This window comes from Streptomyces sp. NPDC054834, assembly GCF_053611185.1.
Genome location: NZ_JBSGZV010000011.1, coordinates 114390 through 171014, shown reverse-complemented (window position 1 = coordinate 171014; position 56625 = coordinate 114390). Strand labels below are relative to the sequence as shown.

The window sequence follows — 56625 nt, the reverse complement described above, 5'->3', positions numbered from 1 at the left end:
CCGACCGTACGGGTACGGGCTGTGGGAGCGGATGCAGGCGGAGATGGACGCCCGCATCAAGGAGACGGGCACCCAGAACGCGTACTTCCCGCTGCTGATCCCGCAGTCGTACCTCACCAGGGAGGCCGACCACGTCGAGGGGTTCGCGCCCGAGCTCGCGGTGGTCACGCACGGCGGTGGCAAGGAGCTGGAGGAGCCGGCGGTGGTCCGGCCCACCTCCGAGATGATCATCAACGACTACTTCTCGAAGTGGGTGCAGAGCTACCGGGACCTGCCCCTGCTGATCAATCAGTGGGCGAACGTGGTCCGCTGGGAGCTCAGACCGCGTCTGTTCCTGCGCACGACGGAGTTCCTGTGGCAGGAGGGCCACACGGCGCACGCCACCCAGCAGGACGCCCGCGACTTCGCCTCTCACATCCACCGCGAGGTCTACGAGGACTTCATGGTGAACGTGCTCGCCATGGACGTCGTTCCCGGCCGCAAGACCGCCAAGGAGCGGTTCGCGGGCGCCATCAACACCCTCACGCTCGAAGGCATGATGGGCGACGGCAAGGCCCTCCAGATGGCGACCAGCCACGAGCTGGGCCAGAACTTCGCCAAGGCCTTCAACACCTCGTACCTCTCCAAGGACGGCACGCAGGAGCTGGTCTGGCAGACCTCCTGGGGCTCGACCACGCGCATGATCGGCGCGCTGGTGATGATGCACGGTGACGACAACGGCCTCCGGGTTCCGCCGCGCCTGGCGCAGGTCCAGGTCGTCGTCCTCGCGATCAAGGGCGACGAGGCGGTTCTGGCCAAGGTCCGCGAGATCGGCGACCGGCTGAAGGCGGCCGGCCTGCGCGTCCAGGTGGACGACCGCATCGACACCCCCTTCGGCCGCCGCGCCGTCGACTGGGAGCTCAAGGGCGTGCCCGCGCGCGTGGAGGTCGGTCCCCGGGACCTGGAGAACGGCACCGCGATGCTGGCGCGCCGCATCCCCGGCGGCAAGGAGCCGGTGGCGATCGACAGGCTCGCGGAGGTCCTCCCGACGCTGCTGGAGGAGGACCAGGCGCTGCTGCTGCGGCAGTCCCGCGAGCGCCGCGAGTCCCGTACCTCGGACGTGTCCTCGACCGCGGAGGCCGTGGAGGCGGTCGGTGCCGGCGGCTGGGCGCGCATCCCGTGGGCGACGCTCGGCGCTGAGGGCGAGGCCGAACTGGCCGAGCACGCGGTGACCGTACGGTGTCTGGTCGCCGCGGACGGGTCCGTGCCGGACGACGAGGACGCCCCGGGTAACACCGCGATCGTCGCGCGCGCTTACTGAGTAGCGCCCTTTCGGCGGGAGAGCGACCGAAACGCTTCTTGCGCACGTGCGGATCCGGGCGACCCGGTGCGGGGACATCATCTACGCGCCGGGCCGTACGTGGCCGTACGTCAGGCTACGCACCGGCTTGGTAGGAGCTGTGCGGCTTCTCCGCAGATCAGCGCACCCGCCCTCGTCAGGACGCATCGGTGGCAACTGACGGGTACGTGCAAATTATTTGGGATGGCCCGGAATCGGAACACAGCGGCACCCAGGCTCGTTGTCATTACGTGAGCACGACACAGACACCACCTGTTCTCGCCGCAGAGCTGGCACAGGCGTGGGCCGACATTCAGCGGTACCACCCCGAGCTGCCGGACCTTGCCGCGCCAGAGTCCCTGATCGGAGAGTCGTCGTCCGCCTGCGGTCACGAGCTCTCCTTCGAGCGGCTGCTGCACGAAGCAGTCCACGGCATCGCCGCCGCGCGCGGAGTCCGCGACACCTCCCGCGCCGGCCGCTACCACAACCGCCGATTCCTCGCGATCGCCGAGGAGCTGGGCCTGGACCACCCCGACGAGCCGCACCCAAGCAGCGGTTTCTCGCTGGTCACGCTCAATCCCGAGGCGAAGCGGCGCTATCGGCCGACCATCGAGCGCCTTCAGCGCGCCCTGAAGGCCCACACGGCGGCGACCTCCGCCGACACCTCCCGTACGTTCCGCGGCCCGGCCGCCCGCCACGGCTCCTCCGGCGGCGGCGTCCGCGTCAAGGCGGTCTGCGACTGCGGCCGCAACGTCCGGGTGGTGCCCTCGGTCCTGGCCCAGGCCCCGATCGTGTGCGGCGGCTGCGGCAAGCCGTTCCGGATCCCGGAAGTCGTGGGGGCGGCGGCGAGCTGAGGTCGCGGCTGCTCGTGGCAGCCGTGACCCGGCCCTCCCCGCCGGGCGAGCACCCGACGTACCTCACCTCCGCGCCGGGTGCCCCTCAGGCATGCCCGAGCGAGCCCTCCCCACCCTCGGCCAAGAACGACCCGCCAGGTATGGCACAATGGCTAGCTGTACTCGACAGCCGCACAGGACCCCTCTCTCCTCCGGCTGACGCGTCCGTCGGGCACTCGGGTACCGCAACCCCACGCGGCAGCACCGCCGTGCCCAACCACGTCAAAACCAGGAGAATCCACTCCCGTGGCAGTCAAGATCAAGCTGAAGCGTCTGGGCAAGATCCGTTCGCCTCACTACCGCATCGTCGTCGCCGACTCCCGTACCCGCCGTGACGGCCGGGCCATCGAGGAGATCGGCAAGTACCACCCGACCTACAACCCGTCGGTCATCGAGGTGGACGCCGAGCGTGTGGCGTACTGGCTGGGTGTCGGCGCGCAGCCGACCGAGCCCGTGCTCGCCATCCTGAAGAAGACCGGCGACTGGCAGAAGTTCAAGGGCGAGCCCGCCCCGGCGCCGCTGCTCGTCGCCGCGCCGAAGGCCACGCGTCCGTCGTTCGAGGCTCTCGGCGGTGACGACGAGGGCAAGGGTGAGGCGATCACCCAGAAGAAGAAGGCTGAGAAGAAGGACGAGGCCGCGGCTGAGTCCGAGTCGACCGAGGCCTGAGCAGCATGCTCGAAGAGGCGCTTGAGCACCTCGTGAAGGGCATCGTCGACAACCCTGACGATGTGCAGGTCGCCTCGCGCGACCTGCGCCGCGGGCGGGTGCTCGAGGTCCGGGTGCACCCCGACGACCTCGGCAAGGTGATCGGCCGCAACGGCCGCACCGCGCGCGCCCTGCGCACCGTCGTGGGTGCCATCGGCGGCCGCGGTGTCCGCGTCGACCTCGTCGACGTGGACCACGTCCGCTGACGTTTCGCAGCACCGGCTCGGGCCGGGGAGGGCCACTGGGCCGTCCCCGGCCCGCAGTCGTATGACAGGAGAGCAAGCACAGTGCAGCTGGTAGTCGCACGGATCGGCCGTGCCCACGGCATCAAGGGCGAGGTCACCGTCGAGGTCCGTACCGACGAGCCGGAACTCCGGCTCGGACCCGGTGCCGTACTGACCACGGACCCCGCCTCCGCGGGGCCGCTCACCATCGCGACCGGCCGGGTGCACAGCGGCCGGCTCCTGCTGCGTTTCGAGGGCGTCGCCGACCGCAACGCCGCCGAGGCGCTGCGCAACACCCTCCTGATCGCCGAGGTCGATCCGAACGAGCTCCCCGAGGAGGAGGACGAGTACTACGACCACCAGCTCGTCGACCTCGACGTGGTGACCGAGGACGGTACGGAGGTCGGCCGGATCACCGAGATCTCGCACCTGCCCACCCAGGACCTGTTCATCGTGGAGCGCCCCGACGGGACCGAGGTCATGATCCCGTTCGTCGCGGAGATCGTCACCGAGATCGACCTGGAGGAGCAGCGCGCGGTCATCACCCCGCCGCCGGGTCTGATCGACGACCGCGCCGAGATCGCGTCCTCCCAGGACTCCGGGGACTCCGGGGACTCCGGGGACGATGCCTGATGCGCCTCGACGTCGTCACGATCTTCCCCGAGTACCTGGAACCGCTGAACGTCTCCCTCGTCGGCAAGGCACGCGCGCGTGGACAGCTGAACGTGCACGTGCACGACCTGCGCGCGTGGACCTACGACCGCCACAACACGGTCGACGACACCCCGTACGGCGGCGGCCCCGGCATGGTCATGAAGACCGAGCCCTGGGGCGACGCCCTCGACACCGTCCTCGCCGACGGCTACGAGACGGGCTCCCGAGCCCCCGCGCTGATCGTCCCCACCCCCAGCGGCCGTCCCTTCACCCAGGAACTGGCCGTCGAACTGTCCGAGCGCCCCTGGCTGGTCTTCACCCCGGCCCGCTACGAGGGCATCGACCGGCGTGTCATCGACGAGTACGCCACCCGGATGCCGGTGTACGAGGTGTCCATCGGCGACTACGTCCTGGCCGGCGGCGAGGCGGCCGTACTCGTCATCACCGAGGCAGTGGCACGGCTGCTGCCCGGTGTCCTCGGCAACGCCGAGTCCCACCGGGACGACTCCTTCGCGCCCGGCGCGATGGCGAGCCTCCTGGAAGGCCCCGTCTACACCAAGCCGCCCCTGTGGCGCGGCCGCGACATCCCGGACGTGCTGCTCAGCGGCCACCACGGCAGGATCGCCCGCTGGCGCCGGGACGAGGCGCTGCGGCGCACGACGGCCCACCGGCCCGACCTCATCGAGCGCTGCGATCCCAAGGCGTTCGACAAGAAGGACCGCGAGATGCTGTCCATCCTCGGCTGGGCCCCCGACCCGGAGGGTGAACCGTACGGCCGATTTTGGCGCAGGACCGAGGGCGTGGAAGAATAGGCCGCTGTTGTGCGTCCGTCCGGTGTGCGCCCCTGCCACAGGGGGACACGACGTCCGCCCCGACCCGCGCAGCACCCCCTGTGAACACCTAGTTCCCGTTGATGACCTGTGGCATCAGCGAAGAAAGCAGACGAAATGTCTCACCTGCTCGACTCCGTCGACTCCGCGTCGCTGCGCAGCGACATCCCGGCCTTCCGCCCGGGTGACACCGTCAACGTCCACGTCCGCGTCATCGAGGGCAACCGCTCCCGTGTGCAGCAGTTCAAGGGCGTTGTGATCCGCCGTCAGGGCTCCGGTGTCCGCGAGACCTTCACGGTCCGCAAGGTCTCCTTCTCCGTCGGCGTCGAGCGCACCTTCCCGGTGCACACCCCGATCGTGGAGAAGATCGAGCTCGTCACCCGCGGTGACGTGCGCCGCGCCAAGCTGTACTACCTGCGCGAGCTGCGCGGCAAGGCGGCGAAGATCAAGGAGAAGCGCGAGAGCTGAGCGCCTCCCGGACGTCACAGCGAGGCCGGATAGCATCTGGCCTCGATGGACACCGAAGCACAGCCGACGGAGCGCGACCGCTCCTCCCGCCCCGACCACACCAGGGGCACGGAGGAACGGTCGCGTTTCGCGTTGGTGTCGCGGATCACCGACTGGCTGCCGGGCGGGTGGATCACCCTCACCCTCTTCGTCTGCCTGGTGTTTTTGCTTCTCCTCAACGCGTTCGTGGTTCAGCCATTCCAAATTCCCAGCGGATCCATGGAACAGGGATTGAGGATCGGGGACCGCGTTCTCGTAGATAAGTTGGCGTACCGTTTCGGTGCCCAGCCGCGACGTGGCGATGTGGTCGTGTTCGACGGCACCGGGTACTTCGGGCACGCCGACTACATCAAGCGCGTTGTGGGTGTGGGGGGAGACCATGTTGTCTGCTGCGACAAGGAGGGGCAGATCCAAGTGAACGGCCGGTCGGTCGACGAGACGGCGTTCCTCTACCCCGGGGACAGCGCGTCCTCCGTCCCTTTCGACGTCGTGGTGCCCGACGGCAGGCTCTTCGTCCTGGGCGACCACCGCAGCGACTCCAGCGACTCCCGCGACCACCTGGGCTCGCCCGGCGGCGGCATGATTCCCGTCGGTGACGTGATCGGCCGGGCCGACTGGATCGTCTGGCCGTCCGACCGTCTCACGCACCTGAAGCGCCCCGCCGCCTATGCGCGCGTGCCCGCCGCGGAGGGTGCCCATGGGTAGCCGCGGCAAACCGCGCGGTGTGCCCAGCGGCCCCGCCGAAAACCTGCTGCCCACCGGCTCCCGCCGCGCTGCCTCCAAGCCGTCCGGTGGACGCACGCGTGCGGAGCGGCGCAAGTTGCAGCGCAAGGTCAAGCGCAAACGCAGGCGCAGCGCGGTCCGGGAGATCCCCCTCCTGGTCGGCGTGGCCGTCCTGATAGCGCTCGTGCTCAAGACCTTCCTCGTCCAGGCGTTCGTGATCCCCTCGGGCTCCATGGAGCAGACGATCCGGATCGGCGACCGCGTCCTGGTCGACAAGTTCACCCCGTGGTTCGGCTCCGAGCCGCAACGCGGGGACGTCGTCGTGTTCCACGATCCGGGCGGCTGGCTGGCGGACGAGCAGACCACCAAGAAGAACGACCCCGTGGTGGTCAAGCAGGTCAAGGAAGGCCTCCAGTTCATCGGCCTGCTGCCCTCCGACAACGAGAAGGACCTGATCAAACGGGTCATCGGGGTCGGCGGGGATCACGTCAAATGCTGTGACGCCCAGGGCCGCGTGACCGTCAACGGCGTTCCCCTCTCCGAGACGGACTACCTGTATCCGGGCAACGCCCCCTCCCAGTCATCGTTCGACATCACCGTCCCCAAGGGACGGCTCTGGGTGATGGGCGACCACCGGGGCAACTCGGCGGACTCCCGGTACCACCAGAACACCAGCTACGGAGGCACGGTCGCCCTGAGCTCGGTGGTCGGACGCGCCATGGTCATCGGCTGGCCGATGGGTCACTGGACCAGCCTCAAGGAACCGCAAACCTTTTCTTCCGTCACCGACGCGGGGGCCACGACGACCTCGTCCTCGCGGCTGTCGCATAGGGTTGTCACCGACGATCCCAACGGAACGATGCCACTCCCGAGCCCTGCGGAACTTCCGCTCGTTATGGGAGTGGTGGGCCTGCACCGCGTATGGGGCAGGCGGCGGCACAGAGTGAGGAGTTGGCGTGGGGGATGTGGCGGTTGGCGCACGGTCCGGACACGACGGCGAGGAGAACCGCGGACGCCCCGTGGACGCGACCGCCGGCGCGGACGACGCCGTGACCTCCGGGAATGACTCCCCGGCGGGCCAAGGCGACGGTGCGGAGCCGGGCGAGCCGCAGGGCCCGACCGAGGACAGGGGCCCGACCGAGGGGGAGGGCCCTGGTGGCCCGACGCCGGCTCCCAGGAAGGCGCGCTCCTTCTGGAAGGAGCTGCCGATCCTGATCGGCATCGCGCTCGTGCTGGCCCTGCTGATCAAGACGTTCCTGGTGCAGGCGTTCTCGATCCCGTCCGACTCGATGCAGAACACCCTTCAGGAGGGCGACCGGGTCCTCGTCGACAAGCTCACCCCCTGGTTCGGCTCCGAGCCCGAGCGCGGCGAGGTCATCGTCTTCCACGACCCCAGCCAGTGGCTGGCCGGCGAGCCGACGCCCGAGCCCAACGCCGTGCAGAAGGTCCTCAGCTGGATCGGCCTGATGCCGTCGGCGGAGGAGAAGGACCTGATCAAGCGTGTGATCGGGGTCGGCGGGGACACGGTCGAGTGCAAGGGGACCGGCCCGCTGACGGTCAACAGCAAGGCGCTGAACGAGCAGTCGTACGTCTACGCCGGCAACACGCCCTGCACCGACGACGACCAGGGCGGCCAGTTCAAGGTCAAGGTGCCCAAGGGCTACGTCTGGGTCATGGGCGACCACCGCCAGAACTCGCGCGACTCGCGCTACAACCAGGACGACAAGTACCACGGCATGGTCCCGGTCAAGGACGTCGTCGGGCGCGCCATCGTCAAGGCCTGGCCGATCAACCGCTGGGGCACGCTGCCGGTTCCCGACACCTTCGACCAGTCGGGCCTCGACCAGCAGTCCTCGGCCGCCGGATCCTTCACGGTGGCCCCGCAGGCCATCGCCCTGACCGGTGTGCTTCCGGTGGCGGTGTGGCGGCGGAAGCGCAAGAGCTGACCAAGGCCGGGAAAGAGGGGCTGCACCCTTTCGGTACCGCCGGGTAGGGTGCGGGTCCATGGGTGGCGAGAGCACGACGCGTACGGTCCCGCGCAGCGGCGGGAGCACAGGAGCGGCACAGGTGGGCAGCCGGCTCGGACAGCGGCTGTCCGGGGTGGCCGTGGCACTGGGCCTGGTGCTGTTCCTCGGGGGATTCGCTTGGGCGGCGGTGGTCTACCGGCCGTACACGGTGCCCACCAGTTCGATGTCGCCGACGATCGCCGCGGGCGACCGGGTGCTCGCCCAGCGCGTCGACGGCGGTGAGGTGCGCCGCGGCGATGTCGTGGTCTTCCGTGACAAGAGCTGGGTGACGAACGCCAACGTGGTCAAGCGCGTCGTCGCGGTCGGCGGTGACACCGTCGCCTGCTGCACCGACGGCAAGCTGACCGTCAACGGCAAGCAGATCGACGAGCCGTACCTGCCCAAGGGCAGCCTGGCCGAGGACAAGAAGATCCCGACGGTGACCGTGCCCGAGGGCCGGCTCTTCCTCCTCGGCGACGAGCGCCAGAACTCCCTGGACTCCACCGCCCACCTCACCGACGCCGCCAGCGGCACGGTCGCCCGCAGCGCCGTCTCCGCCCGTGTCGACGCCGTCGTCTGGCCCATGAACGGCATGCTCAAGCGCCCCACCGGCTTCGAGACCCTCGGTGCCCTCTCCCAGCCCGGCCCGCTGCGTACGATCGTCCTACTGATCGTCGGCGGCGCCGTGCTCATCCTGGGCGGCGGAGCCTACGGCCCGATCGCCAAACTGTTCGGCGGGCGCTCCCGGGCCCGTACGGAGCCCGTCGGTGCCGGCTGAGACCGTGGAGCCGGGCGTGGACTCCCACGGCGGCGGCCTGCGCAAGGTCGCCCGGGTGGTCCTGCTCGACCCCGACGACCGCATCCTGCTGCTGCACGGTCACGAGCCGGACGACCCGGCCGACGACTGGTGGTTCACCCCGGGCGGCGGACTGGAGGGCGCCGAGACGCGCGAAGAGGCCGCGCTCAGGGAACTCGCCGAGGAGACCGGGATCACCGAGGTCGAACTCGGCCCGGTGCTGTGGCGGCGCATGTGCTCCTTCCCGTTCGCCGGCCGCCGCTGGGACCAGGACGAGTGGTACTACCTCGCCCGTACGACCCAGACCGCGACCCGCGCGACGGCCCTCACCGAACTGGAGCGGCGCAGCGTCGCGGGAGCACGCTGGTGGACGTGCCGGGAACTGACCCGGGCACATGAGACGGTGTATCCGACCAGACTCGCCGAGCTCCTTGGCAGGCTGCTCGACGAAGGTCCCCCGGCCAGGCCCGTGACCCTTGACCCGGAAATCGTCTAGGGGCCCGCGGGACTGGCGCACAATGGTGGGATCGCACGGCTGAAGGGGAACATGCCATGAGCGCCGAGGACCTCGAGAAGTACGAGACCGAGATGGAGCTCAAGCTCTACCGGGAGTACCGCGATGTCGTCGGTCTGTTCAAATATGTGATCGAGACCGAACGGCGCTTCTATCTCACCAACGACTACGAGATGCAGGTGCACTCGGTCCAGGGTGAGGTTTTCTTCGAGGTGTCCATGGCGGATGCCTGGGTCTGGGACATGTACCGGCCGGCCCGCTTCGTGAAGCAGGTCCGCGTGCTCACGTTCAAGGACGTGAACATCGAGGAGCTGAACAAGAGCGACCTGGAGCTCCCGGGCGGGTGACGGAGTTGTCCACAACCGCGCACTCCTCCACCAAGATCCAATAGCTCGCTGATCTGCCCGCATCGTTGGCGCCGGAGGTGGTGCCGACATGAGGACACGAGACGCGCAACCACGCAACGCGCAACGCAGTGCGATGGGGAAGTACGGCGAGGACCTGGCCGCACGGCGGCTGGGCGAGGCCGGAATGACCGTCCTGGAGCGCAACTGGCGCTGCGGCAGGACGGGTGAGATCGACATCGTGGCCCGGGACGGCGACGTCCTGGTGGTCTGCGAGGTGAAGACCCGCCGGAACGGTGCCTTCGAACACCCCATGGCCGCGGTCACGCCGGCCAAGGCTGAGCGCCTGCGCGGGCTGGCGGAGCGCTGGACGCAGGAACACGGAGGCGCCCCACCGGGAGGCGTCCGCATCGACCTCGTCGGCGTGCTGCTCCCCGACCGCGGCGCACCCGTGGTCGAGCACGCACGGGGGGTGGCCTGACATGGGATTCGCACGTACGTGCTCCGTGGCGCTGGTGGGCGTGGAGGGAGTCGTGGTCGAGGTCCAGGCCGACCTGGAACCGGGCGTGGCGGCGTTCACCCTGGTGGGCCTGCCCGACAAGAGCCTGACGGAGAGCCGGGACCGGGTGCGGGCGGCGGTCGTGAACTCGGGTGGCGAGTGGCCGCAGAAGAAACTCACGGTGGGCCTCAGTCCGGCCTCCGTGCCCAAGGCCGGCAGCGGCTTCGACCTGGCCGTCGCCTGCGCGGTGCTCGGCGCCGCCGAACGGATCGACCCCCGGGTCCTCGCCGACATCGTGATGATCGGGGAACTGGGACTGGACGGCCGCGTCCGCCCGGTCCGGGGCATCCTGCCCGCCGTGCTGGCCGCGGCCGACGCCGGGTACGAGCAGGTGGTCGTCCCGGAGTGCGCCGCCGCGGAGGCCGCCCTGGTGCCCGGTGTCTCGGTGCTCGGCATCCGCAGCCTGCGGCAGCTGATCGCCGTCCTGGCGGAAGAACCCGTACCCGAGGAGGAACCGGAGGACCCGGGACGCCCCGACCCGCTCCTGGCCGGTCTGCGCGTGCCCGGCACGGGTGCGGCCACCGGCATGCACAGCTTCGGCGCCGCCCAGCACGAGCTCGCCCACGACCTCGCCGACGTCGTGGGCCAGACCTCGGCGCGCACGGCGGTGGAGGTGGCCGCGGCCGGCGGGCACCACCTGTTCCTGGAAGGACCGCCCGGCGCCGGTACACATCGAAGGAGAAAGAGTACCAGTAGGGCAGCACACACCCTCTGACCTGGGCTTATGTGCCCGAAACGAAGTAGCCTCGTCCGCTGACCACGTACACCAGGCCGTCAGGGCGGAGGCTGGCCAGCGCTCGGGATGCCGTCGACTGGGACACGTCGAACTCAGCAGCAATAGCCACGCTGCCCGGTAGGCGCTCACCGGCGCGATAGGTGCCGTTCTCGATACGTCGCCGGATTTCCGCCGCCACCTGTGGCCAGTGCGGCTCAGCCCTGTTGATCTCCACCTAGTCAGCCTGCGACGTAATCGGCTATTCGGCTATCGAGGTAGTCAGGTACCGAGCTAGTCTGAGGAGGCAAACAGAAACGCCCCTGAACCATCCGGGCTGGGACAGTTCAGGGGCTGAGACACGAACGGAGCGTGTCCTATGCGCGAGACTACCGAAGCGGCTACCCGCCTCCGCCGGTTGCCCTGGAAGACAGACACTGGGAAGCCAGCGTTCCTCGCGACTGACGACCCGAACAACATGCTGGGTCTGATGGCGGATCAGATTGAAGAGCAGCACCTGACCAACGCGACCGTGGTCCTGGCTCTGGTGCAGCCCATGTACGGGCCGGAAGCACGACTCAGCGCGCAGGAAGCCGTGTTCATGCTGCGCCGCATCGCTGAGTGTCTGTCGGACGTCCTTGACGTGGCACACATGCGCGGTGAACGGCTCGGCAGCGAGTAGGCCCCAGAGACGCAGAAAGGGCCCCAGAGCCACCGTGGCGGGCGAACTCCGGTCGGTTGGCACTGGGGCCCTAACTGTGCCTACTCGGCCGTCTGAGCGGCGTTGTAGTCCTCGGCGTGTAGGCGCAGTGCATCGCGCATCACGTCATTGAACGTCCGGCCGGACTCCTCGGCGAGTCGGGCAAGAGTCTCGAACTCGGACTCCCATAGTCGGACTCGGATACGGCGAATGGTCATGCTGCTGCCTCCTCGGCAAGTTGTAGGTAACGGCGTCCGGTGCGCTCGGACACCCCAAAGTGGTCAGCCACCATCCGGCCGGTCACGGGTCGGCCATTCCGGGACTCAAGAACGGACACGGCCGCTCGTACGTCCTCAGCAGTAGGCGGGGTGACCGGCGTTTCGTCCGGCGCGCTGTCTTCAAAATCGGCCCACAGGTCATCCGGCGGCCAGCTATCGGAAAGGCTCCGTGCCCCATTCTGGGAGGGCTCAGCCGGCTCAGGGGTCCCAGTTCCCTCGGGGGGCGTTACCGGGCGCCCAGACGGCCGCTCAGGGCTTTCTGCCCGATGCATCCGCCAGACGGTTAGCGGGAATACGGCGTGCAGCGCTGCGGATACCCACGTGTCGACAGCGGACAGGGATTCCGACGTAAGGACACTGGCCACATTCGCGGACACGGCAACTGCCACGGCCAGCGCCACATCACGCCGTGACCGGACAGCCCAAACTAGGTACAGGTCGACGGCCACGGGAACGGCGTATGACGGCCAGCCAGGCACACCGTGTGTCCGGGCTAGGTGAACCTGCGTAGCAAAACTGATGACCATGGCAGCGAGTAGGGCGGCATAACGGGCTAGCTGGGCTACTGAATGGCGATTCAGCTGTCATCACTCCCTAGGCGGCAGCGGAGACAGGTGGTGCCCGGCGTCACGCCGTAATCGTGCTTCTGACAGATGGTCCAGCCCTCTGAATTTCGCTCATTCCAGGGTCCGAACTTGGGGCGCCGATCGTTGAATTGCTCCGCGCTCTGCTGTGCGGCTGCTGCTCGGCGTCGTGACTGACTCATGTTGGCCAACCTTCCAGCGCATAACCGGCGGCAGACAGCGAGCCGGGAGTGAGTAGAAGAGTCTCGGAAATGCGGCGAACCTCGGTTAGCTGGGCTGCATTCACGTTCGTCCCCAGTGCCTCAAGCTCTACGAGCAGCGCGACCATTCCACGGCAAGCGTCGTCCCATAGCGTCGCTGACGGGCCACGCCACAATTCGGCCCAGCGGGCTATCTGGTCATCGGTCCAGGATTCCGCGCGGGCAGGTGGCAGAGGAATGGGGAGCGTGCATTCAGCGGGTAGGGTCGTGCGTCGCTGGCCAGGGGCAGAACGGCCACGGCGCAGGTTCTCAGAATTAGCCACTGTGAGTGACTTCCTTTCGGTAGCGGTGTGTGATGGACACAAGGTTTTTGGACACGGCGCGTATTTTTCCCCGAGCGCACCAGGCGGAACTCTCCCCCGCGTCTCTTTCCCCCTAGCCGATTGGGGGGCCCCTGCCGGTAGGGTCACCGGAATTCAGACACAGCGCGTGACCTAATGATCAAACGACTCACCCGCTGTCTTACGCGAATGATGAGCCTTGGTCATCGACTGCAAGTTGTCCCACTCGAAAGCCTTGGGCCCGAGCAAACCCAACCCGTCTTTGTGGTCCACCTCAATAGCGTCCGGACGCAGCAGCGCAGGCAGCCTCGCGCACTCCTCGCATTCGCAGTACGGGTGAGCAGCGAGATAGGCACGGCGTACCTTCTCCCACTTCCGGCGCAGGTCTGCCGACACATTGCGGTGACCAGTCCCATACTCACGGCCGGTCACACTCGACGTACGCGCATGGGCACGGCACTTACCCCGCCAGGTAAGGCACTGGCACCCGTCGACAGGGCAGCGCTGATAGGTGCTGCGCCTCAGACCCTTTGGCTTACTGCCAGGCTCACACGGACACACAGCAGCAGACGTGCGCTTAGGTTCACGAGGAGCAGACAGCGACGGGATAACGCCCCGCCAATCGCCATCCACTGGTGACGCGTGACCAAGCTGGAAGTACCTCAGCGCAACAGGCTCAGGCACGTCTAGCACCGCCCCGCCGTTGTACTGACGCCCGTCCCAAAACACGTAATAGAACGCGCCCACGCGGATACGCACCATGAGATCTCCAATCAGCAGGGAACCCCAGGAAGCTTGCGCAGCAACCCAGGGTTCCCCATTCAGCTAGGCAGACTGGCGACCTAGAAGCGCATCAAGCAGGCCATCAGCCTTGGCCTTGACAATCTCCGCAGGACTCATACCAGCCAGCGCATCACGCGTTAGCTGCCCGTTCTCGTATCGCACTGCTGCCTCAACCTCAGTGGCCCTGCTGCGCTCCATCGCATTCAGCAGATCATCAGCGGTCACATTCCCGCCAGCCTTGCGGTACGCAACAAGCTGAGCGGACGTCATGCGCGACTTATCAGGACGTGGCATCAGGCATTCACCTCAGCGAGCAGCGCCTCAACGGCCCCAGGGTCGACGTACCGGATGTCATTACTGCCAGACGTAACCAGCGCTTCAGCCCGGTCAAGTGGCAGGGTCAGCACCACGCCGGACGGGCCGATAATGTCCACCTCAGGATTAGGCTTGAAGTCCCCAGCGGAATAGGTACCGGCAGCCTCGCGTAGCTGCCCCATGCTGTCGCTGGAAATGAAATCGAGGCCATCGGCGCGATACACAGCACCAGCGAAAGGCGCATCCGAACGGCCCCCATTGATCCGGTCCCGAATGTGGGTGATCTGCCCCATGGCCATACCGGCAGCATCCCGAGCAGCCAGGTATGCGGCGTACGCGTCCTCAGCGGCCCGTACAGCGTCGTCTAGGCGCCGGTGGGCACCCGGCAGCAGACCAGCAACGCACGCGTTATAGCGGCGCACCAGCTCAGCCTCAGCCACCCGCACATCGCCGGCCAACTTCCGCTGAATGGCAGTCAGCTTCGGACGCAGCGCACGCACCTCATCCACCTTGCTCGGCAGCTTCAATACGTCCGCATGCGTCTTGCCAGCCGACACAGCAGCAACGGCAGCCTGAATGTCAGCAGCCTCCGCACGCTCAGCCCAATTGTCGGCGAGAGCGTCGGCGTGCTCCGCCTCAAAGTCCTCTAGAGCGTCCAGGGCGGCATCACGGGCATCGTTGGCCTTGATGACATCAGCGGGCAGGAACTCATCCGGCAGAGTGACGAGTAGGTCAACGGCAGAAATGGTCTCAGGCATGGTAATTTCCTTTCAGGTGGGGTAGCAGTCAGTTCCGGTTGGCGGGCTTCCATGAGTAAGTCAGGCCCAGAACCCGACCTGCCTCGATTGCGTAACCCAGGTCAGCCAGAACAGCAGTCAGCGCGCGGTTTCCGATCGGCCGTACATTGTTGGCGACCAAGTAGCCGTTCACCGCAGCCAGCATGTGATTGAAGACGCGGAAGTCATCAGGGTCATCCCTGAACAGGTACTCGACCACTTCCGCCAGGAAGACGCCCGAGGGGCGCTCCAGCGAATCAAGGTCGACAGTCATCGGGAAGCCTTTCGATCGGCCTGCGCACTCAGCAGCGAGGCATAAGCAGTAGTGAGGTTGGCGACGGATTCACACACGTCCAGATCGATTGCGGCGCCATCATCAGCGATAGCCGCCAACTCAGTAATCAGCTTGGCAACAGCGCCAGCGGGAGAAAGCCGGGCACCAGGCATAGCAGCAGGCGTAATCACTAGTCGTTCTCCTCAACAGTCGGCGCAGTCTCAGACAGCGCGTACAGGCGCAGGACAGCGAGCGTTGTCAGATTGTCGCTGAAGACGGCAGCGGAAATGATGCGCCTAGGCATGTCGGCAGGGGAGGGCATTTGATCTCCGATCAACGGTTGATGAGCGCAAGCTGAATCACAGTCAGCAGCGCGAGTAGGTAGGGCAGGGTGTAGGTTCTGGCGTATTCGGTCATCGCTGCTTTCTCCGGCGAGCCGGCCGGGGTCACATACCAAAACTGGTAGGTGGACAGGGCGCCTCAGCCGTCCAGGCCAGGGACAGCACCTGTCCACGGTGTTTGCGCTGGTCAGCGGGTGTGGTGGACGGGTAGGACAGCTAGGACAGGTACTCAGGCAAAAGTCCATATGCCATTTAGACTGGTGGATTCCATTTCCCGAAACACCTGTCCGCAGCTGTCCAGCCGTCCACAAACACCCTCTGACCTGCGCTTTCTTGTGGACAGCTAGCTATTCCCAGCTGTCCATTCAGGGTCGGCTAGCTGTCCATGCCGAAGATGCCCGGCGCGTACTTCCGCAGCTCTTCGCGGGATAGGTCGTCAGCGAGTGCGACGCCGAGTAGGCCACGGATGCCGTTTCGCTTCTGCGCGCTGATCTCGCCCTTGCTACGTTCCATGAGCGCCTTATTCAGCGTGCTCGATCGCTGGAAGGACTCTTCCCCGTTGTCCTTGGCCCACTGCTCGTATGCCGTCCAGACAGCCGCATTGGATAGCCAGCGACCCGGAACGGACACCAGCGCACCCGGCATGAAACCGGCGAGCGAATCAGACTCTTCGCGGTACTCGGCTATCGCCTCGCGCACGCTGTCCGGGTCGTCTAGCCCAAACTCGAACCAGTCGACAGCGCCGCGCACTAGCCATGCGAGGATGCCCGCCCGTTCGCTGCGCAGCGTCTCTTCTAGGTCGGGGTCCTTGCTGGCACCTTCGAACCGCTGAAGAAACGGGATTAGCTTGATGCGGCGCCATGTGCCGGTGTCCTGCTCGCGGACGATCGGTTTGTAGTTACTGGCTAGCAGGATCAGCGCTTGCGGCTTGAACGCGTACGGCTTCCGATACTTCGGGTTAACCGTGATCTCTTCACCGCCGGTCGCGTTCTTGATTGCGGCGCTGTCGAGTACGGCCGATCGGTTTGTCTCGCTGGCCAGCGCTAGCCGGGCGCCAACCAGCATTTCCGCCTCTGGTCCACCGCGCGCCTTGCCGCTGGTCGTGAACATGTCGAATGGCACGGTTGCGGCATGGTCGCCGAGCAGTTCCCGCAGCGTGGTTAGCAGCGTCGACTTACCGTTAGATCCGGCGCCGTAAAGGACAGCGAAACACTGCTCTTTCGTGCTGCCGGTAATGCCGTAGCCGAGCAGTCGCTGAAGGTACGCCGGTAGCTCCGGGTCGTGGGCGAAAATCTCGGATATGAACCGCTCCCAGCGCGGCGCCTTTGCTTCGGGGTCGTAGGCCTCAGTTACGGCGCGCGTGATTCGCTGTCCCGGCTCGCCGTCGGTTAGGTCGCCGGTGCGCAGATCAATGACGCCATTCGGCGCAGCGAGTAGGTATGGGTTCCTGTCCCATTCTCCGCCGTATCGCACTTCGGGCAGTCCCTTGAGCATGTCTACGACGTTGTCTCGGCGCTGACGGGAACCCAGGTATTGCGCCTTGCGCTGGTCGCGTTCCGCATGCCTCAGATCGCGCAGCATGGTCTGAACGGTCGACGTGACGTCGTCACCTTCGGGGTCCGCCTGCCAGTGATGCTCGCCGGCCGGGAACGTGTGCCAACCGCGCGAGCGGCTGTATGCCAGAGCGCCGCTGAAACAACGGTCCAGGGCGTAAGTGGCTAGATCGTCGTCAGACTGGGTGCCTATGGCCTCAGCGCCGGATTCCCCTTGCTGCTGAATTAGGGCCGCTAGCGCCGCCTTGATGTCAAGGTTGCTGATGTCCATCAGAGGCTCACACCGGCCTTTCGTAGCACCGTTGCGATGCCGTCTATCTCGTTCTTAAGCGTTGCCTTGACGCGCTTTTCTCTCGCCGTCCAGGGGCTCATGCGGTCGTGCTCTGCACTTAGGCGCCGGTATTTGTTCCGCAGTACGTACAACTGGCCGTAGACGTATTCGAGTTGCCAGTTCACCGGTTCGGCCGGATCGCACAGCACGTAGCCCGGTGTATCGCGGGTATCGCGCGGGTCGACCACCTGAGTGCGCTTCGCTACGTAATCGGTGCAGTGCGCTGCCCGGTGTCCGAGCACGGCGCCGTGATTGTGTTGCATGCGGCAGTAAGGGCAGGTGATCACGCGGGACTCGCCGGCCTTCCGCCCATTGGGGTAAAAGTCTTCAACCAGCGCAGCGGATACGCGCGGCTGGTAGGTATCTAGGTTCACGGGCTATTCCGTTCCTTGGCGGGTGTGTTGCGCTCTTAGGCGCCTTGAGTCCAGAGCCGGATTGTGGGAACGCTCAGTGCGCAGGCGTCCCGGATTGCTTCCTGACTCATCAGCGCCACGCTGCGAGCGTCCGGCATGAGTGCGCGTATTTCGCCGTCGACGTCAGCGAGCCGGGAGCGTAGTTCCTTGCGCTGTGCTCCCAGGTGCCGCATGCGTGACTCAATCTCGCGGGGTGTCACGGGTTATCTCCTTTCCATGTCCTGCTTCAGTCAGCGGGCAAAACAGAAGCGCCAGCCGCAATGACTGACGCTCTGTCCCACCCGCCAAGGTGGAAGCTGTGTGAGGCACCGTGCGTTGTGCTCTATACGTAACTAGCGAGTCGGTTACCTGTGCCGTTCGCTGCCCTTACATATATTGGTACGGCTGGAAGGCCAGCGCGGCATTTCCGCAGGTCAGGGGATTATAAAGGTAACGAAAAGATAACGGAGTGCCGCAGGTCATGGTGTGGTGTCGTGTAGTTCCCGAGCGGCCGGCGCGTTGCCTTCATGGTTACTAGCTGGTCGAAGTAGCGGTAAACGGAGGCGAAGCAGCCGACACGCGCATTGGTACGGCTCAGCGGCCCGACAGCGCGCACGCAAGAGCCCCGACCAGTCACGGGACCAGTCGGGGCTACGAGGCGCTCAGACGGGCGCTGAGGGGCGCCTACGCCATATCGGCAAGAAACTCTTCCAGCAGCACAGCGTCAGCAGCCTCAGCCGCTGGATCATCGATGTGCACGCCTACGCTCACGCGCTCCGGGTCCCAGCGCCGTCCCTTTGTCGCTGGCGCGATTGCAGCCCGGATGTGCATGGACAGCAGGAGTACCCGCTTACCGGCCGTGTCGGCGTTGTGCCAGCGCTCAGCCACCGTTTCGCCGGTCGGCACCCAGCGCCATTCAGGCTCGCTGGCTGGCTCCGCCTGAGCCTCTTCTAGCGCTTCCTGGCGGGATTCGAGCTGGGAGAGAACAGCGGCTTTCGCAGCGCCACGCAGACCAACCAGACTCGCCGCAAGTTCGGCAATGTCGCCCTCAAGCTCTTCGATGACTGACGCCGTGTCGTTGCCACCGACTAGCACGCGCTCTGTGTAGGGCATGTGGCCGAAGCTGCGGAGCAACCAGGTTTCTACCTCAGCCTCGACCCGTTCGGCATTCACGCTGATTCCCGCGCACTTATCGCGCCGTTTCTTGTCTCGCGCTGCCGGACACGCGTACTGGTCCATGCGCTGACCCTTGTAAACGCGCGTGTTGTAGTGCATTACGTCGTCACAGGACGTGCACCAAGCCACGTGCAGGAGCATGGTTGCTTTCTTGCGGGGACGCTTGGTCTCAACCCCGTTTGCGTCCAAGGTGGCTTGCAGCGTGCGCCATGTCTTGTCATCGATCAGCGCCGGACCAACCCGAACCGGTTTCCCCTCGCTGTCCCGAACTACTCGGCGGGTATCCCGCTTTCCCTGCACTCGGTAGCCGCGCAGCACTTCGCTTCGTAGGTGCTGATACAGCGCGGAATAGGTCCACTGGGCGCGCTTTTCTGGCAATTCCTCGCCCCGCTGAACTTTGCGGTAATCGCCCGGAGACAGCACGCCGGAAGAATTCAGCCGGTCCACTTCGGCGCTGAGTGTGTGTCCCTCGTTGATTCGCTCGATTACGTTCCGGAGCACTTCGGCGGCAGTCTCGTCTACGTCGAGCCGCTTGTTTCCCTCACCGTCCGGCACCACGCGGAACCCGTAGGGGGCAGCGCCACCCAGCCACTTGCCACCCTGCCGGAGTTCAACACGGCTACGCAGGATGCGCTGTTGGATGGTCTCCCGTTCGAGCTGGGCGAACGCCACCATCAGCGTGACGACGAACCGGCCGTACGGTGACGTTAGGTCTGCTTGCCCCTGTACGTCGGCAAGGGTCGTGCTGCGCTTGTCGAGCAATTCGACCAGGGAAGCGAAGTGCGAAGTTACGCGCGAAAAGCGGTCGACGCTGCGAGCAACGACTACGTCAATGCCGTTGAGTGCGCTAACGATCTCCCCGAAGCCTGCGCGATCCTCCGGCCGGACACTGCCGCTCACGCCGACGTCGTGCCGGACCATGACCACTTCGTAGCCCCGAAGCTGGCACCACGCGCGGGCGTCAGACTCCTGCGTAGTAATAGAGGTAGAGGAGTCGTCGTCACGGGACAGACGACAATAGATAGCGGCACGGAGCGGGCGGTTTTGAGCTGGGATCACTGACGGGAGCCTTTCTTTCTCGAACAGTGTGCACCAGCGGGCGCGGGCAAGACCATGCTCGCCGAGCGGCTGCCCGCCGTCCTGCCCCTGCTCGGCCGGCAGGACTCGCTGGAGGTGACGGCCGTGCACTCGGTGGCCGGCCTCCTGCCGCCGGGCAAGCCCCTCATCGACGTCGCCCCCTACTGCGCCCCGCACCACTCGGCCACCATGCAGTCCCTCGTCGGCGGCGGCCCGGGCATCGCCAGGCCCGGCGCCGTCTCGCTCGCCCACAGGGGCGTGCTCTTCCTCGACGAGGCGCCGGAGTTCCACAGCCACACCCTCGACGCGCTGCGGCAGCCCCTCGAGTCCGGGCATGTCGTGATCGCGCGCAGCGCGGGCGTGGTGCGGTTCCCGGCGAGGTTCCTGATGGTGCTCGCGGCGAACCCGTGCCCCTGCGGACGCTTCTCGCAGCGCGACACGCTGTGCGAATGCCCGCCCTCGGCGATCCGCCGCTACCAGGCCCGGCTCTCCGGCCCCCTGCTCGACCGGGTCGACCTGCGTGTCGAGGTCGAGCCTGTCACCCGGGCCGAGCTCACCGAGCCCGGGGCGCGCGGCGAGTCCACGGCCACGGTCGCCGACCGGGTCCGGGTGGCCAGGGAACGGGCCGCCGCACGCCTGGCCGGAACCCCGTGGCGGACCAACAGCGAGGTTCCGGGCAGGGAACTGCGCAGCCGCTGGCAGGCCGCGAGCGGCGCGATGGACGAGGCGGAGCGGAACCTGGAGCGGGGCGTGCTGACCGCCCGCGGGATCGACCGTGTGCTGCGGGTCGCCTGGACGGTGGCGGACCTCGTAGGCCACGACCGGCCCGACGCCACGGACGTCGCCCTGGCCCTGCAACTGCGCACCGGCGTTCCCCGGGGCGTGCCGATGGCCATCGGGGCGCCGGCGTGACCCCGCCGGACGACCCGTACGGCGCACGGCTGTGCCGGGTCTTCCTCACCCGGGTCCTCGAACCCGGCGACGAGACCGGCGGCCGCTGGGTGCGGGAGCACGGGGTGCGCGAGGTCGCCCGGCGGCTGCGGGAGGGCGGCGAGCCGCTGCCGGGGGTGAGCGGCGCCCGCTGGGCGGGGCTGCGGGCACGCGCCGGGCGGGCCGGGCCCGAGCGGGACCTGGAGATCGCGGGGGCGGCCGGGGTGCGGTTCGTGTGCCCGGGGGACGCCGAGTGGCCGGCCCAGCTCGACGACCTCGGGGACGCCCGGCCCCTGGGGCTGTGGGTGCGTGGCCCGGCCGGCCTGCGGATGTGGGCGCTCAGATCGGTCGCCGTCGTGGGCGCTCGGGCCTGCACCGAGTACGGCGCCCACGCGGCGGCCGCGCTCTCCGCAGGGCTCGCCGAGCGCGGCTGGGTGGTGGTCTCCGGCGGCGCCTACGGCGTCGACGGCGCCGCCCACCGGGGCGCGCTCGGCGCGGGCGGTGCCACGGTCGCCGTCCTGGCCTGCGGTGTCGACCGGCCCTACCCGCGCGGACACACCCAGCTGATCAGCAGGATCGCGGAACAGGGACTCGTGATCGGCGAGTTGCCGCCTGGTGATCACCCGACCCCGAGCCGGTTCATCCTGCGCAACCGGGTGATCGCGGCACTGACCAGGGGCACCGTGGTCGTTGAGGCCGCCTACCGCAGCGGCGCCCTGGCCACGGCGCGGGCGGCGCAGCGGCTGGGGCGGCTCACCATGGGCGTGCCCGGGCCCGTCACCAGTGCCCTCTCGGCCGGGGTGCACGAGCTGCTGCGCGGAGAGGCGGCGCTCGTCACCGACGCGGCGGAGGTCGTCGAGCTGGTCGGGGACATCGGCGAGCTGGCCCCGGCGCGGCGCGGCCCGGTCCTCCCGCGTGACCTGCTGGAACCCGGCGCCCGGCGGGTCCTCGCCGCCCTGCCCGCACACCGGCCGGCCCCGTCAGGGGAGATCGCGTGCGGCGCGCAGACCACGCGGGACGCGGCGATCGCCAGGCTGTACGAACTCCGAGCACTTGGCTACGTCGAACGACACGGCGACGGCTGGAAGTTGACACGCCAGGCGATGTCCCCGGTCGAGGACGGTCCCACGCGACGTTGACCGAGAGTGTTCGCCCGTCCGGGGGAAGCCCCGACACCCTTGGGTTTTCTTGGAGTTGGTACGCCCCGTCGGTCACCCAGAGCGACGTGCCCGGCGTGCCGGGAGGCGCCGCCGCGGGTGTCCCCGCAGGGGGTGAGGCTCGCTGTTCGCGCACCGCGACACCTCAGTCACGCTACGCTCACGAAGACCTCGGCGCAGACCACTGCAACTCGACACCAGACCGGCACCTCACCCACTCAGTCCCACCTTGTCCCACTCCACTCCGTAACAGCACTTCACGGCACTTCACGGCAGAACGACACAAGGCGACGAATGCCCCAGCACACCTCCGGGTCCGACCGGGCGGCGATCCCCCCAGCCGCCCGCGACGGTGGCAGCGTGCGGCCGCCCGCTCCCTCGACACTCGACGAGCTGTGGCGGTCCTACAAGGCGACAGGGGACGAGCGGCTGCGGGAGCAGCTGATCCTGCACTACTCGCCGCTGGTGAAATACGTGGCGGGACGGGTGAGCGTGGGTCTGCCGCCGAATGTGGAGCAGGCCGACTTCGTGTCCTCGGGGGTCTTCGGGCTCATCGACGCGATCGAGAAGTTCGACATCGACCGGGAGATCAAGTTCGAGACGTACGCGATCACCCGGATCCGCGGCGCCATGATCGACGAGCTGCGCGCGCTGGACTGGATCCCCCGGTCGGTACGGCAGAAGGCGCGGAACGTCGAGCGGGCCTACGCCACGCTGGAGGCACGGCTCCGGCGCACCCCCACCGAGCCGGAGGTGGCCACCGAGCTGGGTATCGAGGTGGACGAACTCCACGCGGTCTTCAGTCAGTTGTCGCTGGCCAACGTGGTGGCGCTGGAGGAGATGCTGCACGCCGGGGGCGAGGGCGGCGAGCGGCTCACCCTGATGGACACGCTGGAGGACACCGACGCCGACAACCCGGTGGAGGTGGCCGAGGACCGGGAGCTCAGACGGTTCCTGGCGCGGGCGATCAACACGCTGCCCGAGCGGGAGAAGACCGTGGTCACGCTGTACTACTACGAGGGACTCACGCTCGCCGAGATCGGCAATGTGCTCGGGGTCACCGAGAGCCGGGTCAGCCAGATCCACACCAAGTCGGTACTTCAGCTGCGGGCGAAGCTGGCGAGCTTCGGGCGCTGAGTCTCCTCCCGTTCGCCGTGGCGCGTCCGTAAAGTGGTCGCCGTGCCAAGGATTCGAGCGGCCTCCGTGGCCGAGCACCGGTCGATGCAGCGAGCCGCCCTGCTGGACGCGGCACGGTCCCTGCTGTCCGAGGGCGGGACAGAGGCGCTGACCTTCCCGGCCCTCGCCGAGCGGACGGGGCTGGCGCGGTCGTCCGTGTACGAGTACTTCCGGTCGCGGGCCGCCGTGGTCGAGGAGCTGTGCGAGGTCGACTTCCCGGTGTGGGCGGCCGAGGTGTCGGCGGCGATGGAGCGGGCGGAGACACTCGAGGGCAAGGTCGAGGCGTATGTGCGCCGGCAGCTGGCCCTGGTGGGCGACCGGCGGCACCGGGCCGTCGTGGCGATCTCGGCGAGCGAGCTGGACGCGGGGGCGCGGGAGAAGATCCGGGCGGCGCACGGCGGGCTCGTCGCGATGATCGTCGAGGCGCTGGGCGAGATGGGGCATGCGCAGCCCCGGCTCGCGGCGATGCTGCTCCAGGGCGTCGTGGACGCGGCGGTGCGGCGGATCGAGCTCGGCGCGGCGGAGGATCCCGAATCGATCACGGACGCCGCGGTGGGGATGGCGCTGCGGGGTGTGCGGGGCTGACGAACGGCGCCGGGTGCCGTGGTGGTGGGGGCTCGCCGCGCCGCCGGGTGCCGCTGCGCCCACCTCCCCCACTCTCGGCTTCGCTCGAGCGGGACCCCCATCGCCCCAGCGGCACGACTGCCCGCAGCTACGCCGGCTGCGTCAGTTACGGGGCAGCGGTACGCCCAGTACCGGTAGCAGTCTCGACGGCCCCCTGTGCAGCAGCCACGGGGGGAGCAGTGACAGCGGGTCCAGATAGGTGTCGCCTCTGAGCAGGCCCCAGTGCAGGCAGCCGCCCGCACAGTGACCGACCGTCGCCTCCGTACCGCCCACCACCTCGCCCGCCGCCACCTCGTCCCCCTTGTTCACCGAGGGCGTCACCGGCTCGTACGTCGTCCGCAGGTCGGTGCCCGTCAGTTCCACGGACACCACGCCCCTGCCCGCCACCCGCCCCGCGAAGGACACCCGGCCAGCCGCGACCGCCCGTACCGGAGCCGCGGCGGCAGCGGCCAGGTCCACGCCGCGGTGGCCGCGGCCGTACGCCGTCGCCGGAGGTTCCCAGCCGCGCACCACCGCCGGGCGGGCGCCCACCGGCCAGGCGCGGCCGATCGCCGGCACCGGTGCCTGCGGTGCCTGCGGGGCCGGGGGAGCCGGGGCGTCGGCCCAGGCCAGGGGGGTCAGGACGGTCACCGTCAGGGCCGGCGCGAGGAGCAGTCGCACACCCGCCCATCGTTTCGCTCGCATGCGGCAAACCGTCCCGCATCCCCGCCGGTCATGGCCGGGACGTGTGGACAACTCACCGGTTGTGGACAGCGGCGTCACCCGGTGCCTCGCCGGTCCCGTACAATTCTTGTGGCGATCCGGGTCACCGGGTCGACTTCGCACGCCCCGATACGAGGCGCGGCCGGCGACGGTCCGTTCGTATCAGCGCCCCTCGGTCCTCATGTGGCAACGGCGCGTCGTGGGCGTCAGGCGCGGGAGCCGTCCGGCATCCGCGGCACAACCGAGAAAATCAAGGAGATACGGCCATGGCCGTCGTCACGATGCGGGAGCTGCTGGAGAGCGGCGTCCACTTCGGTCACCAGACCCGTCGTTGGAACCCGAAGATGAAGCGCTTCATCTTCACCGAGCGCAACGGCATCTACATCATCGACCTGCTCCAGTCGCTGTCGTACATCGACCGCGCCTACGAGTTCGTCAAGGAGACCGTGGCCCACGGCGGCACGGTCATGTTCGTCGGTACGAAGAAGCAGGCGCAGGAGGCCATCGCCGAGCAGGCCACCCGCGTCGGCATGCCCTACGTCAACCAGCGCTGGCTGGGTGGCATGCTCACCAACTTCTCCACCGTCTACAAGCGTCTGCAGCGCCTCAAGGAGCTCGAGCAGATCGACTTCGAGGACGTCGCGGCTTCCGGTCTGACCAAGAAGGAGCTTCTCGTGCTCTCGCGCGAGAAGGCCAAGCTGGAGAAGACCCTCGGTGGTATCCGCGAGATGCAGAAGGTGCCCAGCGCCGTCTGGATCGTGGACACCAAGAAGGAGCACATCGCCGTTGGTGAGGCCCGGAAGCTGAACATCCCGGTCGTCGCGATCCTCGACACCAACTGCGACCCCGACGAGGTCGACTACAAGATCCCGGGCAACGACGACGCGATCCGCTCCGTCACCCTGCTCACCCGTGTGATCGCCGACGCCGTCGCCGAGGGCCTCATCTCCCGCTCTCGCGTCGCCACCGGTGACAAGGGCGAGAAGGCCGCGGGCGAGCCGCTCGCCGAGTGGGAGCGCGACCTGCTCGAGGGCGAGAAGAAGGCCGAGGAGGCTCCGGCCGCTGCCGAGGCTCCGGCCGCCGCTGAGGCTCCGGCCGCCGCTGAGGCTCCGGCCGCCGCTGAGGCCCCGGCTGCCGAGGCTGCCGAGGCCCCCGCTGCCGAGGCTCCCGCTGCCGAGGCTCCCGCCGCTGAGGCCCCGGCCGCCGAGGGCGAGCAGGCCTGACAACCGTGTTGACGGCGGGGGCGGCACTGCATCAGCCAGCGCCTCCGGCGCGGTGAAGTCCGCCCCCGCCGTTCATCCGTAGGCCGGCAGGCGTCCGCGGTCCACGACTACATGTGGACCCGCAGACCCTGCTGATCTCCGATCTCCCAAGACTTCGAGAAAGACTCACAGACTCATGGCGAACTACACCGCCGCCGACGTCAAGAAGCTCCGTGAGCTCACCGGCGCCGGCATGATGGACTGCAAGAAGGCGCTGGACGAGGCCGAGGGCAGCGTCGAAAAGGCCGTCGAGGCGCTCCGCATCAAGGGCCAGAAGGGCGTCGCCAAGCGCGAGGGCCGCTCCGCCGAGAACGGCGCCGTGGTCTCCATCATCGCCGACGACAACTCCTCCGGCGTCCTGGTCGAGCTGAAGTGCGAGACGGACTTCGTCGCCAAGGGTGACAAGTTCCAGGCCGTGGCCACGGCCATCGCCGAGCACGTCGCCAAGACCTCCCCGGCCGACCTCGAGGCCCTGCTCGCCTCCGAGATCGAGGCCGGCAAGACCGTCCAGGCGTTCGTGGACGAGGCCAACGCCAACCTCGGCGAGAAGATCGTCCTGGACCGCTTCGCGCAGTTCTCCGACGGCTACGTCACCGCCTACATGCACCGCACGATGCCCGACCTGCCCCCGCAGATCGGTGTCCTCGTCGAGCTCGACAAGCGGAACGACGAGGCCGCCGCGGTCGCCAAGGGCGTCGCCCAGCACATCGCCGCCTTCGCGCCGAAGTACCTCTCCAAGGAGGACGTGCCGGCCGACGTCGTCGAGTCCGAGCGCCGCATCGCCGAGGAGACCACCCGCGCCGAGGGCAAGCCCGAGGCCGCGATCGCCAAGATCGTCGAGGGTCGCCTGAACGGCTTCTTCAAGGACGCCACGCTGCTCGGCCAGCCGTATGCGCTGGACAACAAGAAGTCCGTCCAGAAGATTCTGGACGAGGCCGGTGTCACCCTGAAGCGCTTCACGCGCATCAAGGTCGGCATCTGAGTCCGTACCGTGATCGACGAGCGACCCACGGAGAAATCCTCGGGGAAATCTCGATAGGGTCGACAGCAGTCGTCCGCGCACACCGCCACACCCAGGCATGTGGCGGACGGCAGCAGATCTGACGAGGAGGCCATTGCCGCGCATGGGAGCGAAAAGCGACCCCAACCGGCAGTGGCCTTCTTCGTATGTGCACCACGTAACAGAGGCGGGATCCCCATGACCACCAAGGCCCAGAAGAGCGACGACGGCAAAGTACACGGCCGGTTTCTGCTGAAGCTGTCCGGAGAGGCCTTCTCCGGTGGCGGGGGCCTGGGCGTCGACCCCGACGTGGTGCACAAGATCGCCCGCGAGATCGCGGCCGTCGTGCGCGACGGCGCCGAGGTCGCGGTCGTCATCGGCGGCGGCAACTTCTTCCGCGGCGCCGAACTCCAGCAGCGCGGCATGGACCGCGCCCGCTCCGACTACATGGGCATGCTCGGCACCGTGATGAACTGCCTCGCCCTCCAGGACTTCCTGGAGAAGGAGGGCATCGACAGCCGGGTCCAGACCGCCATCACCATGGGCCAGGTCGCCGAGCCGTACATCCCGCTGCGCGCCGTGCGCCACCTGGAGAAGGGCCGCGTGGTCATCTTCGGCGCCGGTATGGGCATGCCGTACTTCTCCACCGACACCACCGCCGCCCAGCGCGCCCTGGAGATCGACGCCGAGGCGCTGCTCATGGGCAAGAACGGCGTGGACGGGGTCTACGACTCCGACCCCAAGACCAACCCCGACGCCGTCAAGTTCGACGCCCTCGGCTACGGCGAGGTCATCACCCGCGACCTCAAGGTCGCCGACGCCACCGCGATCACCCTGTGCCGTGACAACAAGCTGCCGATCCTCGTGTTCGAGCTTCTGGCCGAGGGGAATATCGCACGGGCCGTCAAGGGTGAGAAGATCGGCACGCTCGTGGGTGATCAGGGCAGCCAGGCCTGACCGGACCACCCCGGGACCTCGTCGGGGGATGGACAATGTCCTGCCGGTCGGGAACCGTGCAGGAAGAAGACGCGACGCAGCCGGCCGCCGCCACCGCCAGGAACCGCAGCCGGGCCTACTCAAGACACGCAGGAGCAAGTGGTGATCGAAGAGACCCTCCTCGAGGCCGAGGAGAAGATGGAGAAGGCCGTCGTGGTCGCCAAGGAGGACTTCGCCGCGATCCGCACCGGCCGTGCGCACCCCGCCATGTTCAACAAGATCGTGGCCGACTACTACGGCGCGCTGACGCCGATCAACCAGCTGGCTTCGTTCTCCGTGCCGGAGCCGCGCATGGCCGTCGTGACCCCGTTCGACAAGAGCGCGCTGCGCAACATCGAGCAGGCGATCCGCGACTCCGACCTGGGCGTCAACCCGAGCAACGACGGCAACATCATCCGCGTGGTGTTCCCCGAGCTCACCGAGGAGCGCCGCCGCGAGTACATCAAGGTCGCCAAGGGCAAGGGCGAGGACGCCAAGGTGTCCATCCGCTCCGTCCGCCGCAAGGCCAAGGACGCCATCGACAAGCTGATCAAGGACGGCGAGGTCGGCGAGGACGAGGGCCGCCGTGCGGAGAAGGAACTCGACGACACCACCGCGAAGTACGTGGCCCAGGTGGACGAGCTCCTCAAGCACAAGGAAGCGGAACTGCTCGAGGTCTGATGAACGACTCTTCCTGGGGCGCTCCGCCACAAGCCGGGGCACAGGCCGGGTACTGGGGGCCCACCGACCAGGGACCGGTCCGGGGGGCTGCCCCGGCGGGCCCCGCGTACGATGCGCATGACGCGCAGCAGACCCGTCCCATGCCGGCCGTGCCCGACATACCCGCTCAAGGCGTTCATGGCGTTCGTGGCGGAGACCAGGACGACGACCGGGGGGCTGCTCGGCTGAGCGGCCCCTTGTTCCGCGACGAGCCACCGCAGGCCCAGTCCTACGGGCCGTATGACATGCCGCGGACGTCGCCCGACGGGGCGGCGCCGCAGAATCCGGAGCCGATGTCCGACGCCCCGCAGCCGGCCCCCGCGCCGCAGAAGAAGAGTGCGGGCCGGGACCTGAGCTCGGCCATAGGGGTGGGCGTCGGGCTCGGCGTGGTGATCGTCGCGTCCCTGTTCATCGTCAAGGCCGTGTTCGTCGGGGTCGTGGCGGTCGCCGTCGTCGTGGGTCTGTGGGAGCTGACCAGCCGGCTACAGGAGAGCAAGGGCATCAAGGCGCCCCTGGTCCCGCTGGCGCTCGGCGGTGCGGCGATGGTCGTCGCCGGGTACGTCCGGGGTGCCGAGGGCGCCTGGGTGGCCATGGCGCTGACCGCGCTGGCGGCACTGGTCTGGCGGATGACCGAACCGCCGGAGGGTTACCTCAAGGACGTCACGGCGGGCGTCTTCGCGGCCTTCTACGTCCCGTTCCTGGCCACGTTCGTCGCGATGATGCTCACCGCCGACGACGGCCCGTGGCGCGTGCTGACCTTCCTCCTTCTGACGGTGGTCAGCGACACCGGGGCGTACGCCGTCGGCTGGCGCTTCGGCAAGCACAAGCTCGCCCCGCGCATCAGCCCCGGCAAGACCCGCGAGGGCCTGCTCGGCGCGGTGCTGTTCGCCATGGTCGCGGGCGCGCTGTGCATGCAGTTCCTGATCGACGACGGCGCCTGGTGGCAGGGCCTCCTGCTCGGCCTCGCGGTCGCGGCCAGCGCCACCCTGGGCGACCTCGGCGAGTCCATGATCAAGCGCGACCTGGGCATCAAGGACATGGGCACGCTGCTCCCCGGGCACGGGGGCATCATGGACCGCCTGGACTCGCTGTTGCCGACGGCTCCGGTTGTGTGGCTTCTTCTGGTGATCTTCGTGGGGTCCGGCTGACAGCCGATCCCGCAACGGCGATCGGGTCCGAGGACCCGGAACCACCCCTTCCGAACATGTGATCACTCCACCGTGATCCGTCTCCGGGAGGGGTGGGTGTATGTGGGGACGTAGGCGTGCCAGGCGAGAGCAGGAGGCGGCCCAGGCGGTCGAGGCGCTCGCCGGGAGCCTGAGGTCCACGATCGACTCCGCCGACGAGACGCACCAGGCACTGCTGGAGATGCGGGAGCAGCTGGCGCAGGAGCTCGCGGAGATCGCCGCCCTGCTCGGCCACCGCGACGGGATGCCCGTCGACGCGATCCGGCAGCAGACCGACGTGGCCGCGCGCATCCTCGCGGGCGTCGACCGGATGTCCGAGGAGTACGGCGACACGCGGGCGCTGCTCTTCGGCAAGGGCGAGAACGACCTCGACGAGATCATGCCGGTACTCGAGGAACTCGTGGCGCACGCCCAGGGCATGGCGGAGGTCGGGGAGTCGTTCGTCGGCCTCATCGAGTCGATGCTGGAACTGCGGGAGAGGACCCACCTCCTGCGCGAGGACCTGATCCCCCTGCGCGAGCGCGTCCACGCCGCCTTCCGCGCGGCCCAGAAGGAACTGGACGCGACCCACGGCGCCCCCGGCTGGTTCGGCCGGCAGGCGACCCTGGCCGCCCTCGGCCACCGGCTCACCGCCCTGGCCGAGGGCCGGGTCATCCCCACCCAGAAACGCAAGGTCAGCGACCAGTACCGCGACCTGGAACGCGACATCGCCGAACTCCGCGACACCCTGGGAACAGCCCCGGCCTGACCGCCCCACCACTCGGCCCGGGCCACCCGAGTCGATCTGCGACACTGGTACAGCCATGCCTAAGCCCGGAGAACTCACTTTCGTCGCCCCGCGCGGAGCCAAGAAGCCGCCGCGGCATCTCGCCGATCTCACGCCCGCCGAACGCAAGGAGGCGGTGGCCGAGATCGGGGAGAAGCCGTTCCGCGCCAAGCAGCTCTCGCAGCATTACTTCGCGCGGTACGCGCACGACCCGGAGCAGTGGACCGACATCCCCGCCGGTTCGCGCGCCAAGCTGCGGGAGGCGCTGCTGCCGGAGCTGATGACGGTGGTGCGGCATCTGTCCACCGACCAGGGCACCACCCGCAAGACGCTGTGGCGGCTGTTCGACGGGACGCTCGTCGAGTCGGTGCTGATGCGGTACCCGGACCGGGTCACCATGTGCATCAGCTCGCAGGCGGGCTGCGGGATGAACTGCCCGTTCTGCGCGACCGGGCAGGCGGGGCTGGACCGGAATCTGTCCACCGCCGAGATCGTCCATCAGATCGTGGACGGGATGCGGGCGCTCAGGGACGGAGAGGTGCCCGGCGGACCGGCGCGGCTGTCCAACATCGTCTTCATGGGGATGGGCGAGCCGCTCGCCAACTACAAGCGAGTGGTGGGTGCCGTCCGGGCGCTCACCGATCCCGAGCCGGACGGGCTCGGGCTGTCGCAGCGCGGCATCACCGTCTCCACCGTCGGACTCGTCCCGGCGATCCACCGGTTCTCCGACGAGGGCTTCAAGTGCCGGCTCGCGATCTCGCTGCACGCGCCCGACGACGAGCTGCGCGACACCCTCGTACCCGTGAACACGCGCTGGAAGGTGCGCGAGGTGCTGGACGCCGGCTTCGAGTACAGCGCCAAGTCCGGCCGGCGGCTGTCCATCGAGTACGCGCTGATCCGGGACATCAACGACCAGGCCTGGCGCGGTGACCGGCTCGGGCGGCTGCTCAAGGGCAAGCCCGTGCACGTCAATCTGATTCCGCTGAACCCGACGCCGGGCTCCAAGTGGACCGCCTCGCGGCCGGAGGACGAGAAGGCGTTCGTGGAGGCCATCGCCGCGCACGGAGTGCCCGTCACCGTCCGGGACACCCGTGGGCAGGAGATCGACGGAGCCTGTGGTCAGCTGGCCGCCACCGAGCGGTAGTCTGTGGGCCGTAAGTACATCTTCATATTCCGACAGGGGAGCGCCACAGCGCTGAGAGTGCGGCAACCGGGCCGCAGACCCTCTGAACCTCGCCCAGGTCATTCTGGGTAGGGAGTTCGGTCATCACTCGAGCTGTTGCGCCCTGCCCGGGCACCGGCGGAATCCTCCGCGGGTCCCGGGCAGGGCCGCGTCTCTTCCTGGTCAACCCCAGGAGGAATCCAGTGCACAACAAGACCTTCGTGGCCGTGGCCGTCGGGCTCGGTCTCGTGGCGCTGTCCGCTTTGACGGGGTGTGGGTCGTCGAACGACGGGAGTTCGGCGGACTCCAAGACCGTCACCCTCGTCAGCCATGACTCGTGGGCCGTGTCGAAGAACGTGCGGAAGGACTTCGAGGAGCAGTCCGGGTACAAGCTCAGGGTCCTGAAGGACGGCGACGCGGGCCAGGCCGTCAACAAGGCGATCCTGACCAAGGACAACCCGCAGGGCGATGTCTTCTTCGGTGTGGACAACACCCTGTTGTCGCGTGCCCTCGACAACGGGCTGTTCCAGTCGTACGAGCCCAAGGGCTCCGACCTCATCCTGCCCCAGTACCGCGTCGACCAGGACAAGCACCGGGTCACGCCCATCGACACCGGCGACATCTGCGTCAACTACGACAAGGCGTACTTCGACAAGAACAAGCTGACTCCGCCCAAGTCCTTCGCCGACCTCGTCAAGCCCGAGTACAAGAACCTCCTCGTCACCGAGAACGCGGCCACCTCCTCGCCCGGCCTCGGCTTCCTGCTCGGCAGTGCCGCCCAGTACGGCGACAACAACTGGCAGGGCTACTGGAAGAAGCTCAAGGCCAACGGCGTGAAGGTCGTCGACGGCTGGGAGCAGGCCTACTACCAGGAGTTCTCCGGCTCCTCCGAGGGCAGGAAGGCCGGTGGCGACCGGCCGCTCGTGGTGTCGTACGCCTCCTCCCCGCCCGCCGAAGTGATCTTCGCCAAGAAGCGGCCCAGCACCGCCCCGACCGGGGTGTCGTACGGCACCTGCTTCCGGCAGACCGAATACGCGGGGCTGCTGAGCAACGCGAGGAACACCAAGGGCGGCAAGGCGTTCCTCGACTTCCTGCTCACCAAGGAGTTCCAGGACGACATGCCGCTCAACATGTTCGTCTACCCGGTGCGCGAGGCCGCCCAGGTGCCGCCGGAGTTCGTGAAGTACGGCCCGCAGGCCAAGTCCCCCGAGACCATGGCTCCCGAGAAGATCGCCGCCAATCGCGACCAGTGGGTCAAGTCGTGGACGTCGCTCGTACTGAAGTAGCCGCGACCAGGCGGAGAACCGCGGCGCGGCTCGGCCTCATGGCCGTGCCCGTCGCGTTCTTCGCGGTGTTCTTCGCCTGGCCCGTGGCCGCGATCGTGGCCCGCGGGCTGAAGGTGGACGGCGTCTGGCAGTTCGGGCGGATGGTGGACGTCGTCACCCAGCCGGACATCCGGCACGTGCTGTGGTTCACCGCCTGGCAGGCGCTGGCCTCCACCGCGCTCACCCTGCTGATCGCGCTGCCCGCCGCCTACGCCTTCGCCCGCCTGGACTTTCCCGGCAAGCAGGTGCTGCGGGCCGTCGTCACGGTTCCGTTCGTGCTGCCGACCGTCGTCGTCGGCACCGCCTTTCTCGCGCTGGTCGGACGCGGCGGGCTGCTGGACGAGCTGTGGGGCGTAAGGCTGGACACCACCGTGTGGGCGATCCTGCTGGCGCACGTCTTCTTCAACTACGCGGTCGTCGTACGCACGGTCGGCGGCCTGTGGGCACAGCTCGACCCGCGTCAGGAGGAGGCCGCCCGGATGCTGGGGGCGTCCGCGCCGCGCGCCTGGCGGAAGGTGACGCTGCCCGCCCTCGCACCCGCGGTGGCCGCCGCCGCGCTGATGGTGTTCCTGTTCACCTTCACCTCCTTCGGTGTGGTCCAGATCCTCGGCGGGCCCACCTTCTCCACCGTCGAGGTGGAGATCTACCGGCAGACCTCCGAGACCTTCGACCTGGCCACGGCCGCCGTCCTCACCCTGGTCCAGTTCCTCGCGGTCGGCGTGATCCTCGCCGTGCACGCCTGGACGGTACGGCGCCGGGAGACCGCGCTGCGGCTGGTGGACGCCTCCGTGACCGCCCGCCGGCCGCGCGGCGCGGGTCAGTGGGCGCTGCTGACGGGTGTCCTCGCCACCGTCGCCCTGCTGCTGGTGCTGCCTCTCGCCGTGCTGGTGTCGCGCTCGCTGGACGCGCCCGGCTTCGGCTACTACCGGGCGCTGACCAACGATGACGGCGGCATGTTCCTGGTGGCGCCTGTCAACGCGATCACCAATTCCCTCCAGTACGCCGTCGCCGCCACCGGTATCGCCCTGGCTGTCGGCGGCCTGGCCGCCGCCGCGCTCGCCCGCCGGGACGCCGGCCGGATCGTGCGCGGCTTCGACGCGCTGCTGATGCTGCCGCTCGGCGTGTCCGCGGTGACCGTCGGCTTCGGGTTCCTGATCGCGCTCGACAAGCCGCCGCTGGACCTCAGACAGTCCTGGATCCTGGTCCCGCTCGCGCAGGCGCTGGTCGGCGTGCCGTTCGTGGTACGGACGATGCTGCCGGTGCTGCGGGCCGTGGACGGGCGGCTGAGGGAGGCGGCGGCCGTGCTCGGGGCCTCGCCCTGGCGGGTGTGGCGGGAGGTCGACCTGCCGATGGTGCGGCGCGCGCTGCTGATCGCGGCCGGGTTCGCCTTCGCGGTGTCGCTGGGGGAGTTCGGGGCGACCGTGTTCATCGCGCGGCCCGACAACCCGACGCTGCCGGTCGCGGTGGCGCGGCTCCTCGGCCGGCCCGGCGATCTCAACTACGGGCAGGCGATGGCCCTTTCCACGATTCTGATGGTGGTGTGTGCGGCGGCCCTGCTCGTCCTGGAGCGGCTGCGCACCGACCGGACGGGGGAGTTCTGATGCTGCTGAGCCTTCAGGCCGCGACCGTGCGTTTCGGCGGGCGGGCGGTGCTCGACGCCGTGGACCTGTCGGTCGCCGAACACGAGATCGTGTGCGTGCTCGGGCCGAGCGGCAGCGGCAAGTCGACGTTGCTGAGGGCGGTGGCGGGGCTCCAACCGCTGGACTCCGGGCGGGTGGTGCTCGACGGACGCGACCAGAGGGGCGTGCCCGCGCACCGGCGCGGGGTGGGGCTGATGTTCCAGGACCACCAGCTCTTCCCGCAGCGGGACGCGGGCGGCAACGTGGCCTTCGGGCTGCGCATGCAGGGGGTGGCGAAGGGCCGGCAGGAGGCCCGGGTGCGGGAGTTGCTGGACCTGGTGGGCCTGCCGGGTGCCGCCCGCCGGGCGGTCGCCGGGCTGTCCGGCGGTGAACAGCAGCGCGTGGCGCTGGCCCGGGCGCTCGCTCCCCGGCCCCGGCTACTGATGCTGGACGAGCCGCTCGGGCAGCTCGACCGGTCGCTGCGGGAGCGGCTGGTGGTGGAACTGCGGGAACTGTTCGGCCGGTTGGGGACCACCGTGCTCGCCGTGACGCACGACCAGGGCGAGGCGTTCGCACTGGCCGACCGGGTGGTGGTGATGCGGGACGGGCGGATCGCCCAGTCCGGGACTCCCCTGGAGGTGTGGCAGCGGCCGGCCGACGAGTTCGTGGCCCGCTTCCTCGGCTTCGACAACGTGGCCGGCGCGACGGTCGCCGGAGAGGCCGCGGACACGCCGTGGGGCAAGCTGCCGGTGCCCGCGGGAGCGCCCCAGGGTGCCCGTACGGTGCTCGTCCGGCCCGCCGGTGTCCGGCTCGTCCCGGCCGGCGAGGGGCTGCGCTGTACGGTGACCGCCCGGACGTTCAAGGGCACGCATGTCGCCGTCCGCCTCCAGCCCGAGGACGCCCCGCGGCTGGAGGCGGCGTGCGCGCTCAGGGAGGCGCCGGAGGTCGGCGGGGAGGTCGGTGTGGAGTTCGACGCGGCCGAGATCGTCGTACTCGAGGAGCAGCCGCCCCCCGGTGGACGGCAGTGGCCCGCCCCCCGGACGGGGGGACGGGCCACGGTGGTGCACAAGGAGTGAGGCGTCAGCGACCGCTGCCCGCCCCGCGACGGCGCATGCCGTAGAACACCGCGCCACCGCCGACGACGACCAGGGCGGCCGCGATGCCGGCGATCAGACCGGTGTTGGAGTTCGCACCGGTCTCGGCGAGGTTCGAGTCACCGGCCGCCGGGGACGGCTCGTTGTTCGAGGTGTCCGCCGGGGCGGTGCTGGTGCCCTCCGACGCCGATTCCGACGCCGACGCGGACGGGGTCGCGGACTCGGCCGGGGCCGAGGCGGATGCGGAGACGGACGGGGACGGCTTCGAGGTCTTCGTGGCGGGCGCCGTGGGCGTCGCGGACTCCTCGGTCTGGCAGGCCGTGGAAGGAGTGGTCAGGTTGGGCGTGATGTCCGCGTCGACCTTCTTGCCGGCCTTGACGTGGACGCGGTACGTCGCGTTGGGCTTCCAGTCCTCCGCGATGGTGACCGTGGTGCCCGCGCTGGATCCCTTGATGTTCTGCGGCTTGCCGATCTGCTTCACATCGGCACCGTTGTTCTCCAGGAACACGGTGATGATGGCCGGGGTGCCTGCGGCGTCCTTGTCGGTGACGACGATGACGCCCTTGGCGCCGTCGCACGTGGCCTCGGCGGAGAAGTCACCTATTTCGCAGGCGAGCGCGGTGCCCGCGACACCCAGCGCCAGCGCGGCGGAAGCGGAGGCGACACCCAGGACACGCACGGAACGGCGTGCGTTGCGGCGAGTTTTGGACACGTTTGTCCTTTACAGAGTGCATAACTGCGGGGGGCTGAGGGGGAGATGACATGACGAAGAGGTGAGGCATCATCAACCCCAAGAGGCTCACAGGTCTATAAGCGCTCCGTAAGGAGTGTCAATGCACAAGCGGAGCACGTGCATTGACTTTACCAGCTTATTAACCAACGATACGTTTCAATGTCTCGGGCGCCTCCTCGATCCGGTCAACAAGGGCGATTCGGGCCTCCATCGACCGCCCCCGCGCGAGCGCCTGAAGCAGCGGCCACACCGGCAGCCGCTCCGTCCAGTGCGCCCGGTCCACGAGCACCATCGGCGTGGGCTCGCCCCGCGATCCGTAGTAGTTCGGGGTCGCGTTGTCGAAGACCTCCTGTACGGTCCCGGCGGCGCCCGGCAGGAACACCACGCCCGCGGTGGAGCGGGCCAGCAGGCCGTCCTCGCGGGTGGCGTTGGCGAAGTACTTCGCGATGTGCGCGGCGAAGGCGTTCGGCGGCTCGTGACCGTAGAACCAGGTGGGGATGCCCACCGACGCGCCACCGCCGGGCCAGCGGTCGCGCACCTCGAAGGCGGCGTGCGCCCAGTCGGCGACGGACGGCCGGAACGAGGGGGCCTTGGCGAGGAGTTGCAGCGCTTCCCCGAGCATCCCGTCCTCGAACGGGGCGGCGTACGCACCGAGGTTGGCCGCCTCCATGGCCCCCGGCCCGCCGCCGGTGGCCACCGTGAGCCCGGCGCGCGCCAGTTCGCGGCCCAGGCGGGCGGCACCCGCGTACGCCTCCGTGCCGCGCTCCATCGCGTGGCCGCCCATGACACCCACCACCCGTGCGCCGACGAGGAGTTCGTCGAGCGCGTCGGAGACGGCGTCGTCGTGGACCGCGCGCAGCATGGACGAGTAGACGTCCCCGTCGGACTTCGTCCGCTGGAACCAGTCGTACGCCCGCGCGTCCGGCGTCGCCTCGTACCCCTCGTCGAGGGACTCGAACAGCTCGTCGGGTGTGTAGACGAACCCCCGGTACGGGTCGAAGGGCAGACCCGGCACGGGCGGAAACACCAGTGCCCCCGCGGCACGCACCTTGGCGGCGGCCTCGGGATCCATCGGGCAGCCGAGGAAGACGGCGCCAGAGGTGTCCAGGGCGAGCAACTCACTTGTACGGGCCGTCAGATCGACGGCCTGGACACGGAACCGGGCGAGCGTGCCGTGCTCGGCGACCACCGCGTCGAACTCGGCGAGCGACTCTATCTCGTGGTCGTGGGCGGCACGGTTGGGCTGGGCGGGTGTCGGATGCACCCGCCCATGCTGGCACAGCCGCCCGCGCCCCGGTCCGGATTCGGCGGCTCAGCCCTGGATCGCCGCCGGGTCCATCCAGGCGATCTCCCAGGTGTGGCCGTCGAGGTCGTCGAAGGCGCGGCCGTACATGAAGCCGTGGTCCTGGGTCCGGCCGGCCGTGCCGCCCGCCGCGATCGCCTTCTCCACCAGCTCGTCGACCTTCGCGCGGCTCTCGGCGCTCAGGCACACCAGCACCTCGCTGGTCTGGGCCGCGTCGGCGATCTCCTTGTCGGTGAAGGTCGCGTAGAACGGCTTGGTGAGGAGCATCGCCATGATGGTGTCGCTGATCACGACGGAGGCCGCGTTCTCGTTGGTGAACTGCGGGTTGATCGTGTAGCCCAGCTCCGTGAAGAACTTCTTCGAGGCGTCCAGGTCGTTCACGGGCAGGTTCACGAAGATCATCTGCTGGTACATGCCGGTCTCCCATCGGGGTGCGGTGCGTCGGTACGGCTGATAGACCGGCGGCCGCCGGGAATCTCATCGGCGGCCGGCAAATTTTTTTCAGCGCCCCAGCGGGAGTGCCGCGAGGTGCGCGACCGCCAGGGTGAGCGGGCCGAACAGGGCGAGCAGTGTGGCCGCCCGCAGGGCCGCCGCACCGCGCAGCAGCGTGGCCCGGGCGCCCAGGCGGACCAGCGCGGCGGTGGTGTCGGCCCGGGACTGCCTGGCCTCCACGGCCACCGTGAGGAGCGTGGCCACCGTGCAACCGGCGACCAGGAGGATGCCGAGGCCGGTCAGCGGGCCGACGGACGGGGCGCCGCCGCCGTACGGTGCCGTCATCGCGTACGCGCCGGACGCGACCGCGCAGACGATGCCGAGGGGGCGGCCGATACGGGTGGCTTCCGCCATCAGGAAGCGGCCGGCGAGCAGCCTGAGCGCGCCCGGGCGGACCGCTTGCAGCAGGCGGCCGCAGAGGTGGGTGAGGCCGGGGGCTGCGAGGGCCAGGCCGGCCGCGGTCAGGGCCCAGCCGGCGAGTGCCCCGGCGGGGCTTTCCCGGAGGGGGGCCGGGGTGGCAGGTCCGGTGTAGGACTCCACGGCGAGGCCCGCGGCCAGTACGGCGATGCCCCAGGGGAGACCGCGGGGTGCTTCGCGGGGTGGCGGGGGGTCGGCCAGGGCGTCGGTGAGGGCGTCGGTCGAGTCGGCGTCCGGGGTTGCCGCCTCGGGGTCGGTCACCTCGTCCGGGGCGTGCCGGGCACCGCCCGCCGGTGCTTGCTCACGAAGCCGGAAGCGTGCCCCGAACCGGGGTGAGACGGGCTGCGGGCGGCGGACGTCCCGGGGGCGCAGTACCAGGGCGGCCGCGGTGGAGGCGGTGGTGGGGACCACGGCCAGCAGGGTGAGGGTGGCCGGAACGGGCAGTGGCCGGTCGGCGGCGAGCAGCCGCGCGGCGGCGCCGTCGAAGGGCATGCCCGTCAGGTCGCCGCGCAGATGGAGGAAGAGCAGGAGCGCGACCGTCGAGCCGAGTGTGCAGGACAGGGCGGTCGTCAGGGCCGAGATCGCCATCAGCCGGGCCGGGCCCAGGCCCAGCGCGGACAGGCCGGGCCGGGGGCGGGTGCCGGGGTCGGTGCGGGCGACGGCCACCGCGAAGTGGACGGTGGCCGCCAGCGGGACCGCGCACCACGCCAGGCGCAGGAGAAGGGAGGCGGCGGGCGTGTCGGGATGGCCCAGCGCGTAGCCGAAGGTGCCGAGCAGGAGGAAGCCCGTGCCCGCGGCCGCCGTCGCCACCAGGAGGCGGCGCAGCTGGACCGCGGGATGCGCGAGGCGGATCAGGCGGAGAGCGAGCACGCGGCCCGGCCTTCCGGCTCGGGGGCCTCGGGCAGGTGCACGGTGTGGACGCGCCGGCCGTCCAGCAGCGTCACCGTGCGGTCGGCGAGCGCCGCGGTCTCCGCGTCGTGGGTGGCCAGCACCACCGTGATGCTGTGCGAGCGGGCCGCGGTGGTCAGCGTCCGCAGGACGTGCGCGCGGTCGGCCTGGTGCAGCGGGGCGGTCGGCTCGTCGGCGAAGAGGACCGTGGGCGCGGGGGCCAGCGCCCGGGCGATGGAGACGCGCTGGCGTTCGGACTGCACCAGTTCGTGCGGGCGCTTGCGGGACTTGTCGCCGACGTCCAGGCGCTCCAGCCACTCCAGGGCCGCCACCTTGGCCCGGCGGCGGCTGGTGCCGCGCAGCATCAGGGGGAGGGCGGTGTTCTCCCAGACGGTCAGCTCGGGGACCAGCGCCGGTGCCGGGTCGATCCAGCAGAAGCGGTCCCGGCGCAGCCGTTCGCGCCGCATGGGGCCCATGGTGTGCACGGGCGCGCTGTTGAACCAGACCTCCCCGCGCTGCGCCGGCACCAGGCCGGACAGACAGCGCAGCAGGGTCGTCTTGCCGCTGCCGCGCGGCCCGCTGACGGCGAGGATCTCGCCCACCCGCACGCCGAGCGAGACACCGGCCAGTCCCGGCGAGCCGTCGGGATGCACGTAGTGCAGCGAGCGTGCCCAGAGCATGTCGTTGTCCGGCGGGGCCTCCATGGGCGTACACCTCGGTTCTGATCCGTATTTCCCGTGCCAAGTCCCTCGTGCGGGGGAACGAAGGCAGGGCCGATCGGTTACCAGGCACGCTAAGGAGCCGGGGCCGCGACGCCGGACAGCACGCGGCCCGGGGTGCACCCTTCTCACTCGTACGGGTGCTCCCCGGGCCGTATGATCGGCTGAACCGCGGGAGGCTAGAGCTTCGTCCACGCCTCCGTCAGCGTCGCGCGCAGGATCTGCTCGATCTCGTCGAAGGTCTCCTGGTTGGAGATCAGCGGCGGGGCGAGCTGGACGACGGGGTCGCCGCGGTCGTCGGCACGGCAGTACAGGCCGTTGTCGTAGAGCGCCTTGGAGAGGAAGCCGTACAGGACGCGCTCGGTCTCCTCCTCGTTGAAGGACTCCTTGGTGTTCTTGTCCTTCACCAGCTCGATGCCGTAGAAGAAGCCGTTGCCGCGGACGTCGCCGACGATCGGCAGGTCGTGCAGCTTCTCCAGCGTCGCGCGGAACGCGCCCTCGTTGTCCAGCACATGCTGGTTCAGGCCCTCGCGCTCGAACAGGTCGAGGTTGGCGAGGCCCACCGCGGCCGACACCGGGTGGCCGCCGAAGGTGTAGCCGTGCAGGAAGGTGTTGTCGCCCTTGTAGAACGGCTCGGCGAGCTTGTCGGAGATGATGCAGGCGCCGATCGGGGAGTAGCCGGACGTCATGCCCTTGGCGCAGGTGATCATGTCAGGGACGTAGCCGAACTTGTCGCAGGCGAACATCGTGCCGAGGCGGCCGAAGGCGCAGATGACCTCGTCGGAGACGAGCAGCACGTCGTACTGGTCGCAGATCTCGCGGACGCGCTGGAAGTAGCCGGGCGGCGGCGGGAAGCAGCCGCCGGCGTTCTGCACCGGCTCCAGGAAGACCGCGGCGACCGTCTCCGGGCCCTCGAACAGGATCTGCTGCTCGATCTGGTCGGCGGCCCAGCGGCCGAAGGCCTCCGGGTCGTCACCGAAGATCGGGGCGCGGTAGATGTTGGTGTTCGGGACCTTGTGCGCGCCTGGCACCAGCGGCTCGAAGGGAGCCTTCAGAGCCGGCAGGCCGGTGATCGACAGGGCGCCCTGCGGAGTGCCGTGGTAGGCGACCGCGCGCGAGATGACCTTGTACTTGGTCGGCTTGCCCTGGAGCTTGAAGTACTGCTTGGCGAGCTTCCAGGCGGTCTCGACCGCCTCGCCGCCGCCGGTGGTGAAGAAGACCTTGTTCAGGTCGCCCGGGGCGTGGTGCGCGAGCCGCTCCGCCAGTTCCACGGCCTTGGGGTGGGCGTAGGACCACACCGGGAAGAACGCCAGCTCCTGCGCCTGCTTGAAGGCGGTCTCGGCCAGTTCCGTGCGGCCGTGACCGGCCTGGACCACGAACAGACCCGCGAGACCGTCGAGGTAGCGCTTGCCCTTGTCGTCGTAGATGTAGGTGCCCTCGCCGCGCACGATCGTCGGCACGGGGGAGTTCTCGTACGAGGACATGCGGGTGAAGTGCATCCACAAGTGGTCGTACGCGGTTCGGCTGAGGTCCTTTGAGCTCACGGTTATCGGGTTCCCCACATGTAGGTCTGCTTCTTGAGCTTGAGGTAGACGAAGCTCTCGGTGGAGCGCACGCCGGGCAGGGCCCGGATGCGTTTGTTGATGACGTCCAGCAGGTGGTCGTCGTCCTCGCAGACGATCTCGGCGAGGATGTCGAACGAGCCCGCGGTCATCACCACGTACTCGACTTCCGACATGTCGGTCAGCGCGTCCGCGATCGACTCGACATCGCCCTCGACGTTGATGCCGACCATCGCCTGCCGGCGGAAGCCCACGGTGAGCGGGTCCGTGACGGCGACGATCTGCATCACGCCCTGATCGAGCAGCTTCTGGACGCGCTGGCGCACGGCCGCCTCGGACAGGCCCACGGCCTTGCCGATCGCTGCGTACGGCCGGCGGCCGTCCTCCTGGAGCTGCTGGATGATGGCGAGGGAGACGGCATCCAGCTGGGGATTGCCGTTCCTGGACTCGCGGGAGTCCCTCTGGTCTGCGCTTCGACTGGCCACGGGGTCACTGTGCACGACGTCTCGACAGTTCCGCAAGGCGTGATCGATGAAATTCGTTGTTTACGTAGTCGAAGCCTGCGGATTTCGCACCCAAGGTGTGGCCAGGGGTGTTGAAAACGTCGGCTCTCCGATTAGGGTGGGTGTCTCAGTCAATGGACAACCCGAACCTTGGAGGGCCGGCAGTGAGCACCGAGCTGGGACGGCTGCGCAAGCTACGTAACTACATCGCCGGTGAGTTCCGGGACGCCGCCGACGGACGGACCACCGAGGTGGTCAACCCCGCGACGGGTGAGGCGTACGCGACAGCGCCGCTGTCCGGGCAGGCCGACGTGGACGCCGCGATGGCCGCGGCCGCCGCGGCCTTCCCCGGCTGGCGGGACACGACCCCGGCCGAGCGGCAGAAGGCCCTTCTGAAGATCGCGGACGCGTTCGAGGAGCGCGCCGAGGAACTGATCGCGGCCGAGGTGGAGAACACGGGCAAGCCGGTCGGGCTGACCCGCTCCGAGGAGATCCCGCCGATGGTCGACCAGATCCGCTTCTTCGCGGGCGCGGCGCGGATGCTCGAGGGCCGCTCGGCCGGTGAGTACATGGAGGGGATGACCTCGATCATCCGCCGTGAGCCGGTCGGCGTCTGCGCCCAGGTCGCGCCGTGGAACTACCCGATGATGATGGCGGTGTGGAAGTTCGCCCCGGCGATCGCGGCGGGCAACACGGTCGTGCTGAAGCCGTCGGACACCACCCCCGCCTCCACGGTCCTGATCGCCGAGATCATCGGCTCGATCCTGCCCAAGGGCGTCTTCAACGTCATCACCGGCGACCGCGACACCGGCCGCCTGATGGTCGAGCACCCGACCCCGGCGATGGCCTCCATCACGGGCTCCGTGCGCGCCGGCATGTCGGTCGCCGAGTCCGCGTCCAAGGACCTCAAGCGCGTCCACCTCGAGCTGGGCGGCAAGGCGCCGGTCGTCGTGTTCGAGGACACCGACATCCCCAAGGCCGTCGAGGACATCTCGGTCGCGGGCTTCTTCAACGCCGGTCAGGACTGTACGGCCGCCACCCGCGTCCTCGTCCACGAGTCCATCCACGACGAGTTCGTCGCCGCGCTCGCCAAGGCCGCGTCCGAGACGAAGACGGGCCAGCCGGACGACGAGGACGTGCTGTACGGCCCCCTCAACAACCCCAACCAGCTCAAGCAGGTCTCCGGCTTCATCGAGCGCCTCCCCGCGCACGCCAAGGTCGAGGCCGGCGGCCACCAGGTCGGCGACAAGGGCTACTTCTACGCCCCGACCGTCGTCTCGGGCCTCAAGCAGGACGACGAGATCGTCCAGAAGGAGGTCTTCGGCCCGGTCATCACCGTCCAGTCCTTCTCGGACGAGGACCAGGCCGTGGAGTGGGCCAACGGCGTCGAGTACGCCCTCGCCTCCTCGGTGTGGACCAAGGACCACGGCCGCGCCATGCGGATGTCCAAGAAGCTCGACTTCGGCTGCGTGTGGATCAACACCCACATCCCGCTGGTCGCCGAGATGCCCCACGGCGGCTTCAAGAAGTCCGGCTACGGCAAGGACCTGTCGGCGTACGGCTTCGACGACTACACGCGGATCAAGCACGTGATGACGTCGCTGGATGCGTAGGCCTCCGGCGGTTCCGCGGTGACGGTGCGGCCCCGGACCGGGCTTCCGGTCCGGGGCCGCACCGCGCGCGGTCGCACGGGTTGGTGGGATCGACATGGTGTCGCGTCCGCCGCGGCCCGCTCGACGGGGCGTCCATTGCCCGGGCACGGCAGGGCACGGCATGCTGCCGGGGTGCCTGCTTCCCAACTGCCCTCCCGCCGCTCCTTGTTGCGTGCGCTCGGCGGTACCGCCGGGTTCGGCGCGCTCGCCGGCTGCGGTGTGCCGGCCGCGTACGTCAAGCCGGGCGATCGTGCCGTCGCCGACGTATCCGCCAGCGACAAGCGGCTGACCTGGGCGAACTGGCCGCTCTACATCGACACGGACGACGACAATCCCAACAAGCGGCCCACGCTGGAGGCGTTCGGGAGGCGCACGGGCATCTCGGTCGACTACGTCGAGGAGATCAACGACAACGACGAGTTCTTCGGCAAGATCAGCCCCGCGCTGATGAACCACCAGTCGACCGGCCGCGACCTGATCGTCGTCAGCGACTGGATGTGCGCGCGGTTCGTGCGCCTGGGCTGGGTGCAGAAGATGGACCGCGCCCGGCAGCCGAACGTGACGAAGTACCTCGACCCGCTCCTGCGCTCGCCCGCCTTCGACCCCGGCCGGAAGTTCACCGTGCCCTGGCAGTCCGGCATCACCGGCATCGCCTACAACCGGCGCAAGCTGGGCCGCGAGATACGCCACGTCAAGGACCTGTGGGCGAGCGACCTCAAGGGCCGGGTGACCCTGCTGTCCGGACTGGACGAGGCGTTCGCGCTGCTGATGCAGGGCAACGGCGTGGACATCACCAAGTGGACGGCGGACGACTTCCACACCGTCTGCGACCAGGTGGAGAAGGAGGTCCGCCGGGGCCAGATCCGCCGCTTCACCGGCAACGACTACACCAAGGACCTGGTCAGCGGTGATGTCCTGGCCTGCCAGGCGTACTCCGGTGACGTCATCCAGCTCCAGGCGGACAACCCCGACATCCGCTTCGTCGTCCCCGAGGAGGGCGCCGAACTCTGGTCGGACTCCCTGATGATCCCCGACCGGGCCCGCCACAAGGCCAACGCCGAGCGGCTCGTCGACTACTACTACGAGCCCGAGGTCGCCGCCGGACTCGCCGCCTGGGTCAACTACGTCTGCCCGGTCCCGGCGGCCAAGGAGGTCCTGGCCGCCGCCAAGGACAAGGACACGGCCGCCCTGGCCGACAACCCCCTGATCTTCCCCGATGCCGGGATGCGCGAGCGGCTCGCCGTCGCGCGGGACATCACCTCCACGGAGCGGCTGGAGTTCACCAAGCGGTGGAACGCGATCGTGGGGTTGTAGGTCCGGAACAGCCCACGTGTGACCAGGCGTTTGTGCCGATCGCCGCGGGCCGGGAACTCGACGCCATCCCATCCGGCACCCTCCGCTCATCGCCGGCGGCGAAGGAGCCGGTGCTCTGGTCCCTGACCGAGACCCCCACACCACCGCAGACGTCGAAGCGAGCCGGACCACCGGTCAGTCCTGCGGCCAGCCGTCGCGCGATGGCGATGCGTTCCGGCCATGGGGCGGCGGCAGCATGTGCCGCGCTGACCGTGCTGATCTCGGTGTGCGCCCTGGTGACCAGGGCCAGCCGGACGTGGCGCCGGCCGAAGTCGACACCCAGCGTGGCCGGCCGCCGGGTCGAGAGCGAGCTTCTCCGCCGGCCGCCCCCGCCGACGCGGCCCGGTGTCCGGGACCGTTACAACCACCAGCCCACGGTCCACGAGTCCGCCGGCCATCTTGTACAGCGTCGTGCGCGACAACCCGGACCGCACGCCGAGCTCACTTCGCGTCATGGGCGCGAACTCAGTTGGCCGATGTGGCACTCGGAGACGAGTGCCACCCCAATGACAGCCAGAGAACGGGTGTTGTGCGGTGAGGTCAGGTGGCGAGCAGGCCGCCGTCCATGTGGAGGTCGTGGGCGTTGATGCCGGTGTTGCGGAGCAGGAAGTCGGTGGCGTCGGCGATTTCGGCCATGGTCACCAGCCGTCCGATCGGTGTCTGGGCCGAATGCGGCGGGTTGGGGACGTCGCGCCACTTGGGGCTGTCGCCGATCAGTCCCGGGTGCAGGGCGTTGACGCGGTGCGGGGCGATCTCCACGGCGAGTGTCCTGACCAGGCCGGTGATGCCGGCGTTGAAGGTGCTGACGACGGTCGAGCCGGGGTAGGGACGCTCCTTGGCGAGCCCGCCGAAGAGTACGACGGACGCAGCCGGGGTGAACCTCTCGCGCAGCACGCGGACGGTCTCCGCGTAGCCGACGAGTTTCATGGTCACGGCCGAGACGGCATCCGTGATGCTGAACTGCGCCAGTGAGTTCGCTGCCTGGCCGACAGCGGTGATCACGAGGTTGTCGACGTCGGTCACGTCCGCGAGCGAGGCGCTGATCGTCTCGGGCCGGGCGAGGTCGAGGGCCAGCCCGCGGGTGCGGCCGCCGATCCGTGCCGCGATGGCCTCGGCTCGTGCCTTGTCCCTGCTGGTGATGACGACGTCGTCGCCGCGGCTCGCGAGGTACTCGGCGATGGCGCTGCCCAGCCCGCCGCTGCCGCCGACGATGAGTGTGCTGGTCATGCGGTGACCGTCCTTCCGTGTTCGGCGGCCTTCAGGCTGCTCAGGGTGGCGTGGGCCTGCTCGCGCATGGCCGGGACGAGGTGCAGGGCGGCCTGCGGCAAGTTCGCGGTGACGACCGCGAGTTCGGCGGGGGTGCCGACCTGTTCGAAGAAGCCGATGTTGAGGTGCGCGCCCACGGGCGGGGCCGAGGCGATGACCGCGCGGGAGAACTGCGACCAGGCCTCGTCGGACATGTGCGCCGTCAGGGCCGGGAAGAGGACCGGCTCCTCATGGTCGAGATGCGTGTGCACCAGGTCGCGGACCGCCACCGCCGCCGTGATCAGCGCCGCCCGATCGTCGCCGTCCTGCACGGGAGCGACGGCCAGCGCGTCCAGAGCCGCGTCCAGCGCGTGGTGCTCCGCCGCGAGCTCGGCCAGCCCGGCGGCGCACTCGGGGTCCGCGGCGGTCAACTGCGGCCAGAGCACGTCGTCTTCGCTCTCGTGGTGGTGCCGCAGCGCCGCGACGAGGAAGTCACGCAGCTCCTCCAGGGCGGCAGACGGCGCGATATCCCTCTGCGCGGCTTCCACCAGCAAGGACGTCGCGGCCCTGTGCATCTTGTGCAGCAGTCGGGTCTCGACGACCGCCGCGCCTTCGGGTGTCTCAACACTCACTACGGCTCCATCCCCCTAGTTAATATCCAGGTGGATACTAACGTAGCAGTGGCGCTGGGTGATGCATTGCGCCGCCCGTAGAGTGATCACATGAAGGAGGTGCCGTGAACGACGCAGAGCCGGCCGAGGAGCAGCCGCGCAGGCGCCGGAGGGATCCCGAGGGACACCGGGCGGCCATCATCGAGGCGGCCCGCCACACCTTCGCCGAGCGCGGATACGCCCGTACGACCCTCCGCGAAATCGCGCGCCGGGCCGGCGTCACCCATGGCCTGATCACACGTCATTTCCTGTCCAAGGAACGGCTGTTCCTCGCAGCTGTGCCGGGCAATCGCGACCTGGAAGGCGTCGCGGCCGGTGCCCCGGAGACACTGCCCGACCGGATCGCCCACGCCTTCGTACGGCGACTGGAGACCGACGCCGTCAACGACCCGCTCATCGCCCTGCTGCGCAGCGCCGCGTCCGACCAACGTGCCGCATCCGACCTCCTGGTCGCGATGCAGGAACACAGCGCCACCGTCTACCGGTCCGTCCTGTCACCCGGAGCGCCCACCGCGCCCGACGACGACCTGGACACGCGCGTGGCGCTCGTAGGGGCGCAGATGATCGGAGTGGCGTTCAGCCGGTACATCGCACGGACCGAACCCCTTGCCTCGATGCCGCCCGACCAGCTCACCGAACACCTCACGCGGATACTGCGGCACGTCCTCTTCAGCTGACCTCCTCGTTGCGGCGCCACCGGAGCCACGTCGGCGCGGACAGTGTCCGTCAGCGTGAGCCTGGTGGCGAGCGGGCTCTCGGCGGACCCGGGGTCGGTCGGTGCGCTGCGCTACGACACGGGCGACAACGACCGGCGGGTTGCCATCCGCGAGGCGTTCTACAACGACGACATCGAGGAGGCGACCGCGGAGGCGGCGCTCTCGCTGCTGACCGCGGACGCACCTGCCGGCGTCGCCTTCGAACCGATCACGGTGACCGCCGAACGGTACGGTTCGATCCCGCACACCTACGTCGTCTGCGCCAGGGACAACGCGATACGGCCCAGGTTGCAGCGCCTCATGGTCCGAGAAATCGACGCCATATCCGCCCAGCCGACGACGGTCGTGGAAATCGACTCCTCGCACTCACCGTTCCTCTCGCAGCCGAGTACCCTCGCGGATGTCATTCAGGTGGCACACTCGGCGACACACCGGCCTGACCGGTCGCGAGCTGCCGGGGTCTGACGCGGCCGCCGATCAGATGTCGCGGACGACGGGTCCCTCTGCCTCCCGGCAGGATCCAGGGCAACCGGTCACGGCTTCGGTACGGCCGCCGTCTCCGGACCGAACAGAACCCGGCCGTAGTCCTCCGCGAGGGTGTGGGGGCTGAACTGCGGATGGCGCATGATGACCGCCAGGTCGCGCCAAATGCGCCGCGGCGAGGCGCCCGGGGCGAAGCCGCCCACGCTGTGCAGGTCCAGCAGCCAATCCACAGCCTCCCGGCATTCCTGCGCGGCGGACACCATCTCCGCGCGCAAGCGCGCGTGTTCCCGCGCGGGGAGGAACACGGAATTCGCAGGAGCATGGAGCCGGGCACCGAGAGCATCCGCTACGCGCAGAACGCGTCCTGTTGCCGAGTCGAGGAGATGGCAGGCAGTGGTGAGCCACGGCCGGGGCGGCGGGCAACGGACGGCCGACGCATCGGCGTTGAGGCCCGCCGGTCCTGTCTCCATCGCGCGCTGTGCGCCGCGTGCGGCTCCCAGCAGCGCGGCGAGCATGACGACGGCGATGCCGAGCAGTGCCGGCGAAGCGGTGGGGAAGCCGGAGGCCCGGTCCGCTTCGGAGGTGGGGAACACCACGTAGGCCGGGGGTACCACCACGTCCTGGGCCACGAGCGTGTGACTGCCCGTTCCTGCCATGCCGGTAATGGGCCGGGCGCGTTCGACGGTGAGGTCCCTGGTGGAGACCAACGCCGGGCATCGCAGGGCGAGTTGACCCTTCGTGGGGACGGGTACCGCGAGGACCGCCCACGCGGCGTCCTCGCAGCCGGCGACGGCCTGCCACCGTCCTGAGACGCTGAAACCGTAACCGGTCGGCTCACCCTGGGCCCTCAGCGGTGCGGTGGAACCACAGATGATCGCGTCGGGGTCGGCGAACAGAACCTCTCGGGCAGCCTCGGGAAACACCGCCGAGCACACGGTCTTCAAGGCCGCGGACAGTGCGGTGATCCATGCCGTCGACGGACAGCCCTGCCCCAGCTCGGCGATCACCCGCACCTGGGTCCGCAGACCGGCTCCGGCGCCACCGGCATCGCGCGGGACGCCCATCGCGAACAGTCCGGCCCGCCGTACCGCCGCCAAGGAATCCGCAGCCGGACGCAGATCATGCTCCGTCCGTGCGGCGTTCGCCTCCAACGTCCGTGCCGCGGTGCGGGCCCGCTCCACCAGTTCCTGGTCGCAGGCGGCCGCGGGAGTGTTTCGCAATTCAGTACTCATGCCAGATCCTTTGCCATTGAACACGCACGTTGCTCATCACTGGCCGCGAGTCGCCCGGGACGGCAGGAGCATCGTCCGATACTGCGACGGCGTGCACCCCAAGATGCGCCGGAAGCTCCGCGAGAAATGATCCGAACCGGAGAATGTATGAGGTGGATCCGGTGGTGGCCTTGAAAAAGCGTACGAAGTGGAAACGGCTGAAGGAGACCAGGGACGCCAGGTCGTCGACCGAGACGGACTTCGCCGAGCCGGTTCCGTGCGGCGGAGGAATGATGAACGCGTCATCGGACAGCGGGAATTTCTCAGTGTGACCGCTGGTTACCTCCACCGCTCGCGCAGATCCTGCATCGAGAATGCAGGTAGCCGGAGACAACCGCAAGGCGACTGCTGCCGGATTAATTAGCCTTGGTGCGGAATAATTCGTGATCCCGTACCAGAACCAAGAATTCCCCGATCGAACGGGCGGGACGATGTGACGTGCGTGCAGCGATGCCGATCGGGCCGTGGACCGGAGGCGTCGCCCTTTTAGGTGCGCTTGGTGAACAGGTCCGACGGGGCCTGTTCGGGGATTCGGGTCAGCCAGTCGCGGTGCAGCAGCGGCAGGGTGTACTCCGTGTCCTGGATGCCCGTGGCCGGCAGGTAGAGCTCGAAGCGTGTGCCGGGCCGCCCATCAGGGCGGTCCGAGACGGTGATGTGACCGCGGTGGAGGGCGACTTGCTGGGCGACCAAGGTCAGGCCCAGGCCGGAGCCGGGGCTGTCGGGGCCGCGGTGGAAGCGTTGGAAGATCTCCTCGCGGCGTTCGGGAGGGATGCCGGGGCCGTGGTCGTCCACCACGAGCACGGCAGTCGCCTGATGCCTACCGACCGGCGGGCGCAGGGTCACTTCGATGCGGGCCACGCCGTCTTCGGCGCGGCCGTGGGTCCAGGCGTTGGTCAGCAGGTTGTCCACCGCCGAGCGCAGACCCTGCTCCCAGCCGTGGACGCGCACTCCCGCGGTAGCGCGTACGGACACTTCCGCTTCGGGGTGAGTGCGCCGCAGGTCGGAGACCGACGCCTCCACGAGCTCCGCGAGGTCCAGTGGCGTGAACGCGTCCGCCTCGACCAGATCGCCCTGCGCGAGCGCCTTCAGCATCACCAGCAGCCCGAGCAGCCGGGCGTGTTCGCGCCCGAGGTCCCCGAGCACCTCCGTCCGGTCCTCGGGGTCGAGGCCGGGGTGGTCGGTGAGGATGTCGAGGTTGGTACGCATGCTCATCAGCGGGGTGCGCAGTTCGTGGGAGGCGGTCGCGGCGAAAGCGCGGGCGGTGGCCAGCGCCTCCCCGGTGCGCGCGACCTGCTCGTCGTAGCGGGCGAGCACGGTCTGCACCGTGTACGCCAGGTCGTCCACCTCGGTGACCCGGGTCGGCGTGTGCTCCAGGCGCGCGGTGCTGGTCCGGGGGTCCAGTCCGCTGGTACGCCGCTGCAACCGCCGTAGCGGAACAACCGCCCGGGTGGCGATGGCCCAGGAGGCGGCCCCGGCCAGTGCGGCGGCCACCAGCGCACCGGTCAGCACCCGTCGGCGCACCAGCGCCAGTTCGTCCTCGGCGGTGTCCGGTGACAGCAGCCACAGATTCGGGGTGGTGCCCTCTTTCGCCGCGGCACCGACGCGCATGGACAGGACGAGCCAGTCCTTGCCGCCGGAGGTCACGGTGACGGGGTCCGGGGCGTTGCGGGGCAGCCTGGGGTGCGGATCGGGCTGGGGGCCGGCCGAGATCGTGTCCTGCGGCCCGGTGAGCCGGACGCCCACATCCCGCGCGGAGTTGATCAGCCGGCGTCGGCGGACCTGCTCCAGGAGCGGGTGGTCGTTATCGGCCACGTCCAGGTACGCCTTGGCGTTCTTGGCGACGACCGTTGCGCGGGCGCGCAGCTGGTCGTCCTGGTGTGCGCGCAGGTCGATGCTGACCAGGTGCAGCAGCAGCCAGCCGGAAGCCAGGACCAGCACGGGCACGCTCACGCCGACCGCGAGCGCGATACGGGTGGACAGTTTCACGGGGTGCCCTCGATGTGCGGGGTCCGGTGGTCCGTGCGCAGGACGAAGCCGACCCCGCGCACGGTGTGCAGGATCCGGGGCCGGCCGCCCGCCTCCAGTTTGCGCCGCAGATAGCTGACGAAGGTGTCGACGGCGTCACTGCGGACCTGGAGGTCGTACCCCCAGACCAGGTCCAGCAGTTGCTCGCGGGTGAGCACGATGCCGGCGTTGCGGGCCAGGACCTCCAGCAGCGCGAACTCGCGCCGAGTCAGCTCCAGGGGCCGGTCGTCCAGAACGGCCTGGTGGGCGGACGGGTCGAGGACGAGTCCGCCGACGCGGACGCGGTCGGTGGCGGCCGGCGGGCGGCGACGCAGCAGGGCGTGCAGCCGCAGGACCAACTCCTGGAGTGCGAACGGCTTGACGAGGTAGTCGTCCCCGCCCACCTGCAGACCCGCCACCCGGTCGGTCGTCTCGTCCAGCGCGGAGAGCATCAGCACGGGTACGTCGTCGCCGTCGTCGCGCAGGGCCTGGCACACTTCGATGCCGTTGAGATCGGGCATGCAGACGTCCAGGACGATGATGTCGGGGCGGCTGGCGCGGGCCTCCGCCAGACCGGCATGACCGCCGTCCGCGACAGCCACTGTGAATCCGCTCAGCCTCAGCCCCCGCGCCAGTGACCGCCGTATCGCCGCGTCGTCGTCGACCACCAGCACCCGCCCGGTCCTGCCTGTCATGCACACCTCGGATTCACCGCGTCGAACGAGCTTGCCTGGAGGAGACCGATCAAAGCACTGGCAGGGCCCCTGGCTCCAGCCCGAACAGAAGCCGGCCATAGCCCGCGATCACCTGCACCTCGGCCCGCAGACCGGCTTCGGGAGCGTCCCGCAAGTCGGTGGTCATGGCAGGCCCTGCGCATGATGGGACACAGCTCACGGGGTACCGGTCGAGGACCTCCCGAGACCGAAGGAGCGCCTCGTCCGATACTGGGACGGCGTACATCCCATGATGCGGCGGAAGCTCCGTGAGAAGTGCTCGGAACCGGAGAATCCACAGCGCCGCCCTATGCGGGCGATGGTGTCGTTGCCATTCTCGAGATACTTGCATGCCAAGTCGATCCGGAGTTCGGTGAGATATCGGTACGGCGGGGATCCGGTGGTGGCCTTGAAGCAGCGCACGAAGTGGAAGCGGCTGAAGGAGACCAGGGACGCCAGGTCGCCGACCGAAACCGGTTGTTCGAGGTTCTCCCGCATATAGGACAGAACCGTCTCGAGTTGCTGTGAGCTCAGCACACCGGCCGTCTTGCCCGAACCGGAGGTATGCGGCGCGAGAAGATGGGCGATGATGAATTGCGCCGCAGACTGCGCGTACAGGTCATTTGCGCCGGCCTCGCTCGCGGCTGCCACCGCCTTCACCATTGCAGCGAGGAGCGGGTCGAACCGCATCACCGGGGACGGATCCCACAGATGCGGGACGCGTGACCGCAGGTCCTCCTCGGTGATGAACCGACGTAACGTCTCTACCGGGAGGGTGAGGGTGGCGATCGTCACGGGCTCGTCACCCGTCGGTGCCACGATCAGCGTCCTGCTCAGCCCCGGGGGAATGATGCACACGTCGTCGGGAAGTGGGAGCGCCTCTTTCCTTGCCCGTGTGTCGTGACCTTCCCGAATTTCCAGAAGTCCGCTCAGGTGAGCGTTCAGTCTGATTCCTGAAGATGACGGTAGATGGAGCGTGTGGACGCCCTTCTTGAACGTTTGCTTCCACGCCTGCAGGGAGTGCCATGCTTCGCTCCCCACCCCGCTGGTTACCTCCAACGCCCGGTGTCCTCTCGTCCGGTTCCACGGCTCTCGGCGCAGGTGCCGTGTTCAGAGTGCCGGGGAATCGGAGGCTGCCGCAAGGCGACCGGTTCCGGATTAATTGGCCTTGGCGCGGAATAATTCGGAGGTGGGCGATCGGATATTGACCGGGGCGGATTCCTGCTGACACGCTTCCCGCATGATTCGCACTCGTCAATTGCTGACACTAACGGCTGGCTTGGCGGCGATGGTGTTCGCCGCTCAGAGCGGAATGAGCGTCGCGACGGCCAACGCCACCACTCCCACCGTGCAGCCTGCCGCAGCCGCGGCCAAACCGAACATTGTCTTCGTGCTCACCGACGACATGTCCTCGAATCTGCTGCAATACATGCCGGAGGTGCAGAAGCTCCAGTCGCAGGGCACGTCGTTCAGCGATTTCGTGGTCAGCAACTCGCTCTGCTGCCCGTCCCGTTCGTCCATCTTCACCGGCGAGTACCCGCACAACACCGGCGTCCTCAGCAACGAGGGACCCAACGGTGGCTTCAACGCCTTCCACGACAACGGACTGGAGAAGGACACCTTCGCCGCGGCCCTGAAGGCCAAGGGCTACCGCACCGCGATGATGGGCAAGTACCTCAACGGTTACGACCCCAGGTCCACCGTCGACGGCCAGCAGCCGTACGTGCCGCAGGGCTGGAGCCAGTGGGACGTCGTCGGCAACGGCTACAAGGAGTACAACTACAAGCTCGCCCACAACCACAAGATCGAACCTCACGGCAAGAAGAACAAGGACTATCTGACCGACGTCCTCAGCAAGAAAGGCCAGTCCTTCATCAAGAAGTCCGCGGCGGCGAACAAGCCGTTCATGCTGGAGGTCGCCCTCTTCACGCCGCACGGTCCGTCAAAGCCGGCCCGCCGGGACAAGAAGGACTTTCCCGGCCTGAAGGCGCCGCAGGGTCCCGCCTTCGACAAGCTCCCGACCAACGCGCCGCCGTGGCTGGCCCGGCAGAACCCGTTGACCCAGAGTGAGAAGAACACGATCGACAAGAAGTTCCGCAAGCGCGCACAGTCGCTCCAGGCGGTCGACAAGATGCTCGGCAAGCTGCGCCAGAGCCTGACCAGGGCCCATGTCGCCAACAACACCTACGTCGTCTTCAGCTCCGACAACGGCTTCCACCTCGGTGAGTACCGGCTCAAGGCGGGCAAGCAGACGGCCTTCGACACCGACGTGCGCGTGCCGCTGGTGATCGCCGGTCCCGGTGTCGCCGCCGGACGGACGAGCCACGCCCAGGTGTCGAACATCGACTTCGCGCCCACCTTCGAGAAGATCGGCGGCGCCGCCGTGTCGTCCCAGGTGGACGGGCACAACATGCTCCCGCTCCTGGACGGCGGATCGGACGCGGGCTGGCGCACGGCCAACCTGATCGAGCACCGCCACGCCAAGCCGGCTCATGACGACCCGGACAACCACGGCACCGAGAGCGTCAGCCCGCCGAACTACCACGCCATGCGTACCAACTCCTACACCTACGTCGAGTACGACAGCGGCGCGAAGGAGTACTACAACCTGCGTACCGACCCCGACGAGCTGCACAACATCGCCGGACGGTTGAGCCGGGCCCGCCTCGCGAAGCTGCACGATGCGCTGACCGGGCTGAAGAACTGCCGCGGCGACGGCTGCTGGAGTGCCGGACACCCGTAGTCCGTCAGGACCCGACCGGGCCGACCCGTCAAGACTCCCATGGATGCCCTGGCTGCCCGCTGCGGCCAGGGCACCACGTGGGCGGGCGTCTGCGCGCGCCCGTCACCCCACCCGTGTTCCGTCACGCACAGCACTGGAAAGAGGAGTTTCCGCATGAGCTCGTCCGACGCCCACTCGCCCACCCGCCGAACGGTGCTCGCCTCGATGGCAGGTGCAGCCGTAGCCGGATCCGCGATCGTCTCCGCAGCCCCGCGCGCCTTCGCCGACTCCGACGGCGCCGACCCGGCCGCCGCGGCCGCGCGAGGGGGGCTGCCGCTCACGGTCGTCAACAGCAGCGGTGAGTTCGCCAACCACGCGGTCCACCTGTACATCGTGGGCAGCGAGGGAGACCGGCAGGTGCGGCTCACCCGGCGCGGCACCCTGGCTCCCGTCAAGCTCTCCGACAACCACGCGGGCGGCTTCACCGACTACGCCATCCCGCTGGCCGCCCGCGGCGCGACCAAGCTGCGACTGCCGCTCATGTCCGGACGCATCTACGTAGCCCTCGGCCACAAGCTGAAGTTCAAGGCAGTCAGGGGCGCCGACGGCAAGATCGGCCTCCAGCAGCCGGCCGGCTGGGTGGAGTCCGACCCCAACTACCCCGTGCTGCACGACTTCGTGGAGTTCACCCACGACGCGGCCGGCATGCACTGCAACACCACCATGGTGGACATGTTCAGCGTGCCGATGATGATCCGGCTGAACGGAGCGAAAAACCACAGCACCGGCCGACTGCCCGCCGGCGGCCGCGCAAAGGTCTTCCACGCCCTGAGGAACCACCCGGACTTCTCGCGCCTCGTCATAGGCAACCGGCGCGTCATCGCCCCGAGCCACGGCCTCGACGCCGGCCGGTTCCCCCAGCACTACTTCGACCACTACATCGACAAGGTCTGGCACACCTACCGGAACAAGAACCTCGTCGTCAGGACGAACGCGGGCACCTTCACCGGCCGAGTCAGGAACCACCGGCTCACCTTCAACGGCGCGGCACAGGTGTCCTTCGCCAAGCCCTCCACCCGTGACGTGCTCTTCTGCGACGGGGCGCTCGCCGCCCCCAACGACGGGACCACCGGCCCCGTCGCCGCCGCCCTGGGCGCCGGGTTCAACCGCTCGACACTGCTGAGCCACAGCCAGCAGCCCACCACCCGCGCGGCCGCCTTCTACGACACCGCCGTCACCAACCACTACGCCAAGGCCATCCACGCCGCGACCACCAACGGCAGGGCCTACGGATTCGCCTTCGACGACGTCGCCGACTGGGCCTCCTACATCGAGGACCCCAGGCCCCAGCACATGCACCTGACGCTGACCGCGTTCTGAGGCGTGGCAACGACGCCAAGAAGCTCTACCGCAAAGCGAGCAGGGGCTGACCCCCTGACCCCCTGCTCCACGAGTCGGGCGCCCCCCCCCACCGCCCCCCGGGCGGCCCGCCCCCAGGGCGGTGGTGTCGGGGGGGTGAGAACAGGGGGGGGACGTGAGTGGCGGGAGAAAAAATCGCCCCCGACCAGCGGCC

General features: G+C 68.8%; 57 protein-coding genes and 2 pseudogenes (1 of these 59 cut by a window edge). 36 read left to right on the top strand and 23 right to left on the bottom strand.

Annotated features, from left to right (window positions below; translation table 11 throughout):
- The 15 genes and pseudogenes from proS to ACWGJM_RS17665 form a co-directional block, all read left to right on the top strand.
- Window positions 1-1300: the 3' portion of a proline--tRNA ligase gene (proS, locus tag ACWGJM_RS17735; protein WP_453412602.1), read on the top strand. It extends 116 nt beyond the left edge of the window; the window shows 1300 of its 1416 coding nt (coding positions 117-1416); its start codon lies beyond the left edge, outside the window; its stop codon occupies window positions 1298-1300.
- A gap of 269 nt (window positions 1301-1569) precedes the next feature.
- Entirely contained in the window at window positions 1570-2172 is a 603-nt protein-coding gene (locus ACWGJM_RS17730) for a hypothetical protein (protein ID WP_132855956.1), read from the top strand.
- Between the two features lie 285 nt (window positions 2173-2457).
- Window positions 2458-2877: a 30S ribosomal protein S16 gene (gene rpsP, locus ACWGJM_RS17725; RefSeq protein ID WP_453412601.1), complete on the top strand. Its 420-nt coding sequence runs from the start codon at window positions 2458-2460 to the stop codon at window positions 2875-2877.
- 5 nt (window positions 2878-2882) lie between these two features.
- Window positions 2883-3122 (top strand): RNA-binding protein, encoded by a 240-nt coding sequence (locus ACWGJM_RS17720; RefSeq protein ID WP_005479813.1) that lies wholly within the window; start codon window positions 2883-2885, stop codon window positions 3120-3122.
- 81 nt (window positions 3123-3203) lie between these two features.
- On the top strand, window positions 3204-3773 hold the full coding sequence (gene rimM / locus ACWGJM_RS17715; protein WP_453412600.1) for a ribosome maturation factor RimM: 570 nt from the start codon (window positions 3204-3206) through the stop codon (window positions 3771-3773).
- Complete coding sequence (trmD, locus tag ACWGJM_RS17710) at window positions 3773-4606, top strand: tRNA (guanosine(37)-N1)-methyltransferase TrmD (protein WP_453412599.1); 834 nt, start codon at window positions 3773-3775, stop codon at window positions 4604-4606. Before rimM ends, trmD begins: the two co-directional genes overlap by 1 nt.
- A 135-nt stretch (window positions 4607-4741) precedes the next feature.
- Window positions 4742-5092: a 50S ribosomal protein L19 gene (rplS, locus tag ACWGJM_RS17705; RefSeq protein WP_030612790.1), complete on the top strand. Its 351-nt coding sequence runs from the start codon at window positions 4742-4744 to the stop codon at window positions 5090-5092.
- Window positions 5093-5137: 45 nt separating this feature from the next.
- The gene (lepB, locus tag ACWGJM_RS17700; protein ID WP_453412598.1) at window positions 5138-5836 is read left to right on the top strand and encodes a signal peptidase I; all 699 of its coding nucleotides are present in this window, start codon (window positions 5138-5140) and stop codon (window positions 5834-5836) included.
- Window positions 5829-6920, top strand: a complete 1092-nt coding sequence (lepB, locus tag ACWGJM_RS17695) for a signal peptidase I (protein ID WP_453412597.1) — start codon at window positions 5829-5831, stop codon at window positions 6918-6920. Before lepB (ACWGJM_RS17700) ends, lepB (ACWGJM_RS17695) begins: the two co-directional genes overlap by 8 nt.
- A complete protein-coding gene (gene lepB, locus ACWGJM_RS17690) occupies window positions 6811-7800 on the top strand; it encodes a signal peptidase I (protein WP_453412596.1) in 990 nt (329 codons plus the stop codon). The genes lepB (ACWGJM_RS17695) and lepB (ACWGJM_RS17690) overlap by 110 nt, the downstream gene beginning before the upstream one ends.
- A 58-nt stretch (window positions 7801-7858) precedes the next feature.
- Window positions 7859-8638, top strand: a complete 780-nt coding sequence (gene lepB, locus ACWGJM_RS17685) for a signal peptidase I (protein WP_453412595.1) — start codon at window positions 7859-7861, stop codon at window positions 8636-8638.
- Window positions 8628-9152, top strand: coding sequence for an NUDIX hydrolase (locus ACWGJM_RS17680; RefSeq protein ID WP_453412594.1), 525 nt, complete (start codon window positions 8628-8630; stop codon window positions 9150-9152). Before lepB (ACWGJM_RS17685) ends, ACWGJM_RS17680 begins: the two co-directional genes overlap by 11 nt.
- Window positions 9153-9208: 56 nt before the next feature.
- A complete protein-coding gene (locus tag ACWGJM_RS17675) occupies window positions 9209-9517 on the top strand; it encodes a DUF2469 domain-containing protein (RefSeq protein ID WP_003965949.1) in 309 nt (102 codons plus the stop codon).
- 88 nt (window positions 9518-9605) lie between these two features.
- Window positions 9606-9995: a YraN family protein gene (locus tag ACWGJM_RS17670; protein ID WP_453412593.1), complete on the top strand. Its 390-nt coding sequence runs from the start codon at window positions 9606-9608 to the stop codon at window positions 9993-9995.
- A 1-nt stretch (window position 9996) separates the two neighbouring features.
- A pseudogene (locus ACWGJM_RS17665) lies at window positions 9997-10740 on the top strand (magnesium chelatase domain-containing protein); the annotation flags it as partial.
- 55 nt (window positions 10741-10795) lie between these two features.
- On the opposite strand, the gene ACWGJM_RS17660 reads toward ACWGJM_RS17665, so the two are convergent.
- Complete coding sequence (locus tag ACWGJM_RS17660; protein WP_453412592.1) at window positions 10796-11023, bottom strand: winged helix-turn-helix domain-containing protein; 228 nt, start codon at window positions 11021-11023, stop codon at window positions 10796-10798.
- Between the two features lie 141 nt (window positions 11024-11164).
- On the opposite strand from ACWGJM_RS17660, the gene ACWGJM_RS17655 reads away from it, so the two are divergent.
- A complete protein-coding gene (locus ACWGJM_RS17655; RefSeq protein ID WP_453412591.1) occupies window positions 11165-11467 on the top strand; it encodes a hypothetical protein in 303 nt (100 codons plus the stop codon).
- A gap of 80 nt (window positions 11468-11547) precedes the next feature.
- Here ACWGJM_RS17655 and ACWGJM_RS17650 read toward each other — a convergent pair whose 3' ends face one another.
- The 7 genes from ACWGJM_RS17650 to ACWGJM_RS17620 form a co-directional block, all read right to left on the bottom strand.
- Window positions 11548-11703 (bottom strand): ribbon-helix-helix protein, CopG family, encoded by a 156-nt coding sequence (locus ACWGJM_RS17650; RefSeq protein WP_453412590.1) that lies wholly within the window; start codon window positions 11701-11703, stop codon window positions 11548-11550.
- A 2261-nt stretch (window positions 11704-13964) separates the two neighbouring features.
- Complete coding sequence (locus ACWGJM_RS17645) at window positions 13965-14744, bottom strand: hypothetical protein (protein ID WP_453412589.1); 780 nt, start codon at window positions 14742-14744, stop codon at window positions 13965-13967.
- Between the two features lie 28 nt (window positions 14745-14772).
- Window positions 14773-15036 (bottom strand): hypothetical protein, encoded by a 264-nt coding sequence (locus ACWGJM_RS17640; protein WP_453412588.1) that lies wholly within the window; start codon window positions 15034-15036, stop codon window positions 14773-14775.
- Entirely contained in the window at window positions 15033-15227 is a 195-nt protein-coding gene (locus ACWGJM_RS17635) for a hypothetical protein (RefSeq protein WP_453412587.1), read from the bottom strand. The genes ACWGJM_RS17640 and ACWGJM_RS17635 overlap by 4 nt, the downstream gene beginning before the upstream one ends.
- Window positions 15228-15752: 525 nt before the next feature.
- Complete coding sequence (locus ACWGJM_RS17630) at window positions 15753-17201, bottom strand: DNA primase family protein (RefSeq protein ID WP_453412586.1); 1449 nt, start codon at window positions 17199-17201, stop codon at window positions 15753-15755.
- Window positions 17201-17635, bottom strand: coding sequence for a hypothetical protein (locus ACWGJM_RS17625; RefSeq protein ID WP_453412585.1), 435 nt, complete (start codon window positions 17633-17635; stop codon window positions 17201-17203). The genes ACWGJM_RS17630 and ACWGJM_RS17625 overlap by 1 nt, the downstream gene beginning before the upstream one ends.
- Before the next feature lie 702 nt (window positions 17636-18337).
- On the bottom strand, window positions 18338-19888 hold the full coding sequence (locus ACWGJM_RS17620) for a recombinase family protein (RefSeq protein ID WP_453412584.1): 1551 nt from the start codon (window positions 19886-19888) through the stop codon (window positions 18338-18340).
- A gap of 15 nt (window positions 19889-19903) precedes the next feature.
- Between ACWGJM_RS17620 and ACWGJM_RS17615 the strand changes: the two are divergent.
- From ACWGJM_RS17615 to ACWGJM_RS17600, 4 genes and pseudogenes are all read left to right on the top strand, one after another.
- Window positions 19904-20818 (top strand): annotated as a pseudogene (locus ACWGJM_RS17615) (ATP-binding protein); the annotation flags it as partial.
- Window positions 20815-21975, top strand: coding sequence for a DNA-processing protein DprA (dprA, locus tag ACWGJM_RS17610; protein ID WP_453412583.1), 1161 nt, complete (start codon window positions 20815-20817; stop codon window positions 21973-21975). The pseudogene ACWGJM_RS17615 and the gene dprA, both read left to right, overlap by 4 nt.
- A gap of 312 nt (window positions 21976-22287) precedes the next feature.
- Window positions 22288-23130, top strand: a complete 843-nt coding sequence (whiG, locus tag ACWGJM_RS17605) for an RNA polymerase sigma factor WhiG (protein WP_453412582.1) — start codon at window positions 22288-22290, stop codon at window positions 23128-23130.
- Window positions 23131-23196: 66 nt separating this feature from the next.
- Entirely contained in the window at window positions 23197-23754 is a 558-nt protein-coding gene (locus ACWGJM_RS17600) for a TetR/AcrR family transcriptional regulator (protein WP_453412650.1), read from the top strand.
- A gap of 141 nt (window positions 23755-23895) precedes the next feature.
- On the opposite strand, the gene ACWGJM_RS17595 is transcribed toward ACWGJM_RS17600, so the two are convergent.
- The gene (locus ACWGJM_RS17595) at window positions 23896-24477 is read right to left on the bottom strand and encodes a peptidoglycan DD-metalloendopeptidase family protein (RefSeq protein WP_453412581.1); all 582 of its coding nucleotides are present in this window, start codon (window positions 24475-24477) and stop codon (window positions 23896-23898) included.
- A 284-nt stretch (window positions 24478-24761) separates the two neighbouring features.
- Here ACWGJM_RS17595 and rpsB point away from each other — a divergent pair, with 284 nt between their 5' ends.
- From rpsB to ACWGJM_RS17545, 10 genes are all read left to right on the top strand, one after another.
- Entirely contained in the window at window positions 24762-25718 is a 957-nt protein-coding gene (gene rpsB / locus ACWGJM_RS17590) for a 30S ribosomal protein S2 (RefSeq protein WP_453412580.1), read from the top strand.
- 175 nt (window positions 25719-25893) lie between these two features.
- A complete protein-coding gene (tsf, locus tag ACWGJM_RS17585; protein ID WP_453412579.1) occupies window positions 25894-26739 on the top strand; it encodes a translation elongation factor Ts in 846 nt (281 codons plus the stop codon).
- A 216-nt stretch (window positions 26740-26955) separates the two neighbouring features.
- Window positions 26956-27714, top strand: a complete 759-nt coding sequence (pyrH, locus tag ACWGJM_RS17580; RefSeq protein WP_453412578.1) for a UMP kinase — start codon at window positions 26956-26958, stop codon at window positions 27712-27714.
- Window positions 27715-27855: 141 nt separating this feature from the next.
- Complete coding sequence (gene frr / locus ACWGJM_RS17575; RefSeq protein ID WP_189981158.1) at window positions 27856-28413, top strand: ribosome recycling factor; 558 nt, start codon at window positions 27856-27858, stop codon at window positions 28411-28413.
- Window positions 28413-29600 carry a phosphatidate cytidylyltransferase gene (locus ACWGJM_RS17570; RefSeq protein WP_453412577.1) on the top strand — a complete coding sequence of 396 codons (1188 nt, stop codon included), beginning with the start codon at window positions 28413-28415 and terminating at the stop codon, window positions 29598-29600. The genes frr and ACWGJM_RS17570 overlap by 1 nt, the downstream gene beginning before the upstream one ends.
- 100 nt (window positions 29601-29700) lie before the next feature.
- Window positions 29701-30387 carry a hypothetical protein gene (locus ACWGJM_RS17565; RefSeq protein ID WP_453412576.1) on the top strand — a complete coding sequence of 229 codons (687 nt, stop codon included), beginning with the start codon at window positions 29701-29703 and terminating at the stop codon, window positions 30385-30387.
- A gap of 55 nt (window positions 30388-30442) precedes the next feature.
- Complete coding sequence (rlmN, locus tag ACWGJM_RS17560) at window positions 30443-31549, top strand: 23S rRNA (adenine(2503)-C(2))-methyltransferase RlmN (RefSeq protein ID WP_453412575.1); 1107 nt, start codon at window positions 30443-30445, stop codon at window positions 31547-31549.
- Window positions 31550-31770: 221 nt separating this feature from the next.
- Window positions 31771-32853, top strand: coding sequence for a thiamine ABC transporter substrate-binding protein (locus ACWGJM_RS17555; protein WP_453412574.1), 1083 nt, complete (start codon window positions 31771-31773; stop codon window positions 32851-32853).
- Between the two features lie 38 nt (window positions 32854-32891).
- Window positions 32892-34493: an ABC transporter permease gene (locus tag ACWGJM_RS17550; RefSeq protein WP_453412573.1), complete on the top strand. Its 1602-nt coding sequence runs from the start codon at window positions 32892-32894 to the stop codon at window positions 34491-34493.
- Window positions 34493-35587, top strand: a complete 1095-nt coding sequence (locus tag ACWGJM_RS17545) for an ABC transporter ATP-binding protein (RefSeq protein ID WP_453412572.1) — start codon at window positions 34493-34495, stop codon at window positions 35585-35587. The genes ACWGJM_RS17550 and ACWGJM_RS17545 overlap by 1 nt, the downstream gene beginning before the upstream one ends.
- A 4-nt stretch (window positions 35588-35591) precedes the next feature.
- On the opposite strand, the gene ACWGJM_RS17540 is transcribed toward ACWGJM_RS17545, so the two are convergent.
- The 7 genes from ACWGJM_RS17540 to ACWGJM_RS17510 all read right to left on the bottom strand — a co-directional run bounded on the left by ACWGJM_RS17540 (window position 35592) and on the right by ACWGJM_RS17510 (window position 42219).
- Window positions 35592-36317, bottom strand: a complete 726-nt coding sequence (locus tag ACWGJM_RS17540; protein ID WP_453412571.1) for an LAETG motif-containing sortase-dependent surface protein — start codon at window positions 36315-36317, stop codon at window positions 35592-35594.
- A gap of 160 nt (window positions 36318-36477) precedes the next feature.
- On the bottom strand, window positions 36478-37602 hold the full coding sequence (locus tag ACWGJM_RS17535; RefSeq protein ID WP_453412570.1) for an LOG family protein: 1125 nt from the start codon (window positions 37600-37602) through the stop codon (window positions 36478-36480).
- 48 nt (window positions 37603-37650) lie between these two features.
- On the bottom strand, window positions 37651-38055 hold the full coding sequence (locus ACWGJM_RS17530; protein ID WP_453412569.1) for a VOC family protein: 405 nt from the start codon (window positions 38053-38055) through the stop codon (window positions 37651-37653).
- Between the two features lie 87 nt (window positions 38056-38142).
- Window positions 38143-39420: a hypothetical protein gene (locus ACWGJM_RS17525; protein ID WP_453412568.1), complete on the bottom strand. Its 1278-nt coding sequence runs from the start codon at window positions 39418-39420 to the stop codon at window positions 38143-38145.
- Window positions 39402-40142, bottom strand: a complete 741-nt coding sequence (locus ACWGJM_RS17520; protein ID WP_453412567.1) for an ABC transporter ATP-binding protein — start codon at window positions 40140-40142, stop codon at window positions 39402-39404. The genes ACWGJM_RS17525 and ACWGJM_RS17520 overlap by 19 nt, the downstream gene beginning before the upstream one ends.
- Window positions 40143-40336: 194 nt before the next feature.
- Complete coding sequence (locus ACWGJM_RS17515) at window positions 40337-41719, bottom strand: aspartate aminotransferase family protein (RefSeq protein ID WP_453412566.1); 1383 nt, start codon at window positions 41717-41719, stop codon at window positions 40337-40339.
- On the bottom strand, window positions 41704-42219 hold the full coding sequence (locus ACWGJM_RS17510; protein WP_453412565.1) for an Lrp/AsnC family transcriptional regulator: 516 nt from the start codon (window positions 42217-42219) through the stop codon (window positions 41704-41706). The genes ACWGJM_RS17515 and ACWGJM_RS17510 overlap by 16 nt, the downstream gene beginning before the upstream one ends.
- A 167-nt stretch (window positions 42220-42386) precedes the next feature.
- Here ACWGJM_RS17510 and ACWGJM_RS17505 point away from each other — a divergent pair, with 167 nt between their 5' ends.
- Together ACWGJM_RS17505 and ACWGJM_RS17500 are read left to right on the top strand one after the other, a co-directional pair.
- Window positions 42387-43835 (top strand): gamma-aminobutyraldehyde dehydrogenase, encoded by a 1449-nt coding sequence (locus tag ACWGJM_RS17505; RefSeq protein ID WP_453412564.1) that lies wholly within the window; start codon window positions 42387-42389, stop codon window positions 43833-43835.
- Between the two features lie 171 nt (window positions 43836-44006).
- Window positions 44007-45188 carry a polyamine ABC transporter substrate-binding protein gene (locus ACWGJM_RS17500; RefSeq protein ID WP_453412563.1) on the top strand — a complete coding sequence of 394 codons (1182 nt, stop codon included), beginning with the start codon at window positions 44007-44009 and terminating at the stop codon, window positions 45186-45188.
- A gap of 579 nt (window positions 45189-45767) precedes the next feature.
- On the opposite strand, the gene ACWGJM_RS17495 is transcribed toward ACWGJM_RS17500, so the two are convergent.
- Together ACWGJM_RS17495 and ACWGJM_RS17490 are read right to left on the bottom strand one after the other, a co-directional pair.
- Complete coding sequence (locus ACWGJM_RS17495) at window positions 45768-46454, bottom strand: SDR family oxidoreductase (protein ID WP_453412562.1); 687 nt, start codon at window positions 46452-46454, stop codon at window positions 45768-45770.
- Complete coding sequence (locus tag ACWGJM_RS17490) at window positions 46451-47104, bottom strand: hemerythrin domain-containing protein (RefSeq protein WP_453412561.1); 654 nt, start codon at window positions 47102-47104, stop codon at window positions 46451-46453. Before ACWGJM_RS17490 ends, ACWGJM_RS17495 begins: the two co-directional genes overlap by 4 nt.
- A 104-nt stretch (window positions 47105-47208) precedes the next feature.
- Between ACWGJM_RS17490 and ACWGJM_RS17485 the strand changes: the two genes are divergently transcribed.
- Window positions 47209-47820, top strand: a complete 612-nt coding sequence (locus ACWGJM_RS17485) for a TetR/AcrR family transcriptional regulator (protein WP_453412560.1) — start codon at window positions 47209-47211, stop codon at window positions 47818-47820.
- A 54-nt stretch (window positions 47821-47874) separates the two neighbouring features.
- Window positions 47875-48324: an alpha/beta fold hydrolase gene (locus ACWGJM_RS17480; protein ID WP_453412559.1), complete on the top strand. Its 450-nt coding sequence runs from the start codon at window positions 47875-47877 to the stop codon at window positions 48322-48324.
- Between the two features lie 68 nt (window positions 48325-48392).
- Here the strand turns inward: ACWGJM_RS17480 and ACWGJM_RS17475 are convergent, their stop codons facing one another.
- From ACWGJM_RS17475 to ACWGJM_RS17455, 5 genes are all read right to left on the bottom strand, one after another.
- Window positions 48393-49574 carry an acyl-CoA dehydrogenase family protein gene (locus tag ACWGJM_RS17475; protein ID WP_453412558.1) on the bottom strand — a complete coding sequence of 394 codons (1182 nt, stop codon included), beginning with the start codon at window positions 49572-49574 and terminating at the stop codon, window positions 48393-48395.
- Entirely contained in the window at window positions 49564-49902 is a 339-nt protein-coding gene (locus tag ACWGJM_RS17470) for a helix-turn-helix transcriptional regulator (protein ID WP_453412557.1), read from the bottom strand. The genes ACWGJM_RS17475 and ACWGJM_RS17470 overlap by 11 nt, the downstream gene beginning before the upstream one ends.
- A 197-nt stretch (window positions 49903-50099) precedes the next feature.
- Window positions 50100-51599: a sensor histidine kinase gene (locus tag ACWGJM_RS17465; protein ID WP_453412556.1), complete on the bottom strand. Its 1500-nt coding sequence runs from the start codon at window positions 51597-51599 to the stop codon at window positions 50100-50102.
- A complete protein-coding gene (locus tag ACWGJM_RS17460; RefSeq protein ID WP_453412555.1) occupies window positions 51596-52312 on the bottom strand; it encodes a response regulator transcription factor in 717 nt (238 codons plus the stop codon). The genes ACWGJM_RS17465 and ACWGJM_RS17460 overlap by 4 nt, the downstream gene beginning before the upstream one ends.
- A 195-nt stretch (window positions 52313-52507) precedes the next feature.
- Window positions 52508-53125 carry a helix-turn-helix domain-containing protein gene (locus ACWGJM_RS17455; RefSeq protein WP_453412554.1) on the bottom strand — a complete coding sequence of 206 codons (618 nt, stop codon included), beginning with the start codon at window positions 53123-53125 and terminating at the stop codon, window positions 52508-52510.
- Window positions 53126-53618: 493 nt separating this feature from the next.
- On the opposite strand from ACWGJM_RS17455, the gene ACWGJM_RS17450 reads away from it, so the two are divergent.
- Window positions 53619-55073, top strand: coding sequence for a sulfatase family protein (locus tag ACWGJM_RS17450; protein ID WP_453412553.1), 1455 nt, complete (start codon window positions 53619-53621; stop codon window positions 55071-55073).
- Between the two features lie 153 nt (window positions 55074-55226).
- Window positions 55227-56432, top strand: coding sequence for a beta-1,3-glucanase family protein (locus tag ACWGJM_RS17445; protein ID WP_453412552.1), 1206 nt, complete (start codon window positions 55227-55229; stop codon window positions 56430-56432).
- Window positions 56433-56625: the final 193 nt, after the last annotated feature.

What these genes read in the sequence shown, in the direction of transcription:
- ACWGJM_RS17720 (WP_005479813.1), top strand. Translation starts at nt 2,883, where the DNA reads ATGCTCGAAGAGGCGCTTGAGCACCTCGTGAAGGGCATCGTCGACAAC.
- trmD (WP_453412599.1), top strand. Translation starts at nt 3,773, where the DNA reads ATGCGCCTCGACGTCGTCACGATCTTCCCCGAGTACCTGGAACCGCTG.
- rplS (WP_030612790.1), top strand. Translation starts at nt 4,742, where the DNA reads ATGTCTCACCTGCTCGACTCCGTCGACTCCGCGTCGCTGCGCAGCGAC.
- lepB (WP_453412598.1), top strand. Translation starts at nt 5,138, where the DNA reads ATGGACACCGAAGCACAGCCGACGGAGCGCGACCGCTCCTCCCGCCCC.
- lepB (WP_453412597.1), top strand. Translation starts at nt 5,829, where the DNA reads ATGGGTAGCCGCGGCAAACCGCGCGGTGTGCCCAGCGGCCCCGCCGAA.
- lepB (WP_453412595.1), top strand. Translation starts at nt 7,859, where the DNA reads ATGGGTGGCGAGAGCACGACGCGTACGGTCCCGCGCAGCGGCGGGAGC.
- ACWGJM_RS17675 (WP_003965949.1), top strand. Translation starts at nt 9,209, where the DNA reads ATGAGCGCCGAGGACCTCGAGAAGTACGAGACCGAGATGGAGCTCAAG.
- ACWGJM_RS17670 (WP_453412593.1), top strand. Translation starts at nt 9,606, where the DNA reads ATGAGGACACGAGACGCGCAACCACGCAACGCGCAACGCAGTGCGATG.
- ACWGJM_RS17655 (WP_453412591.1), top strand. Translation starts at nt 11,165, where the DNA reads ATGCGCGAGACTACCGAAGCGGCTACCCGCCTCCGCCGGTTGCCCTGG.
- ACWGJM_RS17650 (WP_453412590.1), bottom strand. Translation starts at nt 11,703, where the DNA reads ATGACCATTCGCCGTATCCGAGTCCGACTATGGGAGTCCGAGTTCGAG.
- ACWGJM_RS17645 (WP_453412589.1), bottom strand. Translation starts at nt 14,744, where the DNA reads ATGCCTGAGACCATTTCTGCCGTTGACCTACTCGTCACTCTGCCGGAT.
- ACWGJM_RS17640 (WP_453412588.1), bottom strand. Translation starts at nt 15,036, where the DNA reads ATGACTGTCGACCTTGATTCGCTGGAGCGCCCCTCGGGCGTCTTCCTG.
- ACWGJM_RS17630 (WP_453412586.1), bottom strand. Translation starts at nt 17,201, where the DNA reads ATGGACATCAGCAACCTTGACATCAAGGCGGCGCTAGCGGCCCTAATT.
- whiG (WP_453412582.1), top strand. Translation starts at nt 22,288, where the DNA reads ATGCCCCAGCACACCTCCGGGTCCGACCGGGCGGCGATCCCCCCAGCC.
- ACWGJM_RS17595 (WP_453412581.1), bottom strand. Translation starts at nt 24,477, where the DNA reads ATGCGAGCGAAACGATGGGCGGGTGTGCGACTGCTCCTCGCGCCGGCC.
- rpsB (WP_453412580.1), top strand. Translation starts at nt 24,762, where the DNA reads ATGGCCGTCGTCACGATGCGGGAGCTGCTGGAGAGCGGCGTCCACTTC.
- tsf (WP_453412579.1), top strand. Translation starts at nt 25,894, where the DNA reads ATGGCGAACTACACCGCCGCCGACGTCAAGAAGCTCCGTGAGCTCACC.
- pyrH (WP_453412578.1), top strand. Translation starts at nt 26,956, where the DNA reads ATGACCACCAAGGCCCAGAAGAGCGACGACGGCAAAGTACACGGCCGG.
- ACWGJM_RS17570 (WP_453412577.1), top strand. Translation starts at nt 28,413, where the DNA reads ATGAACGACTCTTCCTGGGGCGCTCCGCCACAAGCCGGGGCACAGGCC.
- ACWGJM_RS17565 (WP_453412576.1), top strand. Translation starts at nt 29,701, where the DNA reads ATGTGGGGACGTAGGCGTGCCAGGCGAGAGCAGGAGGCGGCCCAGGCG.
- rlmN (WP_453412575.1), top strand. Translation starts at nt 30,443, where the DNA reads ATGCCTAAGCCCGGAGAACTCACTTTCGTCGCCCCGCGCGGAGCCAAG.
- ACWGJM_RS17550 (WP_453412573.1), top strand. Translation starts at nt 32,892, where the DNA reads ATGGCCGTGCCCGTCGCGTTCTTCGCGGTGTTCTTCGCCTGGCCCGTG.
- ACWGJM_RS17545 (WP_453412572.1), top strand. Translation starts at nt 34,493, where the DNA reads ATGCTGCTGAGCCTTCAGGCCGCGACCGTGCGTTTCGGCGGGCGGGCG.
- ACWGJM_RS17530 (WP_453412569.1), bottom strand. Translation starts at nt 38,055, where the DNA reads ATGTACCAGCAGATGATCTTCGTGAACCTGCCCGTGAACGACCTGGAC.
- ACWGJM_RS17520 (WP_453412567.1), bottom strand. Translation starts at nt 40,142, where the DNA reads ATGGAGGCCCCGCCGGACAACGACATGCTCTGGGCACGCTCGCTGCAC.
- ACWGJM_RS17495 (WP_453412562.1), bottom strand. Translation starts at nt 46,454, where the DNA reads ATGACCAGCACACTCATCGTCGGCGGCAGCGGCGGGCTGGGCAGCGCC.
- ACWGJM_RS17475 (WP_453412558.1), bottom strand. Translation starts at nt 49,574, where the DNA reads ATGAGTACTGAATTGCGAAACACTCCCGCGGCCGCCTGCGACCAGGAA.
- ACWGJM_RS17460 (WP_453412555.1), bottom strand. Translation starts at nt 52,312, where the DNA reads ATGACAGGCAGGACCGGGCGGGTGCTGGTGGTCGACGACGACGCGGCG.
- ACWGJM_RS17450 (WP_453412553.1), top strand. Translation starts at nt 53,619, where the DNA reads ATGGTGTTCGCCGCTCAGAGCGGAATGAGCGTCGCGACGGCCAACGCC.
- ACWGJM_RS17445 (WP_453412552.1), top strand. Translation starts at nt 55,227, where the DNA reads ATGAGCTCGTCCGACGCCCACTCGCCCACCCGCCGAACGGTGCTCGCC.